Origin of the sequence: Pseudomarimonas arenosa, assembly GCF_014841215.1 — a bacterium.
Lineage (GTDB): Bacteria > Pseudomonadota > Gammaproteobacteria > Xanthomonadales > Xanthomonadaceae > Pseudomarimonas > Pseudomarimonas arenosa.
The window spans coordinates 1-57,671 of the sequence record NZ_JACYTR010000005.1; the positions used below are offsets into that span (position 1 = coordinate 1).

At 64.5% G+C, this 57,671-nt stretch carries 32 protein-coding genes (1 of these 32 running past the window's edge); 14 read left to right on the forward strand and 18 right to left on the reverse strand.

The window, feature by feature from the left end; all coding sequences use genetic code 11:
- Window positions 1-369 precede the first annotated feature (369 nt).
- On the forward strand, window positions 370-4,068 hold the full coding sequence (locus IFO71_RS03635) for a choice-of-anchor Q domain-containing protein (RefSeq protein ID WP_192028178.1): 3,699 nt from the start codon (window positions 370-372) through the stop codon (window positions 4,066-4,068).
- Between the two features lie 38 nt (window positions 4,069-4,106).
- Here IFO71_RS03635 and IFO71_RS03640 read toward each other — a convergent pair whose 3' ends face one another.
- Window positions 4,107-5,936 (reverse strand): TonB-dependent receptor plug domain-containing protein, encoded by a 1,830-nt coding sequence (locus tag IFO71_RS03640; RefSeq protein ID WP_192028179.1) that lies wholly within the window; start codon window positions 5,934-5,936, stop codon window positions 4,107-4,109.
- A 172-nt stretch (window positions 5,937-6,108) separates the two neighbouring features.
- On the opposite strand from IFO71_RS03640, the gene IFO71_RS03645 reads away from it, so the two are divergent.
- The 3 genes from IFO71_RS03645 to IFO71_RS03655 all read left to right on the forward strand — a co-directional run bounded on the left by IFO71_RS03645 (window position 6,109) and on the right by IFO71_RS03655 (window position 9,719).
- A complete protein-coding gene (locus IFO71_RS03645; RefSeq protein ID WP_192028180.1) occupies window positions 6,109-6,774 on the forward strand; it encodes a Fe2+-dependent dioxygenase in 666 nt (221 codons plus the stop codon).
- 112 nt (window positions 6,775-6,886) lie between these two features.
- The gene (locus IFO71_RS03650) at window positions 6,887-9,145 is read left to right on the forward strand and encodes a TIGR03032 family protein (RefSeq protein ID WP_192028181.1); all 2,259 of its coding nucleotides are present in this window, start codon (window positions 6,887-6,889) and stop codon (window positions 9,143-9,145) included.
- A 64-nt stretch (window positions 9,146-9,209) separates the two neighbouring features.
- On the forward strand, window positions 9,210-9,719 hold the full coding sequence (locus tag IFO71_RS03655; RefSeq protein ID WP_192028182.1) for a gamma-glutamylcyclotransferase family protein: 510 nt from the start codon (window positions 9,210-9,212) through the stop codon (window positions 9,717-9,719).
- Window positions 9,720-9,862: 143 nt separating this feature from the next.
- Here IFO71_RS03655 and IFO71_RS03660 read toward each other — a convergent pair whose 3' ends face one another.
- Both IFO71_RS03660 and IFO71_RS03665 read right to left on the reverse strand, forming a co-directional pair.
- Window positions 9,863-10,294 carry a hypothetical protein gene (locus IFO71_RS03660; protein WP_192028183.1) on the reverse strand — a complete coding sequence of 144 codons (432 nt, stop codon included), beginning with the start codon at window positions 10,292-10,294 and terminating at the stop codon, window positions 9,863-9,865.
- 82 nt (window positions 10,295-10,376) lie between these two features.
- Window positions 10,377-11,081: a response regulator gene (locus IFO71_RS03665; RefSeq protein WP_332309306.1), complete on the reverse strand. Its 705-nt coding sequence runs from the start codon at window positions 11,079-11,081 to the stop codon at window positions 10,377-10,379.
- 140 nt (window positions 11,082-11,221) lie between these two features.
- Between IFO71_RS03665 and IFO71_RS03670 the strand changes: the two genes are divergently transcribed.
- From IFO71_RS03670 to IFO71_RS22450, 6 genes are all read left to right on the forward strand, one after another.
- On the forward strand, window positions 11,222-11,812 hold the full coding sequence (locus tag IFO71_RS03670; protein WP_192028184.1) for a hypothetical protein: 591 nt from the start codon (window positions 11,222-11,224) through the stop codon (window positions 11,810-11,812).
- The gene (locus tag IFO71_RS03675; protein WP_192028185.1) at window positions 11,809-14,982 is read left to right on the forward strand and encodes a hybrid sensor histidine kinase/response regulator; all 3,174 of its coding nucleotides are present in this window, start codon (window positions 11,809-11,811) and stop codon (window positions 14,980-14,982) included. The genes IFO71_RS03670 and IFO71_RS03675 overlap by 4 nt, the downstream gene beginning before the upstream one ends.
- Window positions 14,979-15,929 (forward strand): diguanylate cyclase domain-containing protein, encoded by a 951-nt coding sequence (locus IFO71_RS03680; protein ID WP_192028186.1) that lies wholly within the window; start codon window positions 14,979-14,981, stop codon window positions 15,927-15,929. Before IFO71_RS03675 ends, IFO71_RS03680 begins: the two co-directional genes overlap by 4 nt.
- A 1-nt stretch (window position 15,930) precedes the next feature.
- Window positions 15,931-17,877 (forward strand): TonB-dependent receptor plug domain-containing protein, encoded by a 1,947-nt coding sequence (locus IFO71_RS03685; protein ID WP_192028187.1) that lies wholly within the window; start codon window positions 15,931-15,933, stop codon window positions 17,875-17,877.
- An 831-nt stretch (window positions 17,878-18,708) separates the two neighbouring features.
- A complete protein-coding gene (locus IFO71_RS03690; protein WP_192028188.1) occupies window positions 18,709-21,072 on the forward strand; it encodes a choice-of-anchor X domain-containing protein in 2,364 nt (787 codons plus the stop codon).
- Between the two features lie 158 nt (window positions 21,073-21,230).
- Window positions 21,231-21,929, forward strand: a complete 699-nt coding sequence (locus IFO71_RS22450) for a 4'-phosphopantetheinyl transferase family protein (RefSeq protein WP_192028189.1) — start codon at window positions 21,231-21,233, stop codon at window positions 21,927-21,929.
- Window positions 21,930-22,936: 1,007 nt separating this feature from the next.
- Here the strand turns inward: IFO71_RS22450 and IFO71_RS03700 are convergent.
- The 14 genes from IFO71_RS03700 to IFO71_RS03765 all read right to left on the reverse strand — a co-directional run bounded on the left by IFO71_RS03700 (window position 22,937) and on the right by IFO71_RS03765 (window position 40,752).
- Window positions 22,937-24,253, reverse strand: coding sequence for a hypothetical protein (locus tag IFO71_RS03700; RefSeq protein WP_192028190.1), 1,317 nt, complete (start codon window positions 24,251-24,253; stop codon window positions 22,937-22,939).
- Window positions 24,254-24,475: 222 nt separating this feature from the next.
- Window positions 24,476-26,017 carry a murein biosynthesis integral membrane protein MurJ gene (gene murJ / locus IFO71_RS03705; RefSeq protein ID WP_192028191.1) on the reverse strand — a complete coding sequence of 514 codons (1,542 nt, stop codon included), beginning with the start codon at window positions 26,015-26,017 and terminating at the stop codon, window positions 24,476-24,478.
- Window positions 26,014-27,294 (reverse strand): O-antigen ligase family protein, encoded by a 1,281-nt coding sequence (locus IFO71_RS22455; protein ID WP_192028192.1) that lies wholly within the window; start codon window positions 27,292-27,294, stop codon window positions 26,014-26,016. Before IFO71_RS22455 ends, murJ begins: the two co-directional genes overlap by 4 nt.
- A complete protein-coding gene (gene asnB, locus IFO71_RS03715; protein WP_192028193.1) occupies window positions 27,294-29,150 on the reverse strand; it encodes an asparagine synthase (glutamine-hydrolyzing) in 1,857 nt (618 codons plus the stop codon). The genes IFO71_RS22455 and asnB overlap by 1 nt, the downstream gene beginning before the upstream one ends.
- A 1-nt stretch (window position 29,151) precedes the next feature.
- Complete coding sequence (locus IFO71_RS03720) at window positions 29,152-30,342, reverse strand: glycosyltransferase (RefSeq protein ID WP_192028194.1); 1,191 nt, start codon at window positions 30,340-30,342, stop codon at window positions 29,152-29,154.
- Window positions 30,335-32,179, reverse strand: a complete 1,845-nt coding sequence (locus IFO71_RS03725; protein ID WP_192028195.1) for an asparagine synthetase B family protein — start codon at window positions 32,177-32,179, stop codon at window positions 30,335-30,337. Before IFO71_RS03725 ends, IFO71_RS03720 begins: the two co-directional genes overlap by 8 nt.
- Window positions 32,176-33,294: a glycosyltransferase gene (locus tag IFO71_RS03730; protein ID WP_192028196.1), complete on the reverse strand. Its 1,119-nt coding sequence runs from the start codon at window positions 33,292-33,294 to the stop codon at window positions 32,176-32,178. The genes IFO71_RS03725 and IFO71_RS03730 overlap by 4 nt, the downstream gene beginning before the upstream one ends.
- Window positions 33,284-34,549: a glycosyltransferase family 4 protein gene (locus tag IFO71_RS03735; protein ID WP_192028197.1), complete on the reverse strand. Its 1,266-nt coding sequence runs from the start codon at window positions 34,547-34,549 to the stop codon at window positions 33,284-33,286. Before IFO71_RS03735 ends, IFO71_RS03730 begins: the two co-directional genes overlap by 11 nt.
- Window positions 34,546-35,712 (reverse strand): glycosyltransferase, encoded by a 1,167-nt coding sequence (locus IFO71_RS03740; protein ID WP_192028198.1) that lies wholly within the window; start codon window positions 35,710-35,712, stop codon window positions 34,546-34,548. Before IFO71_RS03740 ends, IFO71_RS03735 begins: the two co-directional genes overlap by 4 nt.
- A complete protein-coding gene (locus tag IFO71_RS03745) occupies window positions 35,712-36,518 on the reverse strand; it encodes a polysaccharide deacetylase family protein (protein WP_192028199.1) in 807 nt (268 codons plus the stop codon). The genes IFO71_RS03740 and IFO71_RS03745 overlap by 1 nt, the downstream gene beginning before the upstream one ends.
- A complete protein-coding gene (locus IFO71_RS03750; protein WP_192028200.1) occupies window positions 36,515-37,840 on the reverse strand; it encodes a porin family protein in 1,326 nt (441 codons plus the stop codon). Before IFO71_RS03750 ends, IFO71_RS03745 begins: the two co-directional genes overlap by 4 nt.
- A gap of 1 nt (window position 37,841) precedes the next feature.
- The gene (locus IFO71_RS03755) at window positions 37,842-38,540 is read right to left on the reverse strand and encodes a CpsD/CapB family tyrosine-protein kinase (RefSeq protein ID WP_192028201.1); all 699 of its coding nucleotides are present in this window, start codon (window positions 38,538-38,540) and stop codon (window positions 37,842-37,844) included.
- A gap of 8 nt (window positions 38,541-38,548) precedes the next feature.
- Window positions 38,549-40,093 carry an XrtA system polysaccharide chain length determinant gene (locus IFO71_RS03760; protein ID WP_192028202.1) on the reverse strand — a complete coding sequence of 515 codons (1,545 nt, stop codon included), beginning with the start codon at window positions 40,091-40,093 and terminating at the stop codon, window positions 38,549-38,551.
- On the reverse strand, window positions 40,090-40,752 hold the full coding sequence (locus IFO71_RS03765) for an XrtA/PEP-CTERM system exopolysaccharide export protein (protein WP_332309307.1): 663 nt from the start codon (window positions 40,750-40,752) through the stop codon (window positions 40,090-40,092). Before IFO71_RS03765 ends, IFO71_RS03760 begins: the two co-directional genes overlap by 4 nt.
- Window positions 40,753-41,009: 257 nt before the next feature.
- Between IFO71_RS03765 and IFO71_RS03770 the strand changes: the two genes are divergently transcribed.
- Entirely contained in the window at window positions 41,010-41,654 is a 645-nt protein-coding gene (locus tag IFO71_RS03770; protein ID WP_192028203.1) for a hypothetical protein, read from the forward strand.
- On the opposite strand, the gene IFO71_RS03775 is transcribed toward IFO71_RS03770, so the two are convergent.
- Window positions 41,629-43,035, reverse strand: coding sequence for a TIGR03013 family XrtA/PEP-CTERM system glycosyltransferase (locus IFO71_RS03775; protein WP_192028204.1), 1,407 nt, complete (start codon window positions 43,033-43,035; stop codon window positions 41,629-41,631). The two genes, IFO71_RS03770 and IFO71_RS03775, sit on opposite strands and share 26 nt — an antisense overlap.
- Window positions 43,036-43,327: 292 nt before the next feature.
- Between IFO71_RS03775 and tviB the strand changes: the two genes are divergently transcribed.
- The 3 genes from tviB to IFO71_RS03790 all read left to right on the forward strand — a co-directional run.
- Complete coding sequence (tviB, locus tag IFO71_RS03780; RefSeq protein WP_192028205.1) at window positions 43,328-44,620, forward strand: Vi polysaccharide biosynthesis UDP-N-acetylglucosamine C-6 dehydrogenase TviB; 1,293 nt, start codon at window positions 43,328-43,330, stop codon at window positions 44,618-44,620.
- Between the two features lie 120 nt (window positions 44,621-44,740).
- Window positions 44,741-45,748 carry an NAD-dependent epimerase gene (locus tag IFO71_RS03785; RefSeq protein ID WP_192028206.1) on the forward strand — a complete coding sequence of 336 codons (1,008 nt, stop codon included), beginning with the start codon at window positions 44,741-44,743 and terminating at the stop codon, window positions 45,746-45,748.
- 2 nt (window positions 45,749-45,750) lie between these two features.
- On the forward strand, window positions 45,751-57,671 hold the 5' portion of the coding sequence (locus IFO71_RS03790) for a non-ribosomal peptide synthetase/type I polyketide synthase (protein WP_192028207.1). 256 nt of this gene lie beyond the right edge of the window; 11,921 of the gene's 12,177 nt are visible here — the first part of the coding sequence; it begins with the start codon at window positions 45,751-45,753; the stop codon falls past the right edge of the window.

The following is a 57,671-nucleotide window of genomic DNA, read 5'->3' on the forward strand; positions in this document are numbered from 1 at the left end:
AGCGGCCGAATGAGGGCCGTGCCAGCGCCGAAAGATGGCGAACACTCTGTTATCTCAACACCATCGGTCGAAACTCTCGCCCCGCCTGGAATTGCCGGATCTTTCGGCGCGACCTCATGAAATATCCGGGTTAACCCGGCCCGATCGCCAGCCTGGGTGCCGCCCATCACCCACTGAATGGGCCTTCCGGGCCTCCTGCCCTGGAGGTCTGCCGGTGGGCGCCGGCCGCTTCAACAGCTTTCCATGCTGACGCAGAGCAGCCCGCTGATCGGGTGCAATAGGCACGTGTCCGGTCTACACTCCAGCGACAGTTTCGCGGTCGAACTCGGCGCGTGCCGGAGCTTGGGCGTGCCCACCAAGGGGGCCACTATGCCGCGTCATCAGCTGCTTGCGCTTGCGGTTGCTCAGGCCTTGTTCTTGCCTGCGGCCGAGGCCGCCACCATCACCCTCACCAACAACACCGAGACGATCGCCGACGATGGGTTCTGCACCCTGCCCGAAGCAATCGAGAACGCCAATGGCGATTCGCAAAACGGACGCACCATGTCCGGCGAATGCGCGGCCGGCAGCGGGCCCGATACGATCAGCCTGGCCGGCTACAGCATCACCCTGACCACCGCCCTGCCCACCGTTGTGGAGTCACTTAACATCAGTGGCGGCGGTGGCAGCGTGCAGCGCTCGAGTGCCGTGATCTGTGACTTCGACGCCTTTCCCGATGCCGGGGAATTTCGCCTGCTCACCGCCAGCAGCGGCAACCTGGAACTCAGCGACATCACCCTGCAGAACGGCTGCGCCGATAATCCCGGCGTCAATGCCTCCAGCGGCGGTGCGGTCAGCGTCTATGCCGGCAACCTGAGCCTGACCGGTGTCACCCTGAGCCAGAACTCGGCGGTATACCGCGGCGGTGCGATCCATTTCACTGCGACCGGCTACAGCCTGACCATCAACAGCAGCAGTATCAGCAACAACACTTCGAATTGGCAGGGCGGCGCGATTCATACCCATGGTGTGGCTGTCACCATTGATCAGAGCAGTCTGAACTACAACGGCACCTCACAGAACGGCGGCGCTCTGGCGCATTTTGGTGGCAATACCGTTCTCATCACTAACAGCGAGTTACGTAACAACCGCGCACCGCAATCGGGCGGCGGCGCGTTGTTCGTCAGCGCCAGTGTGGTAAGCCTCGACAGCTGCACCGTGCATGCCAACTCCAGCGGCTCAGGATCAGGTGGCGGGCTGTTCGTCAGCAGCGGCTCCCTGCAGCTGATGAACTCCACCGTCAGTTCCAACTTTGCCCAGGCCGGAGGCGGCGGGGTGTTTCTGAACACCAGCTCGGCCAGCTTGATCGGCAGTACGTTCTCGCAGAACACCAGCTCGGCCAGCGGCGGCGGCGTCAGAAGCGGCAATGTCGGTGGCCCGCTGCTGGTGCAGAACTCGCAGTTCAACGGCAATTTTGCCAACAACTATGGCGGTGGTCTGTACGCCTCGGCACCGGTCACCCTGGACAGTTCCACGTTCAGCCACAACCGCGCCGATGGCGGTGCGGGGGTACGCACGCGCGATTATGCGGCCGTCGTTCAGGACAGTACGTTCTCCTTCAACACGGCTGTCTACGACGGCGGCGGTCTGCAGAGCACGGCCGACCTATCGGTGACGCGGAGCACCTTCCAGTCGAATACCGCGGGCATCAGGGGCGGCGGTGTGTATGCCACAGCCGAACTGCAACTACAGGACAGCACACTGGCCTACAACAGCGCCCTGCAGGCCGGCGGGCTGTTCGCCCGAGGCTATGTCAGCAAGGAAGTGCGCGACAGCAGTTTGATTGGCAACCTATGCGCCGAAAACTGCCAGCTCTACAGCCACCAGGGCACCCTGTCGATACAACGCAGTCTGTTGATCGGTGGTGGCTGCTATAGCCAGAACACTACCAACTCGTACAACAATCTAAGCACCGTCAACGATTGTGCTGGCCTGGCAACCCAGGTGACGGCAGCGGCCCTGAATCTTGGCGCTCTGCGCGACAACGGCGGCGCCACCCAGAGTGTCATGCCCGGCATCGGTTCGATCGCCATCGATGCGGGTGGAACTGGCTGTGCCGGCACCGATCAACGCGGCGTCGCCCGCGCCTTCAACGGCCAATGCGATGTCGGGGCGGTGGAGATCGACGAGACAGCGCAGACCGGCGTCAATTTTCTGGTCAATGCGGCAGATGACCTGGGCGACAGCTTCTGCGGCAGCGAGCCGGGCGAATGCACGCTCCGCGATGCATTGTTCGCGGCCGACAGCGAGAGCAGCGCCTCCACTATCAGCTTCAGCGAAGCGGTGTTCACCGGCACACAGACACTCAGCCTGAGCCAGGGTCAACTGGAGGTGCTCAGCGAGGTCAGCGTTGAAGGCCCCGGTAGCAGCGTGCTGATCATCGATGCCGCGGCTGCCAGCCGCCATTTCGGTATTGACGTCAGTGCCGGCGATCCGCTGATCAGCCTGAGTGGCCTCACTCTGCAAAACGGCTCACAAGGCACCGCGGGCGGCGCCATCCACACACTCGAAAGTCTGCAGCTTGACGATGTGGTGTTGCAGGGCAATACCGCCACCCGCGCTGCTGCCATCGGCGCCTACTTGCCCATTGGGGGCAGTTTCGGATTGAGCAACAGCCGGATCAGCAATAGCCACAGCAGCGGCGGCATCTACGGCGCCGCGCGTATTGGTGGCTCCAGCGCGACCGTATCTGTACTTAACTCTGTGTTAAGTGGCAATACAGCCAGTTATGGCGGCAGTGCGCAAGGCGGCGCTCTGATGATCTCCGCCAGCGGCGCCAGTCAGATCAACCTGCAAGACAGCCAGTTCTACGCCAACCTGATGAACGGCTCGGGCCAGAAATCAGGCGCTGGTCTGGCGATATTTGCCTCGGAGGGTAGCAGTGTCTCGCTGTCCGGCTTGCTGATCAGTGAAAACACCGCGGGAGGCACCGGTCAAGGCTATGGTCGTGGCGGCGGTCTGTGGATCGATCTGGAAGAAGGCGCCAGCCTTACCCTGCGAGACTCAACGATCGACAGCAATCTGGCCGCCCGCGACGGCGGCTCCTTTGGCGTCGGCGGCGGCCTGGGCATCGAAGCCCACCAAGGCAATGTGCAGATCCTGAGCAGCACCATCAGCGGCAATCGCGCCGATGATCTCGGCGGCGGGCTGTTTGTTGATGTCCAAGGTGACGCGACGGTAACGCTGGCCGACTCCACGGTATCCGGCAACCATGCCGACGACGGCGGCGGCGCCTTGACCACTAGCTCGGGAAGCTTGGAGCAGGTATCCGTGCTGCGTTCCACTGTGGTGGACAACACGGCGGGCAATATCGGCGGCGGCCTGCGACACATCGGCTTGTTGGGCACCTTGTCCCTGCAAGGCAATGCATTGGCCAACAACCAAAGCCTGGGCGGCGTGCCGCATCCCGATCTGTCGCTGGTCGGCAACCCTTTGCTGCAGATCAGCGACAATCTCATTGGTGATTATCGCGGCTCGGGCCTGGACGAGGCGCCGATCGGCAGCCCGGATGGCAGCAATAATCTGGTCGGCAGCCCGGATGGCGCCGGCGTGATTGATCCACGCCTGGAGCCTCTGGCGGACAACGGCGGCGACACCCTCACTCATCGGCTGATTGCCGACTCGCCCCTGATCGACCGGCATGGCAACTGCAGCGGCCTGACCGACCAGCTGGGTCGCGATCGCGGCATTGATGGCAATCTGGTCGCCGACGATGACTGCGACGTTGGCGCGGTCGAGTTCTACCCCACCATCCACCGCGACGGCTTCGAAGACGGCATCATCGTCAAACGCTTCGAGCAACGCAGTGCCATGCTCAGTCGTGCCGAGCTGAGTCCGCGCCTGAAGATTCCCGGCCAGGCCAAACTGGTGCTGCGCGCTGGCGCCCGGGACAGCTCAGGCCTGCTCCTGGTCCACGCCCGACGCCTGGGTGGGCGCATCGAACTGCAGCTACACCGCTTTGAACACGGCGAGTGGCATGAAGGTGCCTGGGCGCCGCTACGCGGCGAGCAGGCGCTGCTGCGCTGGTAGGGTCGCTACCCGCGTACTCACGTCACAGAACATAGGGTTTAATCGAAACGCCACTCCAGTTCGAGATCGAATAGTCGTCCATCCCAGCCCGGACGCTGCACACGGTTGACGAAGAAGTACAGGGCGTCGATGTCCTCGTCGAAGGCATTGCGCAGGCTGGCACGCAGGGCGAGCCGCGGCGCCGCGCGCGGTACCCAGCCCAGGCTGAGATCGACCCGATCGTAGCCCGGTGCATCCATCTGGCCGAGATCGCGCTGGCCGACATAGTTCCAGTGCAGACCCCACTCGACCGAGTCGCCGACGCTGCCAAGCAGGCCGAGATTGCCGATCCACCGCGCGTAGCCGACACTGTCGGCCGCCGCCACCGTGGTGGTCCGCTGGTCCTCGGGGTCGACCCAACTCAGATTGCTCAGTAGACGCAGCCGGTGGCCCAGACGCTGCTCCCATTCCAACTCGATGCCCACCGCCTCGGCTTTCGCACCGGGCCGATACGGCGGTGGCGGCAAGCGCAGGTTGTCGAAGCGCGAGTGAAACAGGGTGATACGCCCGACCGCGCCAGCGCGCCGGTAGATATAGCCCAGATCCACCGTTTCCACCTGCTCGAAATCCACCGCTGGAACCGGCTGTTCAGCAGTGTCGTACAGGTACTGGAAGGTCGGCGCGCGCAGCCCAGCCGAATACTGCGCCTTCAGCGTGTGCTGCTCGGCAGGTCGCCATACCGCCGCCAGTCGCGGCGACAGCTGATTGCCGATATCGCCATGGCGATCGGCGCGCAGCCCCAGGGTGAGGTCGAAGCGATCGGTCAAGGCCAGGGTGTCTTGCAGCAGTACGGAGACCAGGGTCTGATCGAGGTCGTCGACCACAAACAAGGGCAGGCTCGGCGGCCCCGGCGGCACGAAGGTGGCCTGGCGCAGCGTGTTGCGACTGAGCTGTGCACGCAGCAGCCAGCGCTGCAGTCCAGCGCCCCACTCGAGATCGCCGCCCAACCGCCAGACACTGGCGTCGTAGTCGATCGCCGGCGTGCGAATATGGTGCCGGCCGCGCTCAATATAGGCCCGGGCCGCCACTGCTTCGGCTGGCGTCCAGCGCTTGCCAAGACGCAGCACCGCACTGCGCTCATCGGTCGGGAAACGACGGGGATCCGGCGCCTGACTGAAATCTCGTCCAACCGCCGAGCCGGTCAGTTCGACGCCGGCGAACTCGGCGCTCAGCGTCAGCAGTCGACTGCGTTCGTTGAGATCCTCACGGGCGGCACTGAAAGGTTGATCCGGGCCGCCGCGCTCACCACTGCGACGCAGGCTGGCACCCAGGCTGAAGCGACCGATCTCGCCGCTGCGGCTCAATAGCGCACCGGCGTGCTGGCGATCCTTGCTGCCGCCGCCCAGCCACACCAGGCTGTCATCACGCCGGGTGATGATATTGATGACGCCAACGAAGGCGTAGTCGCCCCACAGGCCCGAGCCAGGACCGCGGATCACCTCGATCCGCTCCACCTGCTGGATCGCCATGTTCAGCACGGCGCCACTGATGCCGGAATTCTCCTGCGACAGCGTCACCCCATCGACCAGCACCTTGAAGCCGCCAGCACTGTCGAAGAACGGCACGCCGCGAGCGAAATACAGTGGCAGGCCAGCGAAGTCGCGGTTAGCCTGCAGCCCCGGCACCAGGGCAATCGCATCGGCCACGGTCTGGAAGCCAAGCTGTTGCAGACGCTCGCGCGGATATACCCCGACGATGCCCGGCACATAGTCGGAATTGGCCCGCTCTCGTGTCAACTCAGCGGTCTCTTCATCCAACAAGGCCTGCAGATCATCAGCCTCACTATGAGCAAGCGCCGGTAGCGCCACCACCAGGCACGCAGTGAGCAACAGGAGTCGGGGCAGGTGATGCGGCATGGGCGAGTTACGAGCAGCGAGAAACGCTCCATTCTAACCAGGGATGCCGCAACGAGCTGTGGCCTGCTTCCAGGTTCAAGCCCAGTCGGAAGTGAGACCTGCGCGACCCGCTACACTGGTCACGGACCCCACGACCCGAGCCGCCATGATCCACCTTATCCCCGATCTGTTGAGCGCCGAACAAGTCACGCTGCTGCGCGAACTCGCCGCGAACAAGGAATTTGTCGACGGTCGCGCCACCAATGCGCAATCACGGGTCAAACATAACCAGCAGATCGATCAGCAGGACAAGGAGGTCGAAGCCGCCGGCGATGTGGTGGTGCGTGCGCTGTTCGGCCACCCCCTGGTACAACGCACAGCATTTCCGCGCACCATTCCCGCCCCGACCATCGCGCGCTACGTGCCCGGCATGCACTACGGCCCGCACCTCGACGAGGCCGTGCTGCAAACCCGGCCACAGCCGATGCGCAGCGATATGAGCTGCAGCGTGTTTCTCAATGAGCCGGAGGAGTACGAAGGCGGCGAGCTGGAAATCTGGCTCGGCAGCGAACGACCGCGGATCAAGGGCCGCGCCGGTTCGGCGGTGATCTACCCCACCGGCGTAATCCATCAAGTGCTGCCGGTCACCGCCGGCCAACGCCTGGTCGCGGTGACCTGGATGCAGAGCCGCATCCCCAGCGCCCAGCACCGCCACATCCTGTTCCACCATCTGGAGCTGATGCATCGACTAGGACCGAAGTGTGATGAAGGGGACAAGCTGTTGCTGGAGTCGGTCAGGACCAATCTGATGCGCCTATGGGTCGACCCCTGAGCTGAAAACCACACTATGCTTTTGCAACGGAACTGCAGACGGCATTATTGAACCGGCCGATATTGCCCGGTCAGTTTCCGATCCTTCCTTGACAGCAGCGGTGACCTAGTCGATGCAGAGTTTTGCCAGCCAACACACTCAGAGTTTTGCCGAATTCCTGCGCCAGGCCGGCGTCTCCCTGGTGGTATCCACCTACCAAGCCGGGCAATTGGTGCTGGTCAGGCCGCAGGGGCAAGGCGCCAATACCCACTTCATTCCGATGAAGAAGCCGATGGGCATCGCGGTGGAAGGTGGCCAGCGGCTCACCATCGGCGATGCGCACCGGATCGATTTCTATCGCAACCTGTCGGCGGTGGGGCGCAAGATCGATCAGGGCCAATACGATGCCGCCTACCTGTTTCGCGCCACCCATGTCACCGGCGATATCGATATCCACGAGATGGGTTACGACAGCGAATCGCAGCTGTGGCTGATCAATACCCGCATGAGCTGTCTTTGCACGCTGTCGGAAGATGCCAGCGTGGTGCCGCGCTGGAAGCCACCTTTCATCAGCCAGTACGATCTGCTCGATCGTTGCCATCTGAATGGACTTGGCTTTCGCGATGGAAGGCCGCGTTATGTGAGCATGCTCGGGGCCAGCGATGAGCCGGGTGGTTGGCGGCGCAACAAGACCAGCGGCGGCCGGATCATGGACATCACTGATGATTCGGTGGTGGTCGAAGGTCTGTGCATGCCGCACTCGCCGCGCTGGTATCGCGAGCGGATCTGGTTTCTTTCGTCCGGCGAGGGGGCGCTGAAGCGGGTCGAAACCGATGGTTCAGTGACTACGGTGGCAGAGTTGCCGGGCTTTACCCGTGGCCTGGATTTCTTCGGTCGCTACGCCCTGATCGGCCTGTCTCAGGTGCGCGAGACGGCGGTGTTTGCCGGCCTGCCGCTGACCCAGCGGGTCGATGAACGGCAATGTGGCGTGTATCTGGTCGATATCGAGGAAGGCAAGATCGTCGGCTTCCTGCACTTTATCGGCGATGTGCGGGAAATCTTCGACATCAAGATTCTGCCGCACCGCGCGCCGGCCCTGGTCGAAGCCAGTGCGCCCCTGCTGACCACCTCGTACGAATTGCCGGAAGACGCATTGAAGCTGGTCGCGCCCGGCGACCCGATCCAGGATGCCCTGGCCGCCGCCACCCGCGCCCACGCCGGCGGAGAGTTGGACAAGGCGATCGCCGCCTATCAGGACATCCTGGCGCAGAAGCCCGATCACCGACAAGCCAAGCATCAGCTCGGTCTGGCCCTGGTCGACGCCGAACGCTGGCAGGAAGGCCATCGGGTGCTGTCGGAAGTGATTGCCGAACAACCGGACAATGCCGAGGCGCTGAACAGCCTCGGCCTGTGTGCCTCGCGCCTGCTGAACTACCAGGAGGCGCTGGGTCATTTCGAGCGCGCGATCGAGATCGATCGCCAGTTCGCCCTGGCACATTTCAATCGCGGCCTGATCCTGCTGAAAAGCAATCGCTATCAGGAAGGCTGGCCGGAATACGAATGGCGCTGGCAGCTGCCCAGCTTCACCCCATTCCGCTGTCCGCATCCGCAATGGCGCGGCGAGGACATCGCCGACAAGCGCCTGCTGGTGCACAGCGAGCAGGGCAATGGCGATCACATCCAGTTCTGGCGTTATCTGCCCTTGCTACGCGAACGCTGCAAGGAGCTGATCTACGTCGGGCCGGAAAAGCTCTCCGAACTGGTCAGCAGCATTCCCGGGGTCGATGAAAGCCGGGTGCCGGGCAATATCCCGCGCGACCGATTTGACTGCTTCGTGCCACTGATGAATGTGCCGCACCTGCTCGGCCTGCATGATCCGAAGCCGATGCTGGAACCCTATGTAAAGGTGCCGGCGCATCTGCAGGTGCGCCGACTGGAAGGCCAACGCAAGATCGGCCTGGTCTGGCAGGGCAGCCCCACCCACAAGGACGACCGTCGCCGCTCACTGAACTTGCAGGCGCTGCTACCGACCTTGCAAGGCATCAAGGCCGACTTCTACAGCCTGCAGTTTCCCATCAGCGGTGAAGAGATTGAGCTGCTGAAGCGGCACGGTGTGCACAACCTGGAGCCGGAGATCAATGGCTACAGCCGCACCGCCGCATTTGTCGAGCAACTCGATGCGGTGATCAGCGTCGACACCGCCATGGCGCATCTGGCCGGCGCCATGGGCAAGCCGGTCTATCTGCTGTTGGCCAAGGATGCCGACTGGCGCTGGGGCCTGGATGGCGATCAGACCCCCTGGTATCCGAGCACGCGCCTGCTGCGCCAGACTGAGCCGGGCGACTGGGGCCCGGTGCTGAATGACCTGGCGCAGCAATTGAGGTTGCGCTGAAAAACTCCCGGATGGAGGTTTTTCAGCAACCTGCTAAGCTCGCCAGCGAAACGATGGGTTAGCGATGAGCGACGCGCTGCAACTGTACTTTGCCTACGGCTCCAATATGCTCAGTCGTCGGCTGCAGGCGCCGGATCGTGCGCCCTCAGCGTTAGCGCTGGCGGTGGCCAGCCTGCCCGGCCATCGATTGCGCTTTGACAAACGCGGCCAGGATGGCTCGGGGAAATGCGATGCTGAGTTCAGCGCTGTCGAGCAGGACTGCGTGCATGGTGTGGTGTACCAAATCGATCCAGCGCACTGGCCGGCCCTGGATCGGGCCGAGGGCCTGGGGCGGGGCTATCGGCGGGCGATGGTCGAGGTGCGAAGTGCGACGCAGTCGCTGCAATGCCTGACCTATCTTGCCACCGACAAACACCCAGACCTGCTCCCCTTCGACTGGTACAAAGCCCTGGTGCTGGCCGGCGCCGAACAGCACGACCTGCCACTGGATTATCGACGCTGGCTGCATGAGGTGCCCTGCCTGGCCGACCCCGATCGCGCACGCCACGCGCTGAATATGACTTTGTTGGAATGACTTGGCAGGTCGGTTGACTTGGCCGTCTTGACGATCGACCGCTGTAGGGTGGGCCTGTGGCCCACCGTCAGCACCCACGATGGCTGGCGCGGCCTACCCTACAAGTCGGTCTGGGGGAATCGACTGCGGGCAAGGATTCTTTCCTAGGCCACCTGTTTCCACACCTGCTCTTTCTGCCGTCGCTCGCTGTTGAGCCGGCGATTCTGCGCCAGCAGATCGAAACGCAGTGTATTGCGACGCTCGCTGCCATCGCGGCGCACCGACTTGCGCTCATCACGCAACGGACGGTAGTAGCAGCGACAGGGCGGCGCTTGCTGACCGTCGGCTTGCAGCGCAACGGTGTCCTCAATGGCCAGTCGCTGACCGGCCAGGCGTCGCGCCGTGCTGCACTGACAACCGTTGCCATGCAGCTGCCACACCGGGCTGATTCGACCGCCCTGACGCTTCGGATCGATGATTCGGGTCATGCTTGGACGGCGTGCCTTGGCCCGCTGACGGGCGCGCAAGGCGCTCTGGTGCATATGGATGGCCATGGTCACGCCGGCAACCAGCAACAGCAGCATCACAACGCTCATTTCGTTCTCCACCTGTTGGCTTGGCGAGCAGTGTGGACGCCGAATGTGCAGAGAGAATGGAGAACGTGGCAGCGACTCAGACTCAGCCGACGAACTTGTAGCCGACGCCGTACACCGACTCGATCGGCTGGCTGTCCGGGGTCACCTCCTGCAGTTTGCGCCGCAGGTTCTTGATATGGCTGTCGATGGTGCGATCGCTGACCACGTGGTCGTCAACGTAGACCGTGTCCAACAGCTGCGAGCGCGAATACACCCGACCGGGCCGTTTGCCCAGGGTGCGGAGCAGCCGAAACTCCACCGGTGTCAACTCCAGTGCGGTGCCATGCCAGCGCGCCTCGAAGCAGTCTTCATCGAGCTGCAGCGGCGAGCCGGGGGTTGCCTCGCGCCAGGCAATCGAGCGCCGCAGCAGGGCGCGCACTCGCGCCGCCACCTCGGCGGCGTGGAACGGTTTGCACACGTAGTCATCGGCGCCAATGTCGAGGCCGCGCAATCGATCGGCCTCTTCGGCCCGGGCAGTGATCATGATCAACGGCACGGTGCTGAATGCACGAATTTCCTTGCAGATGGCAAAGCCATCGCCACCGGGCAAGACCAGATCCAGCAGCACCACGGTGGGCGCATGCTCACGCACCCAGGCCACCACGCCGGCGCCTTCTGCCAGCACCGTGGTCTGGAATCCGGCCTCATGCAGCGTATCCTGCAGCAGCAGGGCCAGCGCCGGCTCATCTTCGACAATCAAGCAATGCCGCTCGCGGTCGGCTTGTTCAGCGGCTGCAGACTGAGTCACGATGTCCGCCTCTCCTTAGTTCCTCCACGATCTGAGCGCATTATGTCAGAGCGGGGAATAGGCCCCGATAGCGAGACCGCACGATTGCCTGCCGACCGCCGCCACTGCCAGCTGCTGCGCCTGCCCGGGATCGTGCGGTGATGCGCGCGGTTCGCCGGCCGCGACGGCCCTGGGCTTGGCTGCTGATCTGCGGTCTCGCGCTCAGTCTCGGCCTGGCCGGCGCCAAGGTTCAGGCCGACAGCTACGATGATCGACGCGTGCGCACTGCGGCACGACTGATGCGCGCCTTGCTGTCGGCCGATGAGCAGTTGCCGAGCAAGCAGTCCGACGAGGGCCTGCTGGAAGTCTGGGTGTGGAGCGACCGGCCGCGCGATGCCGAGCCTCTGCTGCCCTTGATCGCGCCGCCCGGTAATGGGCCTCGGGCCCTGGTGCGCGGCATGAAGATCCAGCTCAGTCTGGTCAGTGATCTGCCCGACGCAGCGGTCGCTGCGCCGATGGCGATCTTCCTGGCCCAGCCGCTGGACGATCCGAGTTTTGCTCGCTTGCTGGCCTGGTGCATTGAGCACGGCGTCATCCTGTACTCACCGTTCGAAGGCGATGTCGAGCGCGGCGCCACCGCGGGCGTGTCCGTGCAGGCCAAGGTCCAGCCCTTCGTCAATCTCAGCACCCTGCGCAGTTCCGGCATCATCCTGCGCCAGTTCTATCTCGACCACTCGCGGGCACAGCCATGACCTCGCGCGCCTCCTTGCTGGTCATGCTCAGCTTTGCCCTTTTGGCCCTGATTCTGGAGTCAGCCCTGGCGCTGTATTGGACCACCCTGCTCGAGCCACGGCTGCGCAGCGAGGCCGAATCCCAGGCGCAGGTGCTGGCCCAGGCGCAGGCCAGCGGCATCGCCCAGGCATTGGGTCTGGACGACCCGACCGAACGCTCGCTGCAACTGGATGAGGTGATCGACAGCCTGCTCCTGTTGCGTGATCCGCGGCGCGACGATCCGTTCTTCCTGGCCCTGAACCTGACCCTTGACTACCAGCAACTAGATGCCGAGGCCGGCAGTCTGGATCGCCGCGCCGGCGAACCCGGGGCGCACGGCTTCCCGGTGCAGGCCGAGCTCTACCACCCCCACACCAGCGCCCTGATCGGCGTGGCTCAGTTCCAGGTCAGCGACGGCTTCTATCAGGCCTTCAGTGGCGACGTCCGACAGCAACTGTATGGCCAGGGCCTGTTTATTGCCGGCCTGCTGGTCCTGCTTGGCGGCGCCCTGGTCTGGCTGCTGCGGGTACTTGAGCAGCAGCAGCTGGCACGCCTGGCCGCGGAGCAGGCACTGGCCGCCAATGAGCTGAAGCTGCAGCATCTGATCGACAATCTCGACAACTACTTCGTTTACGGTCGCGATGCCGCTGGCCGGATCATCTCAGTCAGCGATTCGGTGCAACGGGTGATTGGGGTCGGGCCCGAGGAATTCGTCCGGCGGCGCGGCGATCTGCTCACCGACAACCCGATCAACCAGGCCTCATTGCAGCGTCTGCAACAGCCGCGCAGCGGCCTTAGCAGCCAGTTTGAGTTTGAAGTGCGCGACCCACAGGGTCAGCTGCACCGACTAGAATGCACCGAAGTGGCCGTGCTCGATGACAAGGGCCAGATCCGCGCCATCGACGGCATTGCCCGCGACGTCACCGAGCAACGTGCCCTGGAGGCCGAGTTGCGCCGCGCACGTGACCAGGCCGAAGCGGCCAGCCGCTCGAAGAGCCAGTTTCTGGCCAATATGAGTCATGAAATCCGCACGCCGATGAATGCGGTGATTGGCATGGCCACCCTGCTCGGCAAGTCGCCGCTGACTTCGCGCCAGCGCAGCCAGCTCAGTCAGCTGGAGGCCTCGGCGCGCATGCTGCTCGGCATCATCGACGATATCCTCGATTTGTCCCGCATCGAAGCTGGCCGGCTGAGCATCGTCAACAGCGAGTTCTCGCTCGACGAATTGCTCACCGACCTGACCGCCCTGGTCGGCCAGCGTGCGCGGGACAAACAATTGGATGTGTTGATCGACTGCGACCCGGCAGTGCCCAGCCATCTGGTCGGCGATGCCATGCGCCTGCAACAGGTGCTGGTCAATCTGGTGGTCAACGCGATCAAGTTCACCGAGCAGGGCGCCATCGTGGTCGAGATCGGCCTGCTTGAGCAACGCGGCGATGCGCTACTGCTGCGCTTTGCCGTCCGCGACTCGGGTATCGGCATTCCAGCCGAGGCCTTGCCGCGGCTGTTCGAGCACTTCACCCAGATGGACGAATCCAGCACCCGTCAGCACGGCGGCGCCGGGCTTGGCCTGGCGATCAGCAAGCGACTGGTCGAACTGATGGGTGGCACGATTGGCGCCGAGAGCGAACCGGGCCGCGGCAGTACTTTCCACTTCAGTGCACGCTTCAAGGCAGCCCAGCCTGAACATGACGTTGCACCGACGCCACTGCGCGAGGGGCTGCGTGCCCTGGTCGTCGATGACAGCCCGATCGCACGGGACGTGTTCGGCCATATGCTGGAGTCTCTGCGCTTCGAGGTCAGCCTGACCGACAGCGCAGAGCGCGCGCTGGAACTGATCCAGCACAGCAGTACGCCGTTCGATCTACTACTGATCGACTTCCGTCTGCCGGGCCAGAACGGTCTGGAGGCAGTGCGCGAACTGCGGCGACGCCGCTGTCTGCCGGCCTGCCTGATGGTTACCGCCTACGGAGACGAAGGCCTGGCCGCCGAAGCTGAACGCAGTGGTATCGATGTCTTCCTGCACAAGCCGGTCAGTCCCTCGACCTTGTTCGATGCAGCGGTGCGCGCCATGCATCGTCAAGGCGGCCTGCCCGGCGAGGCGCCCGTCACGCAACCCCATGTTCAGGGAGGCCGCTTTGCGCCCGGCCAACGGGTGCTATTGGCCGAAGACAACGAGATCAATCGGCAGGTCGCTGGCGAGTTGCTAAGCGGGCTCGGCCTACAGGTGGTCATGGCCGAGAACGGCCGAATCGCGCTGGACAAACTGCGCACCACCCGCGTGGATCTGGTACTGATGGACGTGCAGATGCCCGAACTGGATGGCATCGAAGCCACCCGACTGATCAAACAGGACGCCAACTTGGCCAGGCTACCGGTGGTGGCGCTCACCGCGCATGCCATGGCCAGCGACCGTGAGCGTTTTCTGGCCGCCGGCATGGACGACTACCTGGCCAAGCCGATCGACGAGCGCGCCCTGATTCGCTCGCTGTCACGCTGGCTGCGGCGCGAACCCAGCACCGTGCTGCCAAGCGCCGAGCCAGCCAGCGCCAGCGGCAGCAATCTGCCGGCTTTGCCCGGCATCGATGTCGATGCTGCTCTGGCCCGGGTCAATGGCAAGCATGCGCTGTTACTGCGGCTGCTCCACGAGTTCCGCCAACGCCATCGCGACAGCGCCCAACGCCTGGCGATGCAGGCGAAAGTCGATGTTGAGGCCGCCTTGGCGTTGGCCCACACCATCAAGGGCGCAGCCGCCACCCTGGGTGCGATCGAAGTGGCCGAATCGGCACGCCAGCTGGAACAGGCGTTGCGCGCCGGCGAGGACAGCGCAGCGGCACTCGGCCACCTGGGCGGCGCGCTGCAGGCCTTGCAAGGCTTGCCCCTGGATGGCGCGGACAGCGACCAAGCGCCGCGCCACGGCGAGGTCTGCTGGCAAGAGACAGTCAGCGCGCTGGAGGCGGCCTTGGAGGCCCGACGTTTCGATGCTGCGCGCCTGGCCGAACAGCTGCTGTCCGATCTGCCGGCAGCCTTGAGTCGCTCGACCGAGGGTGAGGCGCTGCGCAGTGCGATGCAACGTCTGGATCTGCAGCAGGCCAATACCGAATTGCAACGATTGAAGCTGCGCCTGGCGCAGCAGGAGCTGTCGCCGTGACTGCCGACACGACCTGGGCCACCCCTGCGCGCATTCTGATCGTCGACGATGAGCCGCTGAACATCCAGGTGTTGGCCGAGGCACTGGGCGACGACTACGACGTGCGCTTCACCACTCGCGCCGATGAGGTGACGACGCTGGCCTGTCGGCTGCCGCTGGACCTGATCCTGCTCGATCTGGTGATGCCCGGCCGACATGGGCTTGAGGTGTTGGCGGAACTGCGTGCTGAGGCGGTTTGCCGCGACGTCCCGGTGATCATCGTCACGGCCATGAATGAGCTGGACAACGAAGAGGCCGGCCTGAATGCCGGCGCGGTCGACTACATCACCAAACCGATCAGTCCGGCCATCGTTCGCGCCCGCGTACGCACCCATGTCGAGCTAAAACGGCAACGCGATCAACTGGCCCAGCTGGCCGAGATCGATGGTCTGACCGGCATCGCCAACCGGCGCCGCTTCGACCGCGAGCTGCAGCTGCGCTGGCATGCCGCGCAGCGCCACGGCGACACTCTGTGCCTGATGCTCGGTGACGTCGATCACTTCAAGCAGTACAACGATCACTTCGGACACGGTCCGGGCGACCAGTGCTTGAAGCATGTGGCCGCGGCGCTGGCGCAAGGCGCCGCGCGCACCGATGATCTGGTCGCCCGCTATGGCGGCGAAGAGTTCGCCGTGATCAGTCGGGCCGAGGACAGCGCTGCCCAGGCACAACGCATGCTGAGCGCGATTGCCGAATTGCAACTGCCGCATCCTTTATCGTCTGCCGGCCCTTATGTCAGCCTCAGCCTCGGCGTGCTCGACGTGCGACCGCGCCCCGAACTCAGCATTGATGCCGCCCTGGCCGCCGTCGATACCCTGCTCTATCAAGCCAAACGCCAAGGACGACGCCAAGCCATGCTGCGCCACTACGACCATGACGCCATCACCCCCCTGCGCGCCGGAGGCTGACATGCTCAACGCCCTGATCTCGCATCAATCGGATCGACTCTGGACTCGACGCTGGTCGGTAGCTTTGCTGTCGACCGCGCTGTGCACACTGCCATGCGTGACGCAGGCGCAGGAGGAAGACCTCGATCAGTTGCTGGAACTGCTGGCCGAGGAGACCGAGCTCGCCACCCGCAGCCGACAGAATGCCGACTACGTGCCCGGCATCATCACCGTGCTGCACGCCGACGAAGCGCGCCTGCTTGGCGCCCGCACCGCGCTTGAAGCGCTGGCCTTCGTGCCCGGCATCGACATCAGTCGCGACCAGTATGGATCGCCGGCACTGAGGGTGCGCAGCGTCGATTTCTTCTTCAACAGCGGCAATGTGAAAGTGCTGGTCGACGGACTGCCGATTTCACGCGAGGCCGCGTTCCAGAATGGCAGCGTGCTGTTGACGCCGATCGAACAGATCGAGCGGATCGAACTGATTCGCGGTCCAGGTTCTGGCGTGCATGGCGACTTCGCCTATATGGGCCTGGTCAATCTGATCACCCGCCATCAGGGCAATGCTGCCTCGATCGGCGTCGGGCGCGGAGATCGTCGCAGCATCGTCGCCCACTTTGCCCATCGTGCCGAGACCAATGAGGTTTCGCTGAGCGGCAATGTCTCCAGCTGGGAAAGCGACCGCTACGACACCACCGATGCGCTGGACAACGATGAGCAGCGTCGGATGTTGAACCTGAAGCTGGCGCTGCGCGATCTGTCATTCAAGCTGGTGGCCTTGGACCGCGACTGGCAAGGGCTCAGGCGGATCAATCCGCGCCCCGGCCAGCCACCACCGCCCTCGCCATTTGCCAGCAACCTGCAGAAGGAACGCAGCTATAACACTGAGCTTCGCTACAACTGGCTGAATCAGGACGACAACCGTGGTGCGCTCTGGCTACAGCGACAGCACAATGAATATGAGCGCCAGAACACCTTGTTCGAAGGACCTCGTACTGAGCTGGGTGGCGACTGGTCGTACCGACTCGGCCGCCATCGACTGTTGCTGCAGGCGCAATGGGCACGACTGGGTATCGATAGCGCCGTCAGCCGGCAAGGCCCGGCGGCCGGCGAGACCATTGACAGCCGCGACATGCGCTCTCTCGTGCTGCAGGATCAGGTCGATCTTAACGACAGGTTTCAGATTACCGCAGGGGTGCGCTACGACGAGCTGCAGGATATCGACTCCGAACTTACGCCGCGACTCGCTGCGGTCTGGCAGATCAGCGATCATCACTTGTTGAAAGCACAGTATGCCGAGGGCTTTCGATCGCCCACCGTCAACGAGCAATTCGTCGACGGCCAGAGCATCGGCCGTCGCGAGTTCGAGAAGATCGAAACCCGCGAGATCGGCTACGTCTATCGACGCCCGAACACCGTGTTTCGCGCCACCGGCTTTTCCAACCGGATCAGCGACCTGCTGTTTCCGCCGTTCAATCAGTTCTTTGAGCAGAACCTGGGCATTCGTGCACAGGGGCTGGAGTTTGAACTGACCCATCAGCCCTGGCGCTGGCTGAAAGTGCAGGCGACATGGTCGACTGCCAACACGCTCGATGATCGCGCGGCGGTGCGCCCACCCGACCAACCACTGCAAGGCTTCGGCGGGCCGAGCGTCGCCCAGCCGGAATCCCTGGGCAATCTCGCCCTGCTGTTCAACCAGGGCGAAGCCTGGTCGGGTGGCCTGCATTGGCAACATGTCGGTCGGCGCGCCGACCGCGGCATAGCCGGCTTCCAGGATGGCTACGATGTGCTCAATCTGGGCCTGAGCTATCGACCGCCCCGAGCACCGCGTCTGCGTCTCGACTGGGGCCTGCGCAATGCGCTGGAGGACGACGTTTTCTACATCGAAACCTCGCCCGGCGCCGGTTTGCAGTTGAACCGCTACCAGCACCGTGAGTGGAGCTTTGGCATTACCTGGTCGTTTGACTAGCCCGGGTATTTCATGAGGGGGCGCGGATGATCACCGAGGACTTTGCGCCGAGTGCAAGGCGCGACGAGCCCAAGTGGTGGGCCCACTTGGGCGAGATCGGGACGCAGTCCCGCGTAGCTGCGACAGCAGCCGACCGAGCGTAGCGAAGGCGCAGGCTACGAAGTAGCCGTTGCTGCGTAGCAGCCGACCGAGCGTAGCGAAGGCGCAGGCTACGAAGTAGCCGTTGCTGCGTAGCAGCCGAACAACGCCGCAATCGGCGCAAAAGACCTCAGGGCGAATGCCCTGCGTAGCCGCGCAGCGGCCGAATGAGGGCCGTGCCAGCGCCGAAAGATCGCCAACACTCTGTTATCTCAACACCATCGGTCGAAACTCTCGCCCCGCCTGGAATCGCCGGATCTTTCGGCGCGACCTCATGAAATATCCGGGCTAGGCTGGATTGCTGTCCTATTTACCCAGCCGGGACAGCATGGGCACGGGGCTTGGTCGATGCACCCTTCGACAATCTCAGGGTGCGCAGTGACGCGCTGGCCGAGCGCATCGAGGCGATGTCCTGAGCAGACCGAAGGGCCTGCGGCAACGAAGCCAAGGATCAACTGACCCTTCCGTATTCTTAACCATCAATGCCGCCAGCGCTCGCTGATTGAGGAACCGCTCACGCTTTCGATGCGTGGTGGTTCGCAGTTCCAATGACCCAAAGCGCCTGTGCGGCAAAAGGGCGCGGTGGTTCTCACTTCTTTGTCATGCGGCGGCGCAGAGTTTCTCCGCACCGACGCCCGTGGACCCGGCTCCTGGGTCGCACAACGTCGCGATTCACTCTCAAAGGAGAGGCATATGCAATCGCACGACTGGACGGCGACATCCGCGCATGACTATCCCCCGCTGCGAAGCCAGCGCCATGCTGGCTGGCTGGGCCTGCTGCTGTGGGCTCCGCTGTTCTGCGCCCATGCCGCCGCGCCGACGGCCGCGCTGAGCCTGGATCCCAGCAGCCTGCGACCGGGCGATTGGGTGGTCGTAACCTTGCGGGTACAGGCAGGCACGGCGCCCGCCAGTACTGGGCTCAGCGCCAAGGCCGATCTCAGTGGACTGGGCCGAAGCGTAGCGCAGGATCTGTTCGACGACGGCCGCTACGGTGACGCAGTCGCTGGCGACGGCCTGTTTAGCTACCGCGAAAACATCGCCTCTGCGCTGAGCGCAGGATCGGTCACGGTGCGTGCCTGGGTCACCGATGCTCAGGGCCGCCGTGCCGAGAGTACGCAGACAGTGAGCATCGTTACCGGTGATCCGGCCCCACCTCCCAACACGGGACTGAGCCTCAGCAGCACGCCAGTCGCGGCCGAAGCCGGCCAAAGCATTGTGTTAAGTGCCGTCGTGACAGCAGCCAGCAACCCGACCAGCACCCGCATCCGGGTCAATGCCGACCTGCGTCAGATCGGCGGCCGCCGCAGTCAGCGCTTCAGCGATGATGGCAGTAATGGCGACCTGATCGCCAACGACGATCGCCATTCCTTTGCGATCAGCCTGCCGAGTTCACTGACGGCTGGCGACTATCGACTACCGATCACAGTGAGCGATCGACAAGGCCGCAGCGGCAGTTCCGAGCTGCTGTTGACGGTGAGCACCAGCGCACCACCACCGCCGCCACCGCCAGCTCCGACCGCACCAAGCGGCACGGCACAGATCACGCCGCAGTCGCAGCAGGCCGGGCAGTCGATCCTGCTGCAGGTCAGCGTCACTCCGGGCAGCCAGCCGAGCAGCACAGGATTGCAGGTGTTGGCCGATCTGGGCGCACTCGGCGGCAGCGTGACCGCGGCACTGAACGATAGCGGTCAGTCGGGCGACGCCAGCGCTGGCGACCTGGTGTTTTCGCTAAGCACCGAGATCGCCGCCGCCACCCCCGCAGCAAGCTACACGTTGAGGGTGACAATTCGCGATGCCGAAGGCCGGCAGGGCCTTGCCTTTGCCAACCTGAGCGTTACCGCGCCAACACCACCGCCTCCGCCGCCTGGCCACCAGCACGCCTGTAGCGGTTTCTACGACAGCAGTTTCAGCTTTGTCGAAGGCTTGCTCAATCCAGCCATTCCCAGCGCCGGCCGACCGCCCAAGGGCAGTGCCTATGCCGACCTCAGCTTCGGCAGCTGCGGCGTGCGCGCCACCGATCATGCGACCGAGCCACCAAGCAGCTTTGCCCGCAATGACTACTCGCGCCGCCAGGCTTTCAACGCCGACAACTCGCGCTTCTTGGTGTTCAGCCTGAATGGCTTCTGGCATCAGTACGACGCCAATACCCTGGCCTATATCGGCGTACTACCGGGCCTGGCCGGCGATGCCGAACCGCAGTGGCATCCGACCGATCCAAGCAAGCTGTATTACGTACAGACCAATGGCGGTACCGACTTGCGCGAACTCGATGTGGTGAGCGGCAGCACCCGCATCGTCACCCACTTTGCCGGCCGCCTGCCCTGGAACGGGGTGGCGCATATCTGGACCAAGTCGGAAGGCAGTCCCTCAGCTGACGGCCGCTACTGGTGCCTGATGGCCGAGAACAGCAGTTTTTCGACGCTGGGCGTATTTGTCTACGACCTGCAAAGCGACAGCATCGTCGGCAGCAAGTCGATATCGGCACGCCCCGATCATGTCAGCATGTCGGCCAGCGGGCGCTGGTGCGTGATCTCGCATCTGGCCGGCAGCGGCGGCACTGTGGCCTGGTCGCGCGATTTCGGCCATAGCGTGCCGCTGCACTCGACCTCTGAACACTCTGATCTGGCCTTGAGCGCAGAGGGACACGACATCTTTGTTGCAGTGGACTACCAGAGCAACGACGGCGCGGTGTTCATGCTCGATATCGACACCGGACAACGCACCGACCTGTTCAGCAGCTATAGCGCTGGCGCAGCCAGTGCTTTCCACTTCTCAGGAAAATCCTTCGATCGACCGGGCTGGGTGCTGGTGTCGAGCTATGCCGGGTATGGACCACGGCAGTGGTACATGGAGAAGCTGTTCGCGATGGAGCTGAGGGCCAGCCCGAGGATCTTTCAGCTGGCCCATCATCACAGTGCGTACAACGGCTACTGGACCGAGCCGCATGCCAGCGTCAGCCGTGACTTCAGACGCATTCTTTTCAACAGCAACTGGGGTACAACATCAGCAACGGATCTCGATGCCTATATGATCCATCTGCCGGCTGAAGGGTTCTGATGACCCGCATGCCGGATTGAGACTTCGGCAATCTCGGCGCCGCGTGCCATCGGCGCACGAGATCGGGACAGCCCGCCGCGGCCACGGAGGTCGGCCGCGGCGGCGAATGGCAGCTCGGCTCGTCTACCATAGACACTCTTGCCGTTCAGTCTCCCGCCGTGAAGCCGAGCCAACAGCCCATCGCCATCACTCTGATCGACCTCGGCAAGGTCGATGAACTGGCCCTGCAGACCCAGAGCGCGGTGCTGGACGATCAGGAACGACAACGCTGGCAGCGCTTGCGTCAGCCGCTGCATCAGCGCCGCTTTCTCGCCGCCCATGTGGCACTGCGCTACGTACTGGCTGATTGGCTGGGCAGCAAGGCCGAGCAGCTGGCCTTTGCAGCGGGCGAGTACGGAAAACCCGGGCTGCGCGATGCTGGCATCGATTTCAGTTTCAGCCACAGCGGTGACTGGGCCCTGTTGGCGATCGGTCCCGATGCTCTGGGCATCGACATCGAGGCCCTGATCGACCGCCCCAGCGAACGGCTGGCACAACAGGTATTGAATCCGGATGAACTGGCGCAGTGGAGCAGTCTTGCTGAAGCCGAGCGCAGCCCTGCCCTGACCGACGCCTGGACCGCGCGCGAAGCCCTGCTCAAGGCCGATGGCGGCGGCCTGCGTTGGGATCTGCAACGAGCGCGCATCCCGTCGCAGCTCCCCGGCTGGGCCGAGATCCGCGGTCAGCAGCGCAACTGGTGGTTGCAGAAACTCAGCGCACCGCCGGGCTTTGCCGCCTGCCTGGCCACCGGCGAACCGGTCGAACCGCCCACCACCTATCGTTTCAACTGGCAGACGCTACAGCCAGAACCCACGTAGGTGTTCGACAGACTCTCGACAGGCCTTAGTCAACGGCGAATCCATACGTTATGCAACACCGACGCGCGACGATGGTGGGCGGCACGCCCGCCCTACAAACGCCCGGCTTGCCAAGCCATAGGGTGGGCCTGTGGCCCACCGCGATGAACCCAGGCGTTATGCGGTGCCGGCCCGGCGATGGTGGGCGGCACGCCCGCCCTACAAACGCCCGGCTTGCCAAGCCGTAGGGTGGGCCTATGGCGCACCGCGATGAATCCAGGCGTTATGCGGTGCCGGCCCGACGATGGCGGGCGGCACGCCCACCCTACAAACGCCCGGCTTGCCAAGCCGTAGGGTGGGCCTGTGGCCCACCGCGATGAATCCATGCGTTATGCGGTGCCGGCCCGGCGATGGTGGGCGGCACGCCCGCCCTACAAACGCCCGTCTTGCCGAGCCATAGGGTGGGCCTGTGACCCACCGCGATGAATCCAGGCGTCATGCGGTGCCGGCCCGGCGATGGTGGGCGGCACGCCCACCCTACAAACGCCCGGCTTGTCGAGCCGTGGGGCGGGCATGTGACCAACCGCGATGAACCCAGGCGTTATGCGGTGCCGGCCCGGCGATAGTGGGCGGCACGCCCACCCTACAAACGCCCGTCTTGCCGAGCCATAGGGTGGGCCTATGGCCCACCGCGATGAATCCAGGCGTCATGCGGTGCCGGCCCGGCGATGGTGGGCGGCACGCCCAACCTACAAACGCCCGGCTTGTCGAGCCGTGGGGCGGGCCTGTGGCCCACCGCGATGAACCCAGGCGTTATGCGGTGCCGGCCCGGCGATGGTGGGCGGCACGCCCGCCCTACAAACGCCCGGCTTGCCAAGCCGTAGGGTGGGCCTGTGGCCCACCGCGATGAACCTGGGCGTTACGCGGTACCGGCCCGGCGATGGTGGGCGGCACGCCCACCCTACAAACGCCCGGCTTGTCGAGCCGTGGGGCGGGCCTGTGGCCCACCGCGCAACACTCCAACCTGTCTACTGCAAGAAATTGCTCGGCAGTCGCACCATGAAGGCATCGATATCCTCATCCGAATTGTTGCCCCAATTGGATGAAAACAGAATGTACTCGAAGTTCCGACTGACCGAGGCATGCGGCTCGGAGAAATAGCCGTTGTAATCCACGTGATGGTGCGCGATGTTAAGAATGCGCGGATTGCTGGCCAGTTCGACTGCCATGATCCGTTCGTGCAACCACTTCTCGGCGCCATCGTGTGCGTAGGTGGAAAGCACGATCCAGCCCGGGCGTGAAAAACTCTTGCCTGACACATGGTAAGCCGTCGTCGTGCCCTGAATGTAAGTACCAAACAAGGTGGTGCGAACACCGGTGTCAAGGTCAATCATCACCAGATCGCCGTTCTGGCTTTGGTAGTCGACGAACACGAAGTAGTCGTGGCCATCCAGCCCCAAGGCCAGATCGGAGTGCTCAGAATTGCCATGCAACTGTCGCGACTGGCTGAAATCGACGTTGAAGGCCTTGGTGCCGCCAAGGCCATTGATATGTGAGGTCACGCACCAGCGGCCGCTGGCCGACATGCTGAGGTGATCGGGCCGGTGGTTGCCGAAGTCGCTGGCGCTGCGCGTGCCGAGGATGGTGTCGGTTTGCAGATCGTAGGTGAACACGCCGCGGAAACCGAAACTGCTGGTTTCGGCCTGAAAGCACCAGTAGCGACTATCGGCCGAGGGGCTGCCCTCGGACTTGGTCCAGATATGCGCCACACCGCTCCAGGGCAGGCGACCGGCAAAATTGGCTACCTGGGTCGATTGATTGCTGACCACATCGAGTCGGCGCAATACGGTGCCGCCATTGGTCGGCACGTAGTACAGCCAGTTCGGGTTGCTGTGATGCCATTGTGGCTCGGCATCGCCGGCCGGGCCATTCAGAGTGCGCACGAAGGCCAGCGTCTTGGCATCGTACAGATGCCAGAAGCCGTTCAGGGCGTTGACGATGAAAAAGCTGTTGTCGGCATTGAAGGCCTGGCGGCGCGAATAGTCGTTGCGGGCGAATCCGCTGGGCGGTTCACTGGCATGGGCAGTGGCACGCACCACGCAGGTGCCGAACGCCGGGTCGGTCAACTCCACGCCCTTCGCCGGCCGCGCACCGCCCGGTGCTGGCGCGGCGATCATGCCTTCGACCGGGGTGAACCCGGGGGCGTAGAAGTCACCACAGACTGAGGGATCCAGAGCTTCGAAACCGTTGTGGTAGAACGCCTCGGCGCTGCGCGAGGCGAGCAAGGCCGCCACCAGCAACAATGACATCATCGCCCACGAGCGTCTGCGTATCACGACGCTCATAGTGTCATCGCTTCGACTCGGATTCGACATCTTCGCCTTCGAGATTGCCGCGCTCATTTTCAGTTCCATTTGATCATTAGACTCCAGCGCCAACACACTAAACGATTGCATGCGACATGACGATGTCGGTCGATGAAAGTCGGCGTTTCGGGCGACGAACGGTTGAGCCATCAATCGAAACAATACATTCTTAACATCCATATCCACTAGTACAGTGCAACCTCAGCGCCTGCGCAATACTCGCTGCTTCAACCAATTCACATCCGGTTGGCCGGTGAGCACAGCCACTACCAGGGTCGCCAGACCGATGAGGGCACCGCCCGTCACCGCCATCAACGCCTGCTGCCAGCGTTGCTGATCGGGTTCGGCCCACAGCCAGGGCAGCGACCACCAGGCCGCGGCGGCCAGCAACAGCGCCAGACCCAGTAGATGCGCCAGTTCAGCCAGTTGCGAGCGTTGCCATTGCAGCCTCAGAGCTCGGCTCGCCAAGGCAGCGGACAGCAAGGCCGACTGCAGCATCGACAGCGAAGCGGCCAAGGCCACTCCGGCGGCGCCGTGCTGATCCACCCACTGCAGGCACAATGCCATGTGGGTGGCGATGCCGAGCAGACCAATCAACACCTGGCGCCAGGGCTGCAGGGCGGCATGCAGCACCCGATAGTTGAAGAAGGCGACGCTGCGGAACACCAGCCCCAGGGTCAGCAGCACGGTGATACGGGCGGTAAGGCGGGTGTCTTCGGCCGTGAACGAGCCGCGCTCCAGCAGCAAGACCATGATCGGCTCGGCAAACAAGGCCAACAGCACGGCACAGGGCAGGGTAAGAAACAGCACCAGGCGCAGCCCTTCGCGATAGCGCTGGGCGGCTTCGGCGTATTCGGCACGAGCGAAGTGGCGACCAAAGCTCGGATAGAAGGTGGTGATCACGCTCTGAGCAAACACTTCCAGCGGCAGGAAGGCGAACATCGAGGCATAGGCCATCGCCGAGATCGCCCCTTCGGCGCCATGCGACAGAAAGTATTGGTTGATCAGGCTGGTTGCCACGGCGCCGGCCGAGCCGACCAGCAAGGGCAATAGATGCCCAGCCGAACCGGTGAAATCGGCATGGCGGAAATCCAGTGCCGGGCGCAGACTGGAACGCAGCAGATCACGACAGCCCCACAACAGAATCGCCGCCTGCAGCAGAAAACCACTGAGCACACCGATGATCAGGGCGCTGATGCCAAGACGCTGCGCCAGCCACCAGGCCGCGGCGATCACCGTGATATTCGTCAGCACGCCTTCCAGTGCAGGTAGCACGAAGCGCTCGCGCGCATTGCAGATCGCCGACAGCAGGGAGGACAGGGTCAACAGTGGAACGCAGGGCAGCAGGATGCGCGTCAGGCGTGCCGCCTCGCCGCGCTTGGCCTCGGCCAGACCCGGCGCCAGCGCATTGACCAGCCATTCGGCATGCACAAAGAACAGCACCGACACCAGCAGCGAAAGCAGCAAGATGACGGTGAACAGGGTATTGGCGCCGCGCCAGTCATCGTGTCCCTGTTTGCCCTCCAGGCTGGCCATGAAGCGCGGTACGAAGGCGACCGTGATCACCGTCGACAGCAGGGCCGGTAACAGCATCGGCAGGGAGTAGGCCACCCAGAAGGCATCAAGCTCGGCACTGGCGCCGAACAAGGCGGCGATCAACATGGTCTTCAGGATGGCCAGCAGCTTGCCGCTGCCGCCGACCACCGAGAGCGTGAGCGCCCCCCCCAGATTGGCCTTGCTCATGCCCGCATCTCGATGGCATCTGGGTTCGGTTCGATATCCAGCTGCTCGACCAACTGCTGCTGTCGCTCGATCTCCTCCCAGCGCAACTGCATGAAGCGCTCGACCAGGGCTGCCAGGGCCCAGAAGCAGGCCATCACCGAGCCCTCAGTGAACGGGCTGCCGTAGATATTGCCCAGCGCCATGCAGACCACGGCGATCTTGAACCCCACCGCCAAGGCCTGTGCTTCGGCATCCATGGCCTGCGCAGCGGCCCAGCGCCCCAGTCGATATAGACAGAACATCAACCACAGCAGGGTCAGAAGCCCCTGAACACCGGCTTCCGCCAGGGTCAGCACGTAGTAGTTGTGGGCATCCTTGCCGGCGTAGATCGAATAGTTGCCAATCTGTGACTTGAATCGGTTGAGGCCAATGCCGGCCGGATTCTCCGCCCACATTTCCAGCGCGCCGGCCCAGATATCCCAGCGGCTGGCGGTGCTGTCATCGAACTCCTCCTGACCATGCTCACCTTGTTGCTTGGTCTCCTCCACCCGCTCGAACGCGCCTTGCGGCAACCAGGGCAGCACGGTGATCAGGGCTACCAGGCCGAAGATAACCATGCCGGGCCCGCGCCGCAGCATCACCAGAACCAGCCCCAGCAGGCCGATGAAATAGCTTTGCCGCGAATAGGTCACCAGCACCGCGCCGGCCAGGATCAACAGTCCGGCCAGGCCCAGCATGCGCCAGCTGAAGCGACCCTTGTAGAGCAAGGCGAGGGCGGCGAAGACCGGAATGAACATGGCGTAGAACACGCCAGCCCGATTGGCCGAGCGAAAATCAGGACCGAACGGCCCGGCGGCCCGATGGCTCTCGACATAGCCGCCGATGCCGTAGGCGCGCGCCTCCGACCACGCCTCCAGGCCGGCAATCAAGGCCGTCGCCAAGACCAACAGGATCAGCCGGCGGCAGCTCTTCAGATCGTCGACGGCGTAATAGAACAGGAAGTAGTACAGCGGATAGAAGATCAGGGTCTTCCAGTACGTGACATCGGCCATGGCATCGGCCGGGCGCGCCAGCATGCCGATCAGCATGCCGATGCCGGCAACAATGAAGTACAGACGCAGAGCGCCACCGGCGAATGTCGGCGGACGCGGGGCGCTGCCCGAGCGCAGGATCAACAGCGCCAGGGCAGCAAAGAACAGCAGGTTGGCCACATTCAGACCCGGCAGACCCAGCTCCAGCGGAAAGTGGATCTGGTTCACGGTGTAGAACACCAGCACGCCGAGCAAGATGTTAAGCACTACGGCCGCCTGTCGATGTACCGCCGCGCCCAGATCTCCAGGCAAAGCACCTGCCACAGGGTTTCGGCATGGTTCTCGCCACCGCCGCGGTGTGCCGTCAGCAGTCGCTCGGCCTCGGCCGGCACCACCCAGCCGCGCTCACGAAATGCGCGACTGGCGAAGATATCCGCTGCCATCGCCCCAAGCTCGGCGCGGAACCACTCCACCAGCGGAATGGCAAAGCCCTGCTTGGGTTTATCCAGCACATCGCCTGGCAGCCACTGGCGGGCGACTTCCCTTAGCAGGTGCTTGCCGCGCCCCGCATGCACGCGCAGGTTCTGCGGCAGGCGCACAGCGAACTCCACTACCCGGTAGTCGAGCAGGGGCGCGCGACCCTCGATCGAGGCCGCCATGCTCATCCGGTCCAGCTTGACCAGGATGTCATCCAGCAGATAGCTATGAATATCGACATCGACGATGCGATCCAGCGCCGGCCAGCCGGCGCTTCGGGCAAACAGCGGGTGCAGGTCGCGGTAGGGATTGCCCACCGCGTAGCCGAGCAGGGCGCTCAGCTCGGCGGCGCGACTCAGCCCGACACCGCTGAGATAGCGATCCTCGAAGCTCATCGCCAGCCGCTCTCCGACCCGACCAAGTCGAAAGCCACGGATTCCGGGAATCAGCCGTCCGGCCGCTCGCAGCGCCAGCCCGAGGGGCGCGCGCAGCAGGCCGAGGCGCTGCAATTGGAGAAACTTGAGGTAACGGTCGTAGCCGGCAAACGCCTCATCGCCACCGTCACCAGACAGGATCATCTTGACCTGTCGACCGGCCAACTCGGACACCAGATAGGTCGGCAAGGCCGACGAATCGGCAAACGGCTCATCCAGATGCCAGACCAACTTATCTACCAGTTCAGTTGCATCGGGCTCGACGACCAACTCATGATGCTCAGTGCCAATATGCTCGGCCACTCGCCGGGCGTCGGAAAGCTCGCTGTAGCGCGCCTCGCGGAAACCGATCGAGAACGTCTTCACCGGCTGACGCAGATGGCGCTGCATCAGTGCCACCACCACGCTCGAATCGAGCCCGCCGCTCAGAAACGCACCAAACGGAACATCGGCGACCAAGCGATCGCTGACCGCGGTATCCAGCAACCGGCTCAGCTGCTCCTTGGCGCTCTCGATGCTACCGCTGAAACTGGGAGTGAAGTCGAGTTGCCAATAGCGCTGCTCGCGGTACTGGCCGCCGCGGATCAGCGCGAAATGCCCCGCCGGCAACTTGTGCACCGAGCGGAAGATCGAACGCGGGCTGGGCACATACCCGAAAGCGAAGTACCCGGGGAATGCACACTGATCGACCTCACGATCGAAGCCCGGCAACTCCAGCAACGACTTCAGCTCGCTGGCAAAGCCAACGCCTTCCCTCCCCTGCCAGACAAACAGCGGCTTCTTGCCCAGCCGATCGCGCGCCAAGAGCAGCTGCTCGTTGCGCCGATCCCAGATCGCAAAAGCAAACATCCCGTTAAGTCGGGCGATCGCTGCTTCGCCCCATTCAAGATAGGCGTGCAGGATCACCGCACTGTCGGAATCGTTCTGGAAGCGATGCCCGCGCGCAATCAGCTCGGCACGCAAAGCGCGGAAGTTGTAGATCTCGCCATTGAATACCAGGGTGACCTGACCGTCAGCGCTGTGCATCGGCTGACTACCGCCAGCCAGATCGATGATCGCCAGTCGACGCATGCCAAGCAGCACCCGATCTTCCACATGCAAGCCGCCTTCATCGGGGCCGCGGTGGAAAATCGCCTGATTCATCCGCTCGCCGACCTGGCGGCCGGGAGCCGACGCGCCAGGCTGCGCCAGATAGCCGATGATGCCGCACATTTCAGCGCGCCTCGGCCGGCTGTCCACCCCGATACAGACAGACCAGTTGATCGACCACCGCCGGCATCGCAGCGCGAGCCAGCAGGTCGGCCCGGGCTTGCTGTCCGAGTCGGGTCAATTCACTGGCATCGCTATCCGCCATCGACTGCAAGGCATCGATCAGACCGTGCAGATCACCGGCCTCGCATAACCAGCCGTTTCGCCCTGTCTCGACGAAATCCTCGCTGCCGCTTATGCGGGTGGCCAACACCGGCAAGCCAGCGGCCATGTATTCCAGCAGCGTGTTCGACAACCCTTCGGTGCGCGAGACCAGCACGCCGACATCGGCCAAGGCCAGATGCTGTTCGACCTGCGAGCTGGGTCCGACAAACTCGATGCCTTGGGCTATGCCCAGATCATTGGCGCGCGCGCGCAGCTCGGCCTCCTGATAACCCGAGCCGACCAGACGCAGACGCCAGTTCCGGTCGTTGAGACCGGCCTTGGCCCAGGCTTCCAGCAGCAGACTGAGGTTCTTCTCGCGCACCAGGCGCCCAACGAACACCGCACGGCGCAGACCGTCCTGCGCTCGCGGCCTCGGCAATGCCTCGAACCGTGCCGTTTCGACTCCGTTCGGAATCCAGTGCAGCTGCCTCGCGGCAAAGCCATAGTGGCTGAGCTGGCGCATCAAGTGCTGGCTGATCGCCTGCACCGCCGACGCGCGGCGCAGCATCCAGCGCAGCAGCGGCTGAGCTGGCGAACCAGTGCGACGCAGACTGCCGTGCTCAAACTCCCAGTAGCCGGAAAACTTCAACACCACCGGTTTGCCCAACAGTCGGCCAACCACCGCGGCCACCGCTGCCATGTTGTTGGCGATGTGAACATGGATGGCGTCGTAATGCCGCCGCCGGCGCACCAGCAACCAGGCAAAGCGCAGCATCAGCAGCAGGGCGCCGATCAGCGGCCAGCGCGGGTAGTCGATGCGCCACAGAGGCAGACCGTTATGCGAGTCGGCACCGGCCGGGTGCTGATCGCTCAATCGCGGCAGCACGATTTCGACCGCAGCACCGCGCGCCGCGAGATTGCGCGACAAGGCCTCCAGCTGGCGCTCGGCACCGCCCATCGAGGGAAAGTGACCGTCCAGAACCATCATCACGCTGGGCATTGCCGAGTTCACTGTCAGTTCGATCAAGTGGGCCAGTTCTGCATTACACATCGAGGTGCCTGCGCATCCAAAGTTCCAATACCGCCAACTGCCACAGCGGCGCCGAGTAGTCCCAGGCGCGATCGATGTGGCGCTGGAATAACTGCTCGACGAATTCGACCTGGAACCAGCCGCGCTGACGGCTGCGATCGCTGAGCAGCAGATCGCGCATCCAGTCCTGGAACTCGCCGGGCTGACGCATCCAGACCGAAATCGGCAATCCAAAACCCTGCTTCTTCTTCTTGATGATCAGCTCGGGCAATACCGTTGCCATGGCGCGCTTGAACAGGTGCCGTTTGTCCTGACCGCGCAGTTTCCAGTGGGCGCGCAAACGTCCTGTGTAGTCGACCAGATCCGGGTCGAGAAAGGGAAAGCGCGCACCGACGCCAACCTGACGGCAGGCGCCGTCGACCTTGATCAGATCGTTCTGCGCAATGGCCAGCTCGAGATCCAGCGCCATCAGCCGATGCAGCTCGCTGTCGGCACGGCATTCGGCATAGGCCGAGCGCATCCAGTTCAGCGAATCGTCGGGGCGCAGATGTTGCCGCAACTCTGCGCTAAGCAGCTGATCGAAGCACTCCGAGGCAAAGGCATCGTCGGTATAGAATCGATCCGGATTGGCCTGACTGCCACGGCGGGTGAAGTTGTCGATCCGATTGAAGAAACGATAGTTGCTGCCGCCAAGCTGGCGTCCGATCACCCGCCCGAAGCCTTTCACCGGCTGCGGCAGACGATAGAACCACTGCATGATGCGATCCTTGGCGTAGCGCTCATTGCCACCGAAGATCTCGTCGCCACCATCGCCCGCCAGCAACAGATTGCGCCCATCGGCTGCCGCCATGCTGGCACAGGCCAGGGTTGGCACCGCAGAGGCATTGCCGAACGGCTGATCATAGAGTTCCACCAATCGCGGCAACACAGCCAGAGTCTCGGCCTGATCGACGGTGCCGAAGTGGCCCTCGGCACCACAGGCTTCGGCGGCTGCGCGGGCAAAGTCGAGCTCATCGTAGCCCGCCTCGGCAAAACCGATCGAGTAACTATGCACGGTCTGCCCGGCATGCTGACGGGCCAGAATACTGACGATGCTTGAGCTGTCCGTGCCACCGCTGAGGAAGCAGCCCCAGGCCTGATCGCTGCCGGGTCGGTAGCGCTGCACTGCTGAAACGATCTGTTCCCGCAGTTCAAGGGTCAGACGATCCCCAGCGCCGTCCAGATCCTCGGCGTAGCTCGGGCGCCACCAGCGATCGACCTGCAAGCGTCCGGCCTGCCACTCGAGCTTGCCGGCGGGCGGCAGGCGCTTGACCTCGGGCAGCACGGTCACCGGGCCTGGAATGCAGGCGAAGTTGAGATAGTGAAACAGGGCCAGCGGGTCGGCCTGACGCTGGCACCAGGGCAGTCGCATCATCGGCGCCAGACTGTTGGCCAAGGCCAGTTGCCCATTCGACTCACTGTAGTACACCGGCAAGGTATTGAACTGGTCGGTGACGGCAAACCAGCGCCGCGACTCCGGCACGAAGGCCACAAACGCGAAGCGCCCGCGCCAGCGCGTCCAGGGCTCACCGCGCCAGTCCTCGAGCAGCTCCTCGGCTCGCCCCAACACCAGATCAAACAGCCCGAACACCTCGATGCCTGGGTTCGCCAGGTGCCGCGCAGCGCCGCTCAGCGCCGCTGTAGCAGCCGTGTGCGCCGGCTGCCAGCTGGGCGCCAGTTCGGCCAACGCGTCCTTGGCCAGGGTGGTGGCAAGAAACGTTCCGACCGAGGGTGCCGGTGCGGTGCGGCGCTGCAGAATTCCGCGTTGGGCTGCTGCCGGAACGCTGGTGCTTGAGGAGACTTCGGGGATTGCATTCATATCGGACTCGCTTCCATGCATCGGTCGTAGACCTGCAGGGTGGCCGCAGCCATGGCGGCGGGAGAAAATTCGTGTTCAGCGCGCTGCTGTGCCGCTCGTCCCAGCCTCTGTCGAAGATCCGACTTAGCATGAAGTTCAGCGATGGCTGCAGTGAGCTGGGCATCGTCGTCGTTGTCGACCAGCAGGCCATGAACACCGTGTTCGATCAGTTCGGGCGAGCCACCGACGCGGGTAGCGATCACCGGCAGACCCTGCGCCATTGCCTCCAGGATGACATTCGACATGCCCTCCTCACGCGAGGGCAGCACCAGCATGTCCGCCGCGGCCATCCAGTCAGCCACGTCGGCGCGCTCGCCGCGCAGCTCGACATCGGCAGCCAAGGCCAGATCCCTCAGCATGTGTTCAAGCGCCGCTCGCTCAGGGCCGTCGCCGACCAGCACGGTCAACGGCCGCTGTGTTGCCGGCAGGTGTGCCAAGGCGCGCAGCAGCAGGGGCAGGTTCTTTGCCACCACCAGCCGACCGACGAACAGCAGCACGGCACGCGCCGGCGGCAAGCCGAGCGCTGTGCGCAGCTCGGACTGGTCGGTCCTGGACCGCTCGGCGGCTTGGCAGGCGTTGGCGATGATGGCGAAACGCGGCAAGGGCATGCCGGTGCGTTCGGCCACCCAGGTCGCGCCGGCACGGCTATTGGAGATCACTGCAGCCGAGCCCTGAATCACCCAGCGCTTGGCGCGATCATGCCAGGCCTTGTGCTGCTCCAGCCCCAGACCGCGCACCGAACTGATCAAACGGGTGTGGGGCACCAGCAGCAGGGCCAAACGGACCCAGATCTCGGCGGTGATCGAAAAGCAGTGCACGACATCGAACTGTCCACGGCGCAGGTAACGCCACAAGCGGAACAAGAACAAGGGATCGATGGCACCGCGCTTGTCGATCTGGTCAACCGGAACGCCTTCGGCGCGCAGGGTATCGACCAGAAACGAACTGCTGCGGAAGTACAGCAGCCGCGGCGTGCGCCGATCGGCCTGCACGCCGCGCAACAAGTGCACGATCTGACGTTGGCTGCCGCCCACTTCCATCTCATCGCTGACCACCAGCACTCGCTCAGCGCGCATTGACCTGCTCCGCGCCGCTCAGTGCGGTCTGCCAGTGGCGCAGCAGCTTGCCCGCTTCGGTCGCCGCATCGAACTGCTGCTCGACACGCTGACGCGCCGCGTCGCTGAGCCGGCGACGCAGTGTGGCGTCCTGCAACAGGCGCTGCAAAGCCTGCGCCAGACCGTCGACATCATGCGGATCCACCAACAGACCGGTGCGATCGTGTTCGACCAGCTCCGGGATGCCCGAGACCCGCGTGCTCACCGCTGCGGCGCCGCTGGCCATGGCCTCCATCAAGGCCACGGGAATGCCATCCTGGTTGCCGGCTGGCGTGGTCACGCTGGGCATGACGAAGATCGCTGCCTCGGCCAGCAGTGCGCGCACGGCCTCCTGCGGCCGCGCGCCGGGCATCTCGAGAGCATCATCCAGACCCAGCTTGCGTCGGGCCGCCTCCAGTTCGGGGCGCAGCTCACCCTCACCAATCAGCCGGCAGCGGAACGGAATGTTGTGGGATCGCAGCCGACCCAGGGCCTCGATCAGCACGGCAAAGCCCTTGATCGGATCCATGCGGCCGACGGTGGCGATCAGCAGCGGGTCACGACCATCCGGCGTGTAGGCGATCTCGGTCAGGTCGACACCGCAATGCACGACTCGCATGCGGGTGTAGTTCGGTGCCCCGTGCGGCTGACTCCAGCGCTTCAGATAGCCGACGTTATAGTCGGAGATGGTGATGGCCAGGCGCGCATCGGCCAGCTTGCGCGCCAGCATCTGATCTTCGACAAAGATATCGTGGGCATGACTGGTGAAGGAAAACGGCAGGCGCAGCAGACGACCGAGCATCCAGGCGGCGCTGGAAGGATAGGTGGCCCAGTGTGCATGGATCCACTGTGGATTGAAGGCCCGCAGGGCATCGAGCACCGCCAGGCTGCGCATCAGTCCGATCAGCGTCTTGCCCAGCACCGCCGGCTGCCGCCACAGGCCCGCCAGCATGGAAGTCAGCACCGTCAGCAGCTGCATCGGCTGCGAAACGGCCTGACGCAATGCCGCCCACCAGCCACGCGGCCCAAGGCCGGGGCCGATCACGCGCGGCATCAAGGCCTGCGCACCAGCCTGCACCATCGACTCACTGGGTGGCTTCAGGCTGAGTATCCGCACATCGACACCGGCCGCGATCAGCTGCTCGATCTCGCGCACGATGAAGGTCTCCGACCAGCACGGAAAGAGCGAAACCACGTACAACACACGGGTTGGACGGGTGGGCGGGTTGCCACTCATACGCCGGGCCCTCGATCAATCGACGCGTTCAGTCGGGTAGTGCTCCACAGATGACCTGGACCACCGCGGAGGTGATCGAGCAGGCCGAGCACGGCGTAGTAGTTCAGTTCTTCCAGCGCAGCCGCCCACTTGAACGGCGCCATGCGCTTCAGGCCAGGCAGGGCAATCGCTGCCAGGCCCATGCCATGGCCGATCAGCTGCAGCAGCAGCAACCACAGCAACTGCCCCTGCCAGGCCAGGCCCACATTGCCGAGCAGGGCGAAGGCGAACCAGATCGGCAGCAGGGCGCGCAGCAGCTTGTGCCCGACCAGACGTGCCCACAACGGATGCCCACCGGGCAGCAGCCAGCGCGGCTGCAAGGCGAACAGCTGCCAGTTGCCGGCCAGGGTGCGGCGCTTGCGACGCGCCTCGATCTGCAGGTTGGGGGCGGGTCGATCCCAGGCGATAGCGGCCGATTCCAGGTCGACCATTCGGCCATCGGCGGCCAGGGCCATCGGCACCCAGACATCGTCGAGGATCAAGCCGGGCGGAATCGTCGGCATGTCAGCTCGACGTACCGCATACAGTGCGCCACTGACGCCGGGCACCGAACCGCAGGCAGCTTCGGCCCGACGCAGCCAGCTCTCGAAGCGCCAGTACAGCCCCACCGATGCCGCCGCGCTGTCCTCGCCCTCAAAACACAGACGTCCACCGACGACCACGGTCGCGGGGTCGGACAGGGCGTGACACAGCGCGTTGATCGAGCCCGGCTCCAGGCGCTGGCGCACATCGCACAGCACCAGCACCTCGCCGCGGGCCTGCTGCAGGGCCTGATTCAGCGCAGCCGTCTTGCCGCCTCGCTGGCTCTGCTGCAGCAGGGTGATCCGCGCATCGGCGAGCGCGCGTATGCGCGCCACAGTGTCGTCATCCGAACCGTCGTCGACCACCACAACATCCAGTTTGTCCTGCGGATAGTCGTGACTGAGCAGACCGAGCAGTTTGCGCTCGATGTCCTGCGCACCGTTGTAGACAGCCAAACACACGGTGACGCTGGGCTGCCAGTCGCTGCGCTGACGCCGCCGCGGCCGCGACCGGGATTGCCAGGCGATCCACAGCGGATAGCCGACCAAGGTCAGCCCCAGCATGGCCAATCCGAACAGCAGACAGAGCCAGGCCCACAGCATCACATCGCTCCACCGAGCAGGCGCCCGCGCCACTGCTCATAGCGGCGGTCGCCGAGCACGCGCTTGGCTGCGGCCAATAGCTGGTAGCGCAGACGCAGCTTGGCCAGGGAGCGACTCTGCGGCTGCAGCCAGCCGGCCAGATGGGTCACCTGGTGCTGCGACGTCACGGCGACGCGCGGCAGAATTCCGCGCCCGCCGCGCAGCAGCCGGCCCGGCGCAGAACCCAGCACCCAGCGATAACCGCATTGCTCGGCCAGCTCCAGCAGGCGCGGCGGACAGCGGCCGCCGGGCGGTGCCAGCAAGCTGACCTCGATGCCCAGCTTGTCCTCGATCTCGGCCTTCGAGCGCCGCAGCTCAGCACTCAGTTGCACTGCATCATGAGCAGTGAAATAGGTATGGGTGTGGCCGTGCGACTGGATACTCATCCCGGCCGCCACCATTTCGCGCAGTTGCGCCCAGCTGACAAAACCCGGCTGGCCGACATTGGCGCTATTGATGAAGAAGTCCGCAGTGAGGCCGCGCTCGCTCAGAATCGGCAAGGCGTTGTCGTAATTGCTGGCGTCGCCATCGTCGAAGCCAATCCAGACCTGCGGCTCGGCCGACTTGATCAAGAGCCCATCCCGCGCACTGCACACGCGCAGACCCTGCGCGACCATCCAGTCCAGCTGGGCGGCGAAGCGCTCTCCGCTGACGGTGTAGTGCGGATCTGCCCCGGCTGGCGCCGCTGCCGGCCCTTCGATCGCGTGATACATCAGCACCAGATCGCCTTGCAATGGCGATCCCTGGTCATGAGCCGTGCTGGTCATCGCCGGTAGCTCAGGGTGAACAGCAGCCGATCATCGCGATACGGCTGCGATGGATCGTCGCTGTCGCGCTGCTGCCGACTCAACTCCAGCCCAAACGACAGCGCGGCTGTGCGCTGAAAGTTCAAGTTAAGCCCATAGCGCCGATCACGATCCTGGCGCTGCAGATTGTCATAGTCGCGCTGCTCGACGGCGGCAAAGACACCCGCCGCCCAACGGGCACGGATCTGCCGCTGCACGCCCAGCCCCAGGCCATCAATGCTCTGATCGAACTGATCACCAAACTGATAGTTCTGCTGGCGATGATAGAGGTCGAAGCGGAAACGATTGCTGGCACCGTTGTGGGTCCAGCCAAGACGCGCTGCCTGCTCCTCGAACAGATCGGCATTGACCGTGGTGGCGCGCGGCTCGCGCAGCGCAATCGGTTGCTCGAAGTCCTCCACTCGCGGCGCCGCCGCCAGCGCATCGGCGGTGGCATCGGAGAGCTGGCTCTGCAGTTGCGCCTCGACCACGTGCTGATTGCTCAGCTGCCACTGCGCGTTGATCCGAATCAGGGGCGCATCCTGATCGCGGCGCAGACCGTCAAGACCGGCGTCGCGACGAATATCGCTAGCACCGAGATCAATGGCAAAGGCGCTGCGTGCCGAGTTGCGCTGATAGCGCAGAAAGCCGTTCAGTCGACGGTAGTCGGTTTGCTGCTGATTGCCGACGCCGGGCGATTGCCGGAAGTCGATCTCGCTCCACTCGACATTGGCCGATAGACTGCTGTCGTCGCCCAGGTTGAGCAGACCGCGCAGGTCGACGCCGTTGCGGTCGGAGTCAAATTCGCGGGTCTGCTCGGCCCGCGCGAGCGTGCGCCGTCCCTCCAGCAGCAAGCGACTGCGAGCAGAGGGCCGCAGGGTCAGGGTCGGGCCGGCAACCAAAACGTCGACGCGCTGCCGATTGTTCGGTCGATCGATGCTGAAACCATCGATCGGCTGTTCCGTGCTCGATTCCTGCAAGGCAAACGACAAGCGCTCTGGCGCGATGGTCCAGCGCCCCAGCACGCCCAGCCGGGTGTAGGTCTCGTCAGCAAAGGACACGCCGTGGTACTGGCGGCGCTGCAGATCGCCGGCAGCCGCCAGGGCGAGTCGCTCGCCTTGGTGCTGGGCGGCAAAGCCAAGGCGAGCGGCGAGCACATTGCCGGCATCGGCAATCCGGCTACGCGCCACATTGCTGCTGTCCTCGTACTGCAAATCAAGTCGATAGTTGAGCTGCACAGCATTGGCCGCAAAGCTGGCCGTGCTCAGTACCAGGGCGATTGCGACGTTAAGGCGTACCAACATGTTAAGGGACCCGGTTGAACACGACGCCACACAGGCGCCGCGGATCGAACACTGCGGCCGCTTCTTTCAGCGCCGCCGTGGTTTCGCGGCCATAGCCGGCCACCAGCACCGAGAAATCGGCCAGCTGGCTGAGGATGCGCGCATCCGGCGAGGAGCTCACTGCCGGGCCGTCCAGCACCACGCTGCAGCGACCGTCACTGCCGCGCAGCGAGTCGAGCAGCATGCGCATGCGATCGGAGTCGAGCAGTTCGCCACTGGCCTCGCGGCGCTGACCAGCCGGTATCAGCATCAGCCGCGCGACGCCGGTCGGGTACAGGATGTCCTCCAGTCGCTCGACCTGACCTTCGAGATAATCGACCAGGCCACCGCGTTCTGCCTTCACTGCCAGTCGTTCGTGCAGCACCGGTGCGCGCAGGTTGCAGTCCACCAGCACTGCACGTCTGGATTCGTCGAAAGCGATCGCTGCGGCCAGATTCAGCGCCACGAAACTGCCGCCACTGTGGCGCTGCACCGCACTGACCAGGCTGACCGCGGGGCGGCCTTCCTGTCGTGCCAGCAACTGGGTGCGCAGATCGCGAAACGCGTCGGCCGGGCGCGAATCCGCCATGTCGTGCGAGACAATCCGGCGCTCGGCCAGCTGACGCCCACTGAACTGTATCGGCGCAACAAGCTCGGTGCTAAGTGGTTGTGATTCGCTCATGGTCGTCCTCAGCGCCCCAGCGCCACCCAGGCATATCCAGCGAATACCGCCAGCACCAGCAGAGCCGCGCCAATAAAGGCCAGTACAGCGCGGCGACGATCGCGGCTGGTTCGGTATTCGGGCACGCTGACCAGCAGTGGCAAGCCGGCCTCGCTGGCCAGCTGCTTGCCATTGCGGGCGCGCGGATCGAACTGCAGCATGGCCAGCAGGATGCCGAGCGGAATGGCGACCCCCAGTAGCAGTCCCCCCAAGGCAAAGTGCATCAGCCGCAAACCGCTGGCCTGCAAGGGCAAGGCCGCCGGCTCCTGCACGCGCAGACTGAGCCCGCGCCGCTCAGCATCAAGATTCATCGATACGCGGGCATTCTCGCGTCGCTTCAGCAGATCCTGATAGATATCGCGATTGACCTCGTAGCCACGGGTCAACTCAGCCAGGGCGGCTTCCGAATCGGCCACCTTGCGACCGCGCTCCAGGGCTTCCTCCAACAAGCGCTCGTTTTCCTTGATCCGCGCATTGACCGCGGCCATGTCGCTCTGAATCTTGGCCAGATTGGCCCGCAGTTGCTGGCCGAGCGGGCTGTCGGCCGATTCCCGGCCACTGCTGGCGCGGTCTTCAGCATTGCGTTGACGATGCATCAGCGCCTGCATGTCCTCGATCTGATGACGCAGGCGCACCACATCGGGATGGGCGTCGGTGTAGTCGAGCAGCAGCCGATCCAGCTCGGTGTTCATTTCCTGGATGCGCAGGGCCAGCTGCAGCGACTGCCGCCGATCATCGGCCAGCTTGCTCTCGCCGGCGAGCTGCTCCTGGATTGTGGTTTCGCGCTGGCGCAACTCGGACAGCGCGGTCTGCGCCTTCTCGATACGCCCTCGCACTTCGGCGACCCGGGTACGAACGTCGATGTCGCTACCTGGCCGCGCTTCCTGATTCTCGGCGCGGAAGCGCTTCAGACTCTCTTCTGCCCCGACCAGCTTCTGGTGATACTCGTTGACCTGGGCAGCGATGAACTCGAAGGCCTCGCGACTCTCGCGCTCCTTGGCCGCCAGGCTTTCCTCGATGAACAGGTCGGAGAAGCGCTGCGCGACCTTGAATGCACGCGCCGGATCGGCATCGGTATAGGCAATCTTGATCAGGTTCTGGCCGGGCGAGGAAATCGTCGTGCGACGCTTGATCTCCTCGATCAATCGGGCCTGGGCCAGAGGATCGGTGACCTTGGCGCTCCAGCCGCCGGCCTGCAAAATGTCCTGCATGGCATCACGACTGAATACCACCTCGCGAGCGATGCGGGCACGGTCGCCAACACTGGTCGGCACTGCTCGCCCTTCCATCAGCGGCGCGATGATATTGCCCTCACCGACCAGAATGGTGGTGGCTGAGCTGAACTTCTTCGGCAGCAGCATGCCGGCCACCAGGGCGGCCGTTGCGATCAGGGCAAACGCCACCATCAGCAGCGGCGCGCGGCGTTGCGCCTCGCGCAGCAGCAAGGGCAGCAGATCCAGCAGCGGATTGGCCGCGCTGGCCTGCGCTCGCCCTGGTAGCGCCTGATAGCTCAAAGCAGGCGCTCCGGCACGGTGATCACGTCGCCTGCCTGAACATCGAGATTGGTTTCCAGATCGCCGCGCTTGAGAATCGCCTCTAGCTTGATATCAAAGGCCTCCCCCGTCCCGGATTCTGCCTTGCGATACAGTCGAGTGCGATTGCCGGAGGCAAACTCGGTCACACCACCGGCCTGCAGCACGGCATCCAGCACGGTCATGCCCTGACGATACGGAATCGAAATCGGCTGCCGCACCGCACCGGTCACCCGCACCCGCGAAATGAACTCGTGGCTGCGCAGATCGACCAGGATCACCGCCACTTTCGGATCGCGGATATAGGCCGTCAGGCGCTGCTCGATATCCTGCGCCACCTCCTGCGGCGCCCGGCCACCGGCCAGCACATCGCCGAGCAAGGGCACCGAAATGCGACCGTCCGGACGCACCGGCACGGTCACACTTAACTCGGGATTACGCCAGACCGACACTTGCAGCCGATCGTCAACACCGATCTTGTACAGTGAGCTGAAGCTGGGATCAGGCGAGGCCAGGGGCGCGGTGGCGGCAGCCGACTCGGCGTCTTCTTGCTCGGCCAGCACAGCCGACGCGCCCAGACCGCCAAGCAGGTAGACCAACAGGGCCGCCCAGACCGGGACTGCAACTCGGGTGTGACTCACTTTGACTCTCCTGCTTGCTCTATCATGCCGACCACCCGGGCACAAAGACGCCCCAGGGCTGCCAAGGCAACGCCGTCTTCGAGCCGGGATCGGGCTCGCATGATACGCGCCCCTGCGTCAGAATTGTGAATCCGATCACATAACGATCGAGCCGAAACCCTGCGTTTCGGCTCCGCCGCCCCTCCGCCCCGAGCTCGTCGAACCCCGTGAATCAAGCGCATCGCCCTTCAAATCCTGCCGACACCGTCGCGTCTGGCGTGGACTACGCCGCCGATTTTGCCGCCCTGAGCTGTGCGCCGGGCTGTGATGTCGACACCTTGGAGCGGGCCTGGCGCCGGGCGATCAGTCAGTGGCATCCGGACCGCGCCAGCAGCGAGCAGCAGGCCGCATTCAGTGAACGCCTGCATCAGGCCAATGCCGCCTACCGCCGTCTGCGCGAGTTTCATCGCATTCATCGGCGACTGCCTGGCGGCGGCGCCAGCCGTCCATCCATGCCGGGCGTCGAGCGGCTTTCCGCGCAGACCGCACCCACTGTCACGGAGGCCGCTGGACCCTCGCGAAAACGCTGGCTGTGGGCCGGTGGCCTGCTCGGCCTGGCAGCCCTGTGGGCGATCCTGGGTCATTCCGAACGCCGGGACGAACCGGTTCGCGCGGCCCGCGTCGGCCAGGTCGACGCGGCGACCGAACTGGCGCAGATCGAGCTCGGCAGCGCGCGCGAGCAGGTGCTGGCGACGCTGGGCAAACCGATCCTGATCGTTGACGGCCGCTGGGAGTACGGCCCTTCGTATATCGAATTCGACAACGATCGGGTCAGCAACTGGTACAGCTCGCCGCTGCGCCCGCTGCCGGTGGCCGCTCAACGCCCAGCGCTGCATCTCAGCGCGCCCCCTTCCCGAAAATGACCACCTCGACGGTCTGCAACAGAATCAGCAGATCAAACACCAGGCTGTGGTTCTTGACGTAGTAGAGGTCGTAACTCAGCTTTTCGCGCGCATCGTCCACCGAAGCGCCATAGGCATAGCGAATCTGCGCCCAGCCGGTGATGCCGGGCTTGACCGCCTCGCGCAGCGAGTAATAGGGGATTTCCTGGGTCAGTTCGCGCACGAAGCTCGGCCTCTCCGGCCGCGGCCCGACGAAGCTCATGTCGCCACGCAGCACGTTCAGCACCTGCGGAATCTCATCGATACGCAGCTTGCGAATGATCTTGCCCACGCGGGTCACCCGGTCATCATCGGCAGTCGCCCAACGCGCGACGCCATCCCGCTCGGCATCGGTGCGCATGCTGCGAAACTTGATCACCTGGAAGCTCTCACCGGCCATGCCGACGCGCTCCTGGCGGTAGAAAATCGGACCACGGAAGCGCGATTCCAGCGCGATGGCCAGCGCCGTACCCAGCATCAAGGGCAGAGCCAGCAGCAGCAACAAGGACGATGCCAGCAGATCGAAGCCACGCTTGCTGATGCTGCGCACGGTACCGGCATCGAAGCCTTCGGCGTAGACCACCCAGGACGGCCGCACCAGGGCCAAATTGATACGGCCGGACTCCTGCTCGAAGAAGCTGGCCAGCCCGCTGATCGTGACGCCATGCAGGCGGCACTGCATCAATTCCTCCAACGGCATGGTGCCGCGCTGCTCATCGGCCGCGGTGACGATTTCATCGATATCCAGCTCCTCGGCCAGGTCGAGCAGGCTGCCCGAAGGCTGTACCCACTGCTCACGAGGCACGGCGTGAGCATCGCCGTCGACCGGCACATAGCCCACCACCTGGAAGGTGCGCCGCTCGGCGCGCCGACGCAGGCGCCGGTCGATCTGCGCCGCACGCTCGCCGACCCCCATCACCAGCACGCGCCGGCGCAGCAGTTCGGCGCGCACCACATGCAGGGCAATCCAGCGCAGGATGATCACCCCGAACCAACCCAGGCCCAGGGCCATCGCCATCACGCCGCGGCCGATCGCCTGGCCTGGCAGGGCGTACTGCAAGATCGCCAGCACCGCACCGCCGACCAGACAGGCCAGCAGACCTCGCACGATGTAGCCATTCAGGCCTTCTCGGGCATACATCACGTACATGCCGACCGCGGCCAGGGCCAGCACTTGCACCGAGGTGAAGATCAGAGCGCGCTCGGTCACCTCACCAAAGGCCAGGGCGGTGAGCTTGGGATCGCCTCCAAAGCGCAGCCAGACGGCCAGATGAAAGGCGCCAAACAGCACGACGAACTCGGCCAGGCCAAGCAATACCACCCAGCGACGAGCGGGGTGCAGTGCGTCAGACAGCGAGCGCATGGGCTGCCACCAGTAGGGTCATGTGATCGATCTTGTGCAATGAAACAGGGGCAAAATGCCGCGACAGGGCGGCCTTTCGGACCGGGCGCGGGCCCTCACCCAAGCAGGGCGGCCGGCATTATGCCAGCAAGTTGGCATGTCCATCACGTAAATTTCGCACCAACTGACGCTCGGCGTCAGTTCCCGACACCTGGGGCGAAGGATTGAAACTAAAGGACTTGCGAACAAGTTCACTCAGCAAGCAAGGCCCCGCCTGAGATAAAATGCGATCCAGTTCACAAATCAGACCCCTATGACCCCCGCACACCTCCCCCACGCCGACGGCGTTCGCATCGGCGTGATTGGCCTTGGCTACGTCGGCCTCCCGCTGGCCGTCGAATTCGGCCGTCAGCTCCCTACACTCGGTTTCGACATCAATCAGCAGCGCATCCAGGAACTGGCCAGTGGCCACGATCACACCCTCGAGGTTGATGGCGCTGAACTGGCCGAAGCGAGCCAACTTCGTTACAGCGCCAGCACGACAGATCTACGCGATTGCAATGTCTTTATCGTGACGGTTCCAACACCGATCGATCAGGCACGACGCCCCGACTTCAGCCCGCTGATCAGTGCCAGCCGCAGCGTTGGCGCGGCGCTGAAACGCGGTGATGTGGTGGTGTACGAATCCACGGTCTATCCCGGCGCCACTGAAGAGGTCTGCGTGCCGGTGCTTGAGCAGGTTTCCGGTCTGCGCTTCAACCAGGATTTCTACTGCGGCTACAGCCCGGAGCGGATCAACCCAGGCGACAAGCAGCACCGGCTGCCGGACATCGTCAAGGTCACCTCGGGTTCCACCGATGAGGTGGCCGAGTTCGTCGACCAGCTGTATCGACGCATCATTCGCGCCGGCACGCACAAGGCTTCCAGCATCCGCGTCGCCGAAGCGGCCAAGGTGATCGAAAACACCCAGCGCGATCTGAATATCGCCCTGGTCAACGAGCTTGCTCGCCTGTTTGCCAAGCTCGGAATCGATACCCTGGAAGTGCTGGAAGCCGCCGGCACCAAGTGGAACTTCCTGCCGTTCCGACCCGGCCTGGTCGGCGGCCATTGTATCGGCGTCGATCCTTACTATCTGACCCACAAGGCACAGGAGATCGGATATCACCCGGAAGTGATTCTGGCCGGTCGGCGGATCAATGATGACATGGGCTCGCACGTTGCCAAGCGGGTCATCCGGCTGATGGCACGCAAGGGCCTGGATATCGGTCAGGCCCGCGTGTTGATGCTCGGCCTGACCTTCAAGGAAAACTGCCCCGACCTGCGCAATACGCGAGTGGTCGACGTGATCGCCGAACTGCAAAGCTTCGGAGTGAAGGTCGATGTACATGACCCCTGGGTGTCGGCCAGCGAAGCCGAGCATGAGTACGGCCTCAAGGTTTCCGAGTCCCTGCCGGAAGGACAGTATGACGCCGCCGTGATCGCGGTGGCACACAGGCAGTTCGTTGAACTGGGCGCCGAGCGTATCCGTGGCCTGCTGAAGTCGAACGGCGTGTTATTCGACGTCAAGCATGTGCTGCCCAAGTCTGCGGTCGATGATCGGCTTTGAGCGATGAGACCACAACCTGTCGATTCGCCAACACGGTAGTTTGCTCCTCTCCCCTTGCGGGAGAGGGGCTCAAAGCCGGTCTACTACACGTCGAAGCACACCACAATTAGCGGTGCACACATGCGAATTCTGATTACCGGCGCGGCCGGCTTCATTGGCTCCACCCTGGCTCATCGTCTGCTCGATGCCGGCCACGAAGTGCTGGGCTATGACAATCTCAACGATTACTACGACCCCAATCTGAAGCTGGCCAGGTTGGAGCGTCTGCAGCCAAGACAAGGCTTCAGTTTCGTCAAGGCCTCACTGGAAGACCGTGCGGCGATTGATCAGGCCTTCGCCGATTTCCAGCCGCAGCGGGTGGTGAATCTGGCGGCTCAGGCCGGGGTGCGCTATTCGCTGGAGAATCCGCGCGCCTATATCGATGCCAATATCGTCGGCTTTCTCAATATTCTGGAAGCCTGCCGACATCAGAACATCGAGCACCTGGTGTACGCCTCGTCGAGCTCGGTGTACGGCGCCAATCGCAAGCTGCCGTTCGCGGTGGAAGACAGCGTCGACCATCCGGTCAGCCTGTACGCGGCGACCAAGAAATCCAACGAGCTGATGGCACATACCTATAGCCATCTGTTTGGCTTGCCGACCACCGGATTGCGCTTCTTTACCGTGTATGGCCCCTGGGGCCGGCCGGACATGGCGCTGTTCCTGTTCACCCGCAAGATTCTTGCCGGCGAACCGATCGATGTGTTCAATTTCGGCAATCACACACGCGACTTCACTTATATCGACGATATCGTCGAGGGCGTGATCCGCACCCTGATGCGGGTGCCGGATGCCGACCCGAACTTCGATCCGCTGCAGCCGTCGCCGGCGACCAGCCAGGCACCGTATCGGGTCTACAACATCGGCAATCACCGACCGGTACAGCTGTCACGCTATATCGAGCTGATCGAGGAAGCGGTTGGCAAGAAAGCCGAGAAGCGCCTGCTGCCGATGCAGCCAGGTGACGTGCCGGATACCGAGGCCGATGTCGCCGCCCTGGTGCGCGACACCGGCTACTCGCCGGAAACCACGGTGGACGTCGGAGTGAAGAACTTCGTCGCCTGGTATCGCGAGTTTTACGGCGTTTGATGATGCATAGCTTGAAGGGCGGTAGCGCCTGCGGCGCGCATTCCGAGCCGGACCTGGCACTGGACTGGTTGAGCCGCGCGACCGGTTGGGCGACTTCTCCCGCCCTGATTTCAGCGCAAGGCGAGCTGAGTTATGCCGAGCTGGCCAACGAAGTCGCCGCACGTCGACAGCAGCTGATCGCGGCCGGGCTGCAGGGCGGTGATCGTCTGGCGATTGCCGCCAGCCGAGAACGCGAAACCCTGCTGTGGATTCTGGCCGCGGTTGCGGCCGGCGTGGCCTACGTGCCGCTGGACCTCGGCTATCCCGACGAACGTTTGCGGATGATGCTGGAAGACAGCCAACCGCGCGCCGTGGTTGGCAGTGCAGTGGCCCTGGCCGAGCTGGCACAACGCCTCGGTCCGTTGCCGGATCTGAACCAACCCGCGGCGCGGCGCGCACTGCACGCCGCCGAAGCCGATCTGGCCTATGTGCTCTTCACCTCAGGTTCCACCGGGCGACCGAAGGGCGTGGCGATGGGCCGCGGCCCGCTGAGCCGATTGATCGACTGGCACGTTCAGCATCCACGACTGGGCCAGTCGGCGCGCTGCCTGCTGTTTGCGCCATTCTCCTTTGATGTGCATTTCCAGGAGATCTTCTCCACCCTGGCGGTGGGCGGCTGCCTGATCCTCACTGATGAAGCAACCCGGCGCGATCCGCTCGCCCTGGCCGAGGTGATCGAAGAAAAGGCGGTCGAGCGCCTGTTCCTGCCCTATGTCGCTCTGCAGATGCTGGCCGAGGCCTGCGCCGAACGCGCGCCAGCCTGCCTGCGCGATGTGATCAGTGCCGGCGAACAGTTGCAGATCAGCGCCAGCATCCGCCGCCTGTTTGCCGCCCTGCCGCAGGCCGCCCTGCACAACCACTATGGGCCGACCGAATCGCATGTAGTGACGGCATTCGAGCTGCTGGCCCCGGCCCACGACTGGCCGGCGATTCCGCCGATTGGCCCCGCCCTGCCCTATGTCGAGATTCGTCTGCAGCCCTTGGACGATGCCGATGGCGCGAACGAAGGCGAGCTACTGCTCGGCGGCCCGACCCTGGCCCATGGCTATCTCGGCCGCGCCGAGCTCAGCGCGGAACGTTTTGTTAAGGACGACGACGGACAGATCTGGTATCACACCGGCGATCGCGTGCGGATCGATGCCGCGGGCGGCCTGAGCTATCTCGGCCGCGCCGATCGCCAGGTCAAGATTGATGGTTTCCGCATCGAGCCGGGTGAGATCGAGCTGGCCCTGCTGGAACAGCCCGGGCTGAAAGATGCCGCGGTCGCCCCACGCGAATTGCCCGGACTCGGCCTGCAACTGGTGGCCTGGGTCGTGGCCGACGGCGCCAGCGAAACCAGCGGCCTGGAGCAGGCCTTGCGCGGCGCCATGCGTCAGCGCCTGCCGGCCTACATGCAGCCGCTGCGCTATGTGCAGCTAGAGCGCCTGCCGCAGACACCCAGCGGCAAGATCGATCGCGCCGCCCTGCAGCTCGACGAGGCCGCGCAGCAGACGACATCGACCCATCTCGAGCCCGCCGAAGCCATCGGCCACTACTGGCGGCAGTTGTTGGCCTCGCCGGAACTGGGTGATCAGGACAATCTGTTCGAAGCCGGCGCACGTTCGCTGACCGTACTGCGCTTTCTGGCCATGATGCGTGAGCTCGGTGGCAGCCGACTCAACGTGGCCGATGTCTATGATCACCCCAGCATTGCTGGCCTGCGCCGCCGTCTGCAGCAAGACGGCGCAAGCGGTCGCCAGCCGACCCGCCAGCGGCAAAGGCAGGGTGGCCAAGGTCAGAATGGTGCGATCGCCATTATCGGCATGGCCCTGGATACCGCGCTGGGCCAGACGGTCGAGCAATTCTGGCAGGCCCTGCTCGACGGCGCCGAGGGCATTCGTCAGTTCCGCCCGGAGGAGCTGGATCCCGATCAGCCGGCCGAGATCCGCCAGCACCCGCACTTTGTTCCCGCGCGCGGCGTGCTGGCCGATCCGGATCAGTTCGATGCCGAGTTCTTCGGCATTCCGGCACGTGAGGCGGTACTGATCGATCCGCAGCAGCGACGCCTGCTGCAACTGGCCTGGAATGCGCTGGAAGACGCCGGCCTACGCCCGGACGGCGAACACAGCATCGGCGTCTACGCCGGCAGCGCCAACAACACCTATGCCACAGCCCTGCGCCGCCACGCACCGCAGCTGATCGCCCAGAGCGGCGAGTTCAGCGCCATGCTGGCCAGCGAGAAGGACTACGTCGCCACCCGCATCGCTCATCGACTCGATCTGCACGGTCCGGCGCTGAGCATCCACACTGCCTGTTCCACCGGCCTGGTAGCCATCGCCCAGGCCTGCGAAGCGCTGCGTGCCGGCCAGTGCGACATCGCCCTGGCTGGCGGCGCCACCCTCACCGTTCCGCAAGCCTCCGGTTATGTGCATGTCGAAGGCGGCATGGAGTCGGCCGACGGCCATTGTCGTCCATTTGATGCCGCCGCCAGCGGAACGGTATTCGCCTCCGGCGCCGCCCTGGTGGTACTGAAGCCGCTGGAACGGGCAATGGAGGATCACGATCATATCCACGCGGTGATCCACGGCGTCGGTCTGAACAATGACGGCGGTGGCAAGGCCAGCTTTACCGCGCCGAGCCAGAGTGGCCAGGCCGAAGTGATTCGCATGGCGCTGGACGATGCCGGCCTCAGCGCCGCACAGATCGGCTATGTCGAAGCCCATGGCACCGCTACCCAGCTCGGCGATCCGATCGAGCTGGCCGCCCTTAGCCAGGCGTTTCGCCAGGACACCGAGGCCAGCGGTTACTGCCGGATCGGTTCGCTGAAGAGCAATCTCGGCCACACCGTCGCCGCGGCCGGCGCGCTCGGCCTGATCAAGTCTGCCCTGGCGCTGCAGCATCAGCGCATTCCGGCCACCCTGCATTTCCACGCCGCCAATCCTCTGCTCGATCTCGAGGCCAGCCCGTTCCGGGTCTGTGCCGAGCTGCAGGCCTGGCCACGCAGCGAAACCCCGCGTTATGCGGGGGTCAGCTCATTCGGCGTTGGCGGCACCAATGCCCATCTGATTGTCGGCGAGCCACCCGAACTGGCCCGCCTGGGCCGCTTGGCCGGCGATCAGGCACCGACGCTGCTCTGTCTTTCCGCGCGCAGCAAGGACGGTCTGCAGCGCCGTGCGACGCAGCTGGCCGATTGGTGTGCTGCGCAGCCGGACGTCGAACCGGCGAGCTTGGCTTACAGCCTGTGGGTCGGCCGCCAGGCCATGGCCTGGCGCAGCAGCATCGCCGTCGAGCCGGGCCAGAACCTTGCCGATGCCCTGCGCGGCAAGCTGGCCGAGATTCAGGCCCAGCCGCAAACCCGCCAGGTCTGGCTGCTGCCCGGCCAGGGCGTGCAGTGCCCCGGCATGGCAGCTGATCTGTATCAGCGCCTGCCGGCCTTCGCCGAAGCCCTCGACCAGGCCCTGGCCTGCATAACCCCCTGCCTGGAGGTCGACCTCAAGCCCTGGTTGCTCGAAGCCGAGCACCCCGAGGCGGGGCGATTGCAGGAAACCCGCTACGCCCAGCCAGCCCTGTTCGCAACCTGTTATGCCCTGGCGCGCTGGCTGCAAAGCCTGGGCCTGCAACCGGACGCCCTGATCGGCCATAGCATCGGCGAGCTGGCGGCGGCCTGTCTGGGCGAAGTGATGAGTCTGGCCGATGCCGCCCGCCTGGTCTGCGCTCGCGGCGCGGCGATGTGGACCCAGCCACGCGGCGCCATGTTGGCCGTGCGTGCCTCGGCCGACGCGCTGTCCCAGCTGCCGGTCAAGATCGAGATAGCGGCCCATAACGCGCCCGAGCTGACCGTGCTGGCCGGCCCGCAGGCCGAGATCGACGCCTGCAAGGCGGAACTTGAGGCTAAGGGGCTCGGGGTCTCGACACTGAAGGTCTCGCATGCCTTCCACAGTGCGGCGATGGACGGCGCGCTTGAGGCGGTACGACTGGCGGCATCCAGGATCAGCCTGCAGGCGCCGAAAACGCCGCTTTACTCCTGCCTCAGCGGCAAGCTGCTGACCGCCGAGCAAGCCTGCTCGCCGGACTACTGGGCGCAGCAGGTACGCGCCCCGGTGCAGTTCTCGGCCGCCATTCTGGCCGAGCTGGATCAGCCTCACACCCTGTTTGTCGAAGTCGGCCCGGGCCAGGCCCTGAGCGCCTTGTTGCGCCGCCACCGCAGCGGCACCCATACCGCGCCGCGCCTGGTGCCCTTGCAGGGCGCCGCTGGCGAAGCCGGCAATGCTGCCCTGGCCGTGCAGGCGATCGGTCAGCTGTGGAGCCATGGCGCCGAGCCGGCCCTGCCGCTGCAGGCCGGCCGCCGCCTGCGCCTGCCCGGTTATCCCTTTGCCGACACCCGCTATTGGTTCCCGCGCCAGTCCGGCGCGGTGGCCGAACAGGCGAGTGCAGCGGCGGCCACGCTTTCCGTTTCACCTCAGGCCGCGCCGTCAGCGCCGCCGATTCTTCAGGAGACACCCGTGAGCGATCGACGTCCTGCGCTCAAAGCCGAACTGCGTCGCATTATGGCCGACCTGAGTGGTCTGCCCGATGCCGAACTGCAGGATGAGATTCCCCTGGTCGAGCTCGGCCTCGACTCACTCTCGCTGACCCAGGCCAGCCAGGAGCTGGAGCGCGTATTCGGCCTCAAGCTGCGCTTTCGTCGTCTGATGGAAGATCTCGACAGCATCGGCAAACTTAGCGAGTGGTTGCATCAGGAGCTGCCGGCAGAGCGTTTTCAGCCCGCCCCGGCCACGGCTCCGGCCCAGGTAGCGGGCGCCCCAACCGTGGCGCCCGTCGGCATGCCGATATCGATGCCGATACTGCAGAACATGCCGACCATCGACGCCAGCCCCCTTAGCCAGTTGATCCAGCAGCAGATGAGCCTGATGCAGCAGCAGCTAACCCTGTTGGCCGGCGCGCAGGCGGCTCAGATGCCGGCATTGCCTGCAGTCGCTGCCAGCACGACGCCGGCCGCGGCGGTCGCGCCCAGCGCAACAGCGCCCTCGGCCAGCAATGAGGCCGAAACCAAGGCTGATCTGCGCGAGCAGCCGTTTGGCGCCTCGGCGCGGATCACCCTGAAGAAGCAAAGCGGCTACAGTTCTGAACAAACGGCTTGGCTGGAGAACTTCAGTCAGCGCTATCTTGCCAAGCTCAGCAAATCGCGCCAGTTTGCCCAGCAGCACCGTGCCCTGATGGCCGATCCGCGGGTGGTCACCGGCTTCAACCCGCAGTGGAAAGACCTGGTGTTTCCTATCGTCGCCGAGCGCTCCGACGGCGCGCGGGTGTTCGATATCGATGGTCACGAGTACATCGATCTGTTGTCCTGCTTTGGCGCCAACCTGCTCGGTTATCAGCCGAAGGCGGTGGTGCAGGCCATGCATCGGCAGCTCGATCTTGGCATCGAGGTCGGGCCCTCGCATCCGCTGGCGGCGACGGTGTCGCAGCTGCTCAGCGAATTCACCGGCCATCCGCGCATCGCCTTCTGCAATACCGGCTCGGAGGCGGTGATGGGGGCGATGCGTATCGCCCGCACCGTGACTGGCCGCAAGACCATCGCCATCTTCACCAACAGTTACCACGGCATCTTCGATGAAGTGATCGTGCGTGGCACACGTCAGCTGCGTTCACTGTCAGCCGCACCGGGCATTCTGGCCAGCGCGGTGGAAAACGTGTTGGTGCTGGACTATGCCAGCGAAGACGCACTCAAGGTATTGCGCGAGCGCGGCCACGAACTGGCGGCGATCATGATCGAGCCGGTGCAGAACAAGTACCCGACCCTGCAGCCGCGCGATTTCGTGCATGAGCTGCGCAAGATCTGCGACCAGGCCGGATGCGCCTTGATCTTTGACGAAGTGGTCACCGGCTTCCGTCTCGCCCCCGGCGGCGCGCAGGAGTTCTACGGGGTGCGCGCCGACATCTGCACCTACGGCAAGATCATCGGCGGCGGCCTGCCGCTGGCCGCCATCGGGGGCCAGGCGCATTGGCTGGACGCCCTGGACGGCGGCTTCTGGCAATACGGCGACGACAGCTACCCGGAAGCCGGGGTGACCTATTTCGCCGGCACCTTCGTGCGTCATCCGCTGGCCCTGGCGGCGGCCGAAGCCACCCTCAATCTGCTCAAGCAGCAGGGCCCGGCGTTCTACACCGTCCTCAATCAACGCACCCAGGCCCTGGTCGACCGCCTGAACCAGTGGTTCCGCCAACAGGGCGCGCCGGTAAAGGCGGTGCATTGCGCTTCGCTGTGGCGTCTGCAGTGGGATGAAGGCGTCAGCCATATCAGCCTGTTCTACTATCTGGCGCGCTTCCACGGCCTGCACCTGTACGAACAGTTCGGGCACTTCGTCACCGCAGCAATGGGCGCGGCCGAACTCGATCGGATCTTCCAGGTGTTCACCGACAGTTTGTCCGAGCTAATGCAGCTCGGCCTGATCCAGCGCAAGCCGGGCTCGCCAGACGACCCCAGCCCACTCGACACCGGGCCTGGCCGCAGTGAACACGCCGATCAAGGACCGCTCAGCCCGGGCCAGGAAGAACGTTGGCTGGCCGCCAGCTACGACGCCGATGCCCTGCGCGCCCTGAACGAAAGCTTTGTGCTGGAGTTGCACGGCGCGCTCGACCCGGCGGCGATGCAGCGCGCCTTGAACATGATGATCCAGCGCCACCCGGTGTTCCGCCTGCAGCTCTCGGGCGAGGCCCCGGAGCAGCAACGATTCGGACAGCTCGAGTTCCCCTTACATCAGGTCGATCTCTCACAGCAACCTGATCCGCTGCAGGCACTGAACACCTATGTCGATCAGCACAACGATGCTGCCTTCGCCCTCGGCCAAGGGCCCTTGCTGCGCCTGGCCTGGTTGACCCTGGGCCCACAGCATCATGCCTTGCATCTGGTCGCCAGCCATCTGGTGTTCGACGGCTGGGCGGCCAGCGTGTTTTTGCGCGAGCTGGCCGAGCTGTACGGCGCCGAGTGCCAGGGGCGTCAGGCTTCCCTGCCGCCCGCTGGCGATCCGATCGCCTTTGCCGCCGCCGAGCAGGCGCGCATGCAGGGCAGCGAAGCCAGCGAGGCGCGTGAGTTCTGGCGTGGCCAGTTGCAGGCACCGCCGGCGCCGCTGAACCTGGGCGACCTGCAACCGGAAGGCCGGCGCAGCTTTCGTGCAGGCACCGCGTATTGGTCGCTGGCCGCTGAGCCCTTGGCGAAACTGCGCGCTCAGGCCAAGGCCGAGCGCTGCACCCTGTTCCAATCGGCTCTGGCCGCGGTGGCTTCGGCCTTGGCGAAACTTGCCGATCAGCAGGATCTGGTGATCTGCGTACCCTATGCCAGCCAGAGCCTGGGCCAGCATCCGGCCCTGATCGCCGATGGCGTGCTTGATCTTCCTTTGCGCCTGGACTGCCACTCCCAGCACAGCCGCTCCGAACTGCGCCAGCAGGTGCGCTCGCGGCTGATGGATGCGCTGGAACAACCGTTGATGACTCAGGGCATCGCGGCCCGCACACTGGGCCTGCCGAGTCGCGGCGATCGGCCGCCACTGACCGGGGTCTATTTCAATCTTAACCCCAAGATCGAGCTGGGCGGGTTTGCGCCTTTGCAGGCCAGCATGCGCGAAGGGCGCAAACCCGGCCTGCTCGGCGAATTGATGTTCAGCTTCTACGATCAGGGCGATACCCTGGCCCTCGATCTGCACTACAGCCGCGACTTCTTCAGCGAACAGCGGATCGACGAGATTCTGCGCATCGTGGCCGCCGCGCTCGGCGGTACGGTCGATGCCGATCCGGATCATAGGGTGCCTGTTGGACGCACCGTCGCCGACGACCCCCACGCCGTCCACGGCCGCGCCCGCGCCCTGGAAACCGCACCGCGCGTCGAACAGGAAATCGCCGCCCAGGCCGCGCGCAGCCCCGATGCCCTGGCCGTGGTCTGCGGCGATCAACGCCTCAGCTATGCGCAACTGCAGCAACGCGCCAACCAGATCGCCCGCTGCCTGGTGAAACGCGGCGTTCAGCCGGGTCAACGGGTTGGCCTGTGTCTGCCGCGCAGCGCCAATCTGCTGGCCGCCGTACTCGGCGTGCTGCAGACCGGTGCCGCCTATGTGCCGCTGGATCCGATGTTCCCGATCGGCCGCCTGCGCGACATGCTCGAAGATGCCGAACTCAGTCTGCTGCTGGGTGATCAGGCTGCTGCCGAGCGACTGCAGCCGGGCGATCTGCCGACCGTGCTGCTGGATCGCGACCAGGTCGAGATCGATGCAACAGTGGCCGAGCCCCTGAACCTGCAGTTCGATCGTGATCTGCCGGCCTACGTGATTTACACCTCAGGCTCCACCGGCAAGCCCAAAGGCGTGGTGGTGATGCAGCGCGGCGTGGTGAACTTCCTGCGCAGCATGGCCGATGAACCGGGTCTGGCCTGTACCGATCACCTGCTGGCGGTCACCACGCTCAGTTTCGATATCGCCGTGCTGGAACTGATGCTACCGCTGTGCGTCGGCGCCCAGGTGGTGATCGCCCTGCGCGAACAGGCAGTCGATGGCCACGCGCTCAAGCAATTGATCGAGCAGCAGCAGATCACCCTGCTGCAGGCCACGCCCAGCACCTGGCACTTGCTGCTGGAAGCCGGTTTCCGCGCCCCGGCCAGCTTTCGTGCTCTGTGCGGCGGCGAAGCGATGACTCCAAGCCTGGCGCAGTCCCTGCTCGGCGCCGGTGTCAGTGAACTGTGGAACATGTATGGGCCGACCGAAACCACCATCTGGTCGACCCTGTCGCGGATCACCGATCCACAGGCGATCCATATCGGCCACCCGATCGATAACACCGTGGTGCGCATTCTCGATGAGCAAGGCCGGCCCTGCGCGCCTGGCAGCGCGGGCGAGATCTGCATCGGCGGCGATGGCGTCGCCCAAGGCTATTTCCGTCGCGAGCAGCTGACCGCCGAACGCTTTGTCGCCGATCGCTTCGCTGAGACAGCAGGCGCGCGGATCTACCGCACCGGCGACCTCGGCAGCTGGAATGCCGACGGCACCCTGCGCCATATGGGCCGACTCGACCACCAGGTCAAACTGCGTGGCTATCGAATCGAACTTGGAGAAATCGAGGTTGCGCTGGAAGCGCTGCAGCCGGTACAACGCGCCGCCGTCACGGTGCAGAACTTCGGCCCGCAGGACGACCGGCTGGTGGCTCATCTGGTCGCAAACTCCACCACTTGTAGTTTGGCCGAGCTGCGGCGTGCGCTGTCCGGCCGCCTTCCCGACTACATGCTGCCGCAGCAGGTCGAGTGGCTGGAGGCCCTGCCCCTGCTGCCGAACGGCAAGATCGATCGCAAACAGTTGGGCCAGCCAGCAGCGACGCCGGGCACCCAAGCAGCCGCCGTCGAACTCACACCGCCGGCATCGCAGTCGGTGGACCAGGTCGCCGCCAGCATGGCTGCTCTGCTGCATTGCGATCGGGTCGAAGCCGATGCCAACTTCTTCGAACTCGGTGGCCACTCCTTGCTGGCCGCCAAGCTCACCGCTGCCCTGAACAAGCAATTCGGCTCAAAGCTGGTGCTCCGCGATGTATTCGAAGCACCGACGCCGGCCGGCCTGGCAGCGCGCTTGGCGCCTGTGGCTACGGCCAGCGAATCGCCAGCAGACTGGCCGCTGCTGCAGCCTCAGGCCAAGCAAGATCGCGCACCGCTTTCCTCGGTGCAAAGGCGGCTGTGGTTCTTGGAGCAGCTGACCGGCGACGGCGGCTTCAATCTGCTGCCCTCGGCACACCTGCTGCGTGGGCCGCTGGATCCAAGCGCTCTCGGCCGCGCCCTGCAGGCCTTTGTCGATCGCCACCCGGCCCTGCGCACCGTGTTCGCCCCCACCGCCGATGGCGCCGAGCAGCGCGTGCTTGCCCATTTGCCATTCAAACTCGATGTTCATGACTGCGGCTCAACCGACTCGGAGTTGGCGAAAGCGGAGATTCGCCAGGCCGTGCAGGCCATGCTCGACCAGGGCGTCGATCTTCAGCGCGGCCCGGCCTTCCGCTGTGCGCTGTATCGCATCGATCCACAGCAGCATGTGCTGGTGTTCATCGTTCATCACCTGATCTGGGATGGCTGGTGTTTCGACCTGCTATACCGCGATCTATCCGAGCTGTATCAGTCCGAGCTCGAAGGCCGCAGCCCGCAGCTGCCGCCGCTTAGCATCAGCTATGCCGACTTCTGTCATTGGCAGGCCGAGGCCACGCGCAGCCCGCGCATGCAGCAGGAGATCGGCTACTGGACGCAGCATTTGCAGCCCTTGCCGCCTGCACTCAGCCTGCCTTCTCAACACAATCGTCCCGCGCAATGGAGCGGCCGCGGCCAGTCGTTCAAGCTGGAGGTCGATGCCTCCCAGGTGCAGCATCTGCATGCGCTGGCGCGCAGTCAGGGCAGCACCCTGTTCGTGGTCTGCCTGGCCGCCTATGCCTGGCTGTTGCATCAGCTCAGCCAACAACGGGAAGTTCTGGTCGGCATTCCACTGCGCGGGCGTGAAGCGCCGGAACTGCTGCCAGTGCTGGGCTTCTTCGTCAATGCCATCCCGTTTCGCTCGCGCTTGGACAGCCACGACTCACTCAGCCTGGCGGAGTGGATTCGCGAGGTACACCGGGAAGTGATGCAGGATCTGGCGCATCCCAATGTGCCGCTGGAATCCCTGGTTCAGGCCTTGAAGCCCAAGCGTGACGCCTCGCGTCCGATGCTGTTCCAGAGCCAGTTCTCGTTCCAGGATGCCCGCGAGCGGCCAGCCGACTGGGGCAATCTCAAGCATTCGCGCTTTGATGTGCCGATCAGCGGCAGCAGCCATGAGCTGTCGCTGTGGTGTGTCGAGTTGGCCGACCGCATGGAGACCGTATTCACCTACGCCAGCGATCTGTTTGATGAGACGCAGGCGCGCGCCTGGGCCGATCAGTATGTGCGGATCTTGCAGGCTTTTGCCGCGGCGTCGGCAGACCAGGCCTTGTCGACCATCGGGGCGACGCAGCCGCTGGCCGTTCTGCGCAGGGCCGAAGCCGCAGCCCCGGCAACTGTCGCGGCGCTCGCCCAGCAGTCGAGCGATATGCTAAGTGTGGTGCGTCAGGTCTGGTGCGAGTTGTTGAGCCTGGACGCCATCCATGCGAGCGATAATTTCTTCGATATCGGCGGCCACTCATTGCTGGCCATGCGCATGTTCCATGAACTGAACCAGCGCACCGGGGTCAACCTGCCCCTGGCCACCTTGTTCAGCGCACCGACCCTGGCCGAACTGGCACAGGCGTTCGATCAGGCTCGAGGCGCCGGCCAGCGCGAGCCGACCAGCACTCCGATCGAGGCGATCGACCCGTGGTCGGTGCTGGTGCCGATCAATCGTGACGGCGGCCGGCGGCCGCTGTTCTTTGTCCACGCCGTCGGTGGCAATGTGCTCAACTATCGTGGCCTGGCCGAAGCCCTGGGCAAGGATCAACCCAGCTATGGCCTGCAATCGATCGGTCTCGATGGCCAGACGGCGCCCCTGCAGCGCATCGAAGACATGGCGGCGCGCTATATCGAGGCGATGCGCACGGTGCAACCTCAGGGCCCCTACCAACTCGCCGGTGGATCGATGGGGGGTGCCATCGCCTTCGAGATCGCGCGCCAACTTACCGCTCAGGGCGAACAGGTCAGCCTGCTGGCACTGTTTGATACCTTTGCCCCGGCCTCCGGCCCCATCAGCGGCCAGGCCGGCGCCGGGCTGTGGCGGCGCATCAGTCGCAGCCTGCAGCGCGGCCAGGGCCTGGCAGCCGCGGGCCGCTTGATGCAGCGCTGGGCGCACGATGCACAGGCCATGTGGTGTCGGCTGCGCGGCCAACCCTTGCCGCACAGCCTGCGCTACTTCGTGGTTGAGCAGGTCAATTACCAAGCGATGGCGCA

Bases quoted from the DNA above. Each gene is read 5' to 3' on its own strand.
- IFO71_RS03775 (WP_192028204.1), bottom strand. From the start codon at position 43,035: ATGCGCTCGCTGTCTGACGCACTGCACCCCGCTCGTCGCTGGGTGGTA.
- IFO71_RS03725 (WP_192028195.1), bottom strand. From the start codon at position 32,179: ATGAATGCAATCCCCGAAGTCTCCTCAAGCACCAGCGTTCCGGCAGCA.
- IFO71_RS03685 (WP_192028187.1), top strand. From the start codon at position 15,931: ATGCTCAACGCCCTGATCTCGCATCAATCGGATCGACTCTGGACTCGA.
- IFO71_RS03720 (WP_192028194.1), bottom strand. From the start codon at position 30,342: ATGTGTAATGCAGAACTGGCCCACTTGATCGAACTGACAGTGAACTCG.
- IFO71_RS03635 (WP_192028178.1), top strand. From the start codon at position 370: ATGCCGCGTCATCAGCTGCTTGCGCTTGCGGTTGCTCAGGCCTTGTTC.
- IFO71_RS03750 (WP_192028200.1), bottom strand. From the start codon at position 37,840: ATGTTGGTACGCCTTAACGTCGCAATCGCCCTGGTACTGAGCACGGCC.
- IFO71_RS03645 (WP_192028180.1), top strand. From the start codon at position 6,109: ATGATCCACCTTATCCCCGATCTGTTGAGCGCCGAACAAGTCACGCTG.
- tviB (WP_192028205.1), top strand. From the start codon at position 43,328: ATGACCCCCGCACACCTCCCCCACGCCGACGGCGTTCGCATCGGCGTG.
- IFO71_RS03735 (WP_192028197.1), bottom strand. From the start codon at position 34,549: ATGAGTGGCAACCCGCCCACCCGTCCAACCCGTGTGTTGTACGTGGTT.
- IFO71_RS03740 (WP_192028198.1), bottom strand. From the start codon at position 35,712: ATGCTGTGGGCCTGGCTCTGTCTGCTGTTCGGATTGGCCATGCTGGGG.
- IFO71_RS03655 (WP_192028182.1), top strand. From the start codon at position 9,210: ATGAGCGACGCGCTGCAACTGTACTTTGCCTACGGCTCCAATATGCTC.
- IFO71_RS03650 (WP_192028181.1), top strand. From the start codon at position 6,887: ATGCAGAGTTTTGCCAGCCAACACACTCAGAGTTTTGCCGAATTCCTG.
- IFO71_RS03675 (WP_192028185.1), top strand. From the start codon at position 11,809: ATGACCTCGCGCGCCTCCTTGCTGGTCATGCTCAGCTTTGCCCTTTTG.
- IFO71_RS03690 (WP_192028188.1), top strand. From the start codon at position 18,709: ATGCAATCGCACGACTGGACGGCGACATCCGCGCATGACTATCCCCCG.
- IFO71_RS03660 (WP_192028183.1), bottom strand. From the start codon at position 10,294: ATGAGCGTTGTGATGCTGCTGTTGCTGGTTGCCGGCGTGACCATGGCC.
- IFO71_RS03785 (WP_192028206.1), top strand. From the start codon at position 44,741: ATGCGAATTCTGATTACCGGCGCGGCCGGCTTCATTGGCTCCACCCTG.
- IFO71_RS03670 (WP_192028184.1), top strand. From the start codon at position 11,222: ATGCGCGCGGTTCGCCGGCCGCGACGGCCCTGGGCTTGGCTGCTGATC.
- IFO71_RS03745 (WP_192028199.1), bottom strand. From the start codon at position 36,518: ATGACCAGCACGGCTCATGACCAGGGATCGCCATTGCAAGGCGATCTG.
- IFO71_RS03730 (WP_192028196.1), bottom strand. From the start codon at position 33,294: ATGCGCGCTGAGCGAGTGCTGGTGGTCAGCGATGAGATGGAAGTGGGC.
- murJ (WP_192028191.1), bottom strand. From the start codon at position 26,017: ATGAGCAAGGCCAATCTGGGGGGGGCGCTCACGCTCTCGGTGGTCGGC.
- IFO71_RS03700 (WP_192028190.1), bottom strand. From the start codon at position 24,253: ATGAGCGTCGTGATACGCAGACGCTCGTGGGCGATGATGTCATTGTTG.
- IFO71_RS03755 (WP_192028201.1), bottom strand. From the start codon at position 38,540: ATGAGCGAATCACAACCACTTAGCACCGAGCTTGTTGCGCCGATACAG.
- asnB (WP_192028193.1), bottom strand. From the start codon at position 29,150: ATGTGCGGCATCATCGGCTATCTGGCGCAGCCTGGCGCGTCGGCTCCC.